This is a genomic window from Streptomyces sp. NPDC058469 (assembly GCF_042721125.1).
Lineage (GTDB): Bacteria > Actinomycetota > Actinomycetes > Streptomycetales > Streptomycetaceae > Streptomyces.
Genome location: NZ_JBHXME010000057.1, coordinates 1 through 55,791, shown reverse-complemented (window position 1 = coordinate 55,791; position 55,791 = coordinate 1). Strand labels below are relative to the sequence as shown.

Genomic DNA, 55,791 nt, shown 5'->3' with positions numbered 1-55,791 from the left:
CACGCCGACAGCGTGCGCATCCATGACATCCAGGGCACGACCCGGGTGTCCCCGTACGCCGGCCAGAAGGTCGCGGACGTACCGGGCATCGTCACGGGCGTACGCACCTACGGCTCGTCCAAGGGGTTCTGGTTCCAGGACGCGGCCCCGGACGACGACCCGGCCACCAGCGAGGGCGTCTTCGTCTTCACCAGCTCCACGCCGAAGGTCGCCGTCGGCGACTCGGTCACCGTCTCCGGCACGGTCTCCGAGTACGTCCCGGGCGGTGCCTCCACGGGCAACCAGTCGCTCACCGAGATCACCAAGCCGACGGTCACCGTCGTCTCCAGCGGCAACGCCGTACCGGCCGCCACGGTGATCAGCGACAGGTCCGTGCCGAGCCGGTACACCCCGGCGGGCGACACCGCCGCGAGCGGTTCGGTCAACGCGCTGACCCTGCAGCCGAAGAAGTACGCCCTGGACTACTACGAGTCCCTTGAGGGCATGAACGTCCAGGTCTCCGACGCGCGCGTGGTCACCGCGACCGACCCGTACGCGGAGCTGTGGGTCACGGTGAAGCCGCACGAGAACGCCAGCCGCAGCGGCGGCACGATCTACGGCTCCTACGACTCGCAGAACGGCGGGCGCCTGCAGATCCAGTCCCTCGGCGCGACGGCGGACTTCCCGGTCGTCAACGTCGGCGACAAGCTCACCGGCACGACGGCCGGTCCGCTGGACTTCAACGCGTACGGCGGCTACACCCTCGTCGCGAACGAGATCGGCACCGTGAAGAGTGCCGGTCTGAAGCGCGAGACCACGCAGAAGCAGTCGCGCGGCGAACTGGCGGTCGCGACGTACAACGTCGAGAACCTCGACCCGTCCGACGCCACGTTCGACGCGCATGCCGCCGCGATCGTGAACAACCTGCAGTCCCCCGACATCGTGTCCCTGGAGGAGATCCAGGACAACAACGGTGCGACGGACGACGGCACGGTCGACGCGAGCGTCACGGTGAACAAGCTGATCGACGCGATCGTCGCGGCCGGTGGCCCGAAGTACGACTGGCGCTCGATCAACCCGGTCAACGACCAGGACGGCGGCGAGCCCGGCGGCAACATCCGCCAGGTGTTCCTGTTCAACCCGCAGCGGGTCTCCTTCACCGACCGCGCGGGCGGCGACTCCACCACCGCCGTCGGTGTCACCAAGGTGCACGGCAAGGCCCAACTGACCGCCTCCCCGGGCCGGATCGACCCGGCCGACGCGGCCTGGAGCGCGAGCCGCAAGCCGCTCGCGGGCGAGTTCGTCTTCAAGGGCAAGACGGTCTTCGTGATCGCCAACCACCTGATCTCCAAGGGCGGCGACCAGCCGCTGACCGCGCAGTACCAGCCGGTCACCCGCAGCTCGGAGACCCAGCGCCACGCGCAGGCGACGGCGGTCAACGCCTTCGTCAAGGAGATCCTCGCCGCGCAGAAGGACGCGAACGTCATAGCGCTCGGCGACATGAACGACTTCGAGTTCTCCGACACCGCGAAGATCCTCGAAGGCAGGGGCGAGCTGTACTCGGCGATCAAGTCCCTGCCGAAGAACGAGCGTTACACGTACGACTACCAGGGCAACGAGCAGGTCCTGGACCAGATCCTGATCAGCCCGTCGATCCGCAAGGACTGCTTCGAGTACGACAGCGTCCACATCAACTCGGAGTTCAACGACCAGATCAGCGACCACGACCCGCAGGTGCTGCGCTTCCAGCCGTAGCACCTGCGAGGGATGGACGGGGTCCCGCCGACTTGCACCAGGTCAGGCGAAGGCCCCGTCCAGCCAGTTCCGCCAGGCGAGTTCGTTCGCCTTGGCGTCGGCGTCCGGGGCGAAGTCGTGGACGCTGATGCCGACCGGGGCGCCCCAGTGGTTGCGCCCGAAGAAGCGGATCAGTGCGCTGTCGGTACGCAGCCCGATGAAGTACGGGTCACGGAAATCGACTACGGCGTCCAGGAGTTGACCCTCGGGACCGCGCGCCTGGACCCGTGCCCCCTCGGCGGTGCCGTCCGCGAGGCCGAGGGCCCGGCCGACAACTCCGAAGGCGTCGGCGGCAGTTGAGGCATCGGGGCCGTCGAGGGTGGCGAAGGCGACGGGCCGGCCCGCGAAGTGCGTGACGTACTCCCGCAGCGTGTGCAGATAGAACGCGTTGTGCTTGCTCGCACCGTCGTACTGGTTGTCCCAGTCATCGGTGAAGATCCCGCTGTGCACGTACCGCACCCACGCCCGCCGGCCGTCGTCGCGGGGCTCGATGGTCTCGTCGATCTGGTTGAGGCTCTGGATCGGGAAACCGACGTCCTCGGTGCGGGCGGTGAGCCGGTGCGGCGGGTCGAAGTTCGTGAGCGTGGACCCGAAGGGCCCGACACGCTTCTCCCCGTCGAACTCCATCGGCCACAGCCACCCGCCCGTACCGGACGTGATGGCGTCCCACACCTCCCCCGGCGTGGCGTCGACCTCAAACTCGTAGACGATCTCGAATTCCTTGGACATGACTGGCTCCTGGCTCCTGAGTCCTACTGGTCCAATTCCGGGGTGGGCCGGTCCGGTTCGGGGACGGGCTGCGGCTGCGGCTGTTCCTTCACCGTGGGGTGGACGGCCACGATGATCCGGTGGTCGCGTCCCTCCTCCGCGTCACCCGCGTCGTACTTGCGGATGAGGGCGCTCACCCCAGCGGTCAGCTCCTGGATGAACGCGGCCCGGTCGGCGGCGGACGCGAAGCGCACCTCGCCGTCCAGCGCGAAGGTCGCCAGCCGCTTGTGGGCCTTGGTCGCGCCGGTGATCAGCGAACCGACGTCCCGCACCAGCCGGGCGCCGAGCGCCAGCAGCCAGCGCGCGGAGAGCTGGTCGCGGAACCGGTCCGGGTCCGGCTGCACGGCCGCGAGCGCGAGCGGCGAGATGACGTACGACGCGGCGGTCGCCCGCATCAGCCGCTCGGTGACATTGCCCTTGCGCCGCTCACCGGCCAGCTCGACCAGGCCGTGCCGCTCCAGCGCCTTGAGGTGGTAGTTCACCTTCTGCCGGGGCAGTCCGACCTTGCCGGCCAGCATGGTGGCGGACGCGGGCCCGGCTGCCAGCTCGGCGAGCAGCCGGGCCCTTATGGGGTCCAGCGAGACGGCTGCGGCCTCGGGGTCCTCGATCACGGTGACGTCCAGCATGCGTCCACCGTCTCACCGAACACTTTTTTTGTCCAGGCGGGTGAGATTGTCGGTAAGGACCTCTGCCGGCCGGTGGAGCTTCCGCCGGTCAGTCGGGCACGAGGCCGAGCGCGTGGTCGTAACGGCTGACCGTGCTGCTCTTCAGCCCCGGCCAGGTCTGGACGCGTTCCCAGAGTGCGGTGGCGGAGCCGATGCCGTCGCCGGGGGCCGCGAGGGCGTCCAGGTGGGACTGGACACTGTCCCACTCGGCGTAGTTGAGGACGCGGGTGCCGTCGGTGGAGAGGTGGAAGTGGGCGGCGATGCCGCCGGGGTGCGGTGCGGGTTCGTTCTCCAGGGCCTCGAACACGGCGTCCACCCAGGCGCGCTGGCGGTCGGGGTCGGGGCCCTCGAACTCGACGTCTACGATCACGACGCAACCGGGGATACGCCTGGGGTCGCGTCCGGGGATACGTCCGTCCCGGTCCGCCGGGCTGCCGCCGCCGCTGCGGTAGTGGCGGTAGCGGCCGAGGCCGATTCGCTCGATGCCCGGTACGGCGGTGTCGATCTCGTCGACGCGTTCCTGGCGGCGGGTCTTGGCGAAGGCCTCGTACGCCGGCTCGCTCGTCCACTGTGAGTAGTGCAGCAGGGTGGAGGCGTCGTGGCCGGCGTACACGTGGTAGCCGAGGAGGTCGTCGGCGGGCCAGGGGCGGCGTTCCCAGGCACCTGCGATCGCCTCGACGGACCGCCGTTGGCGCAGCGGTGTTCCTACGCGCCAGGTGCTGAAGAAGGGGGCGCCGACGCGGGGGTCGGCGAGGTCGGGGTGGGAGTCGGTACGACGGGTCATGCGGGCCTCCACTGATCGGTACGGGTGTGTGTACCGACCAGCCTTCAACCTCGACCAATGTTGAGGTCAAGGCCCGCCCTATTTCTGCGTCTCTCCCCCTTCCAGACGCGCCAACCGGCTCTGGAACCAGTCGAGGCGAGCCTGCAACAGGGCTGCCTCCGCGACGAGTTCGGGCACACCGAGCCCTTCGGGAAGTCGGGGATCGACGGTCGCCGCCGTGTCTGCCGTGTCTGCCGTGTCTGCCGTGTCTGCCGTGTCGCCTGGGTCGCCGCTCCCCGCCACCACCCGCAGCCCGTCCCCGGCCAGCCGGGCGAACTCCGCGAGCGAGACGGACGTACGACTGCGGACGCAGCCCGCGCACGCGGCGGCCAGGGCCCGCCAACCGGGCCTGCCCCAACCGGCGTCGGCGAGCGCGACGGCTCGCGCGCCGCAGGCGCAGGGGCCGACGGTGGCGGTGCGGACGCGTTGGCGGGCGTAGCGGAAGCCGAGTTCGAAGCGGATGTAGGAACCGAGCACGGTGATGTCGAGGAGGACCGCCGCGCGGTGCTCGGCGGTGCACAACAGGGCTTCGGCCGCTGCCCGTTCGTGCACGCAGTGGAAGCCGCAGTCGCAGAGTCGCGCGGGCGAACGGTGGCGTCGGCCGTAGACGCAGGACGCGTCGGCCACGACTCCGTACGGCAGCGCGCCGCCCAGCGACACACCGGTGAACCCGGCCCGGGTGCCGTCCTGGGACAGCACCGGGTGGGCGATCTTGAATCCGGTCGGCGGCTCCGTCGGGCGTTCCTCGGGGAGCCGCAGCCTCATCGGGCGGCCGGGACCTCTTCGGGCGCCTTCAGCGCCTTGCTCTCCCCGGACGACGCGAACTCCTTGATCTCCTTGATCTCCTTGGGGAGTTCGAGTTCTTCGTCGTGGGTCTGCGGCCGCTCTTCGGCGACTCCGGTGGCCAGTGCCTTGCCGAGCTTCATGACGCCTCCCGTGACCAGGGGTGGATCAACTTCCCACGTCTGTGACCTTCCTGGCCATGGTGACCCATGAGGGGGCCAATTGGACATAGGGCCTTGGGCCAGTCAGTACGGGCCGCCCCGGAAATACAGGCTGCCCTGACGGCGAGGGCGGTCGCCGTGTTGGTGCGCGGCGGCGGAGCGGTCGGCGGGGGTCGTGCGCTCAGCCAGGTCTCTCAGCGTCCTCAGGCCCGCAAGGATCTCGGCGCGGTGCTCGGAGGTCTTCATCCACGCCGGCATCCGCGCGAACATCGCCAGCGTCGGCGACAGTCCGCCCCGCTCGCGCAACCGCGCGCCCACGTAGGCCGCGAGGGCGTCGACGTGCTCCTCGTTGTAGGCCCACAGGATGTGCCCGGCGCAACGGGTCTGGAGCCAGAGCGGGCGCCGGAAGAAGGGGTCCTCGGTGCCACCCGGTTCGGCACCGACCAGGCCGTTGCCCCGCATGTCGGCTTCCCACTCGGCGACGGCCCCGCACCCGGCGCACGCCAACCGGCGCGGCTGGAACAGCAGTTCCATGGCGTACTTGGGTTCGGGCAGACCCGGTCGCGGGACCACTGGCGCGCGGCCGCCGCAACGGGGGCAGACCACCAGCACGCGATCGGTGAAACGGGCCAGCGGGACGCCGTCGTCGCGGTGACGTACGGGGGCTGCGGCGACTCCTTTCCCGGCGCTGGGGCGCACGGAGTCCCCAGCGCCCCCTTCCTCGCCGCTGGGAGGTACGGGGGCTGGGGCGACTCCTTCCCCGTCGCTGGGGCGCACGGAGTCTCCGGCGCGCCCCTTCCCGTCACGCCGCCGCGCGGAGTCCCTGGTGTCGCCGCTCCCTGTCACGCCGCCCCCAACGCCTTCGCCACCGCGTCCCTGACCTCTGCCTCCGAGGGCGCCGATCTGCCCTGCCGTGCTGCCAGTTCGGCGAGGGAGGTCATGGTCCCGTCGGGCAGGCCGCAGGCCGTGAATCTGGTGAACTCCTCAAGGTCGGGTGCGATGTTGAGGGCGAAGCCGTGGCTCGTCACGCCGCCCCGGATGCGCATGCCGATCGAGGCGAGCTTCGTGCCGTCCGGTGTCCAGACGCCGACCAAGGACTGGGCGCCGGGCGGGGTGTCCCGTCGTAGCGTCTCGAAACCGAGGGTGGCGCAGGCGTCGATCAGGGCGTTCTCGACCTGGCGCACGATGTCGCCGGGGCCGCGCTCGCGGAGGTTGAGGACCAGGTAACCGATCAGCTGGCCGGGGCCGTGGTACGTGGCCTGGCCGCCGCGGTCGACCGGGACCAGGGGGATCGGGGAGCCGGCGGGGAGTTCGGCGGGCGGGGTGCGGGTGCCGTAGGTGATGACGGGCGGGTGGGTGAGCAGGGTGAGGCGGTCGGGGATCTCGCCGGCGCGGCGCTGCCCGACCCAGCCGGTCATCCGCGCGACGGCCTCCTCGTACGGCACCTCACCGAGGTCGATCCGCTCGATGCCTCCCATGCCCCGACCCCCATTCCCACGTCGGCCACTGCCGCGCAGTCATCCCGTAGCATCACTTATCAATATACGGTAGAAGAATTAAGTAGTGCTTCACTATTACTCTGCCGAGACTACTCCCATGACGACCTCAGCCCGCTCCGCCCCTCCGCCTTTCGGCCGCGCCCTGTGCGCGATGATCACACCGTTCACCGAGGCCGGGGAACTCGACCTCGACGGTGCCCAACTCCTCGCCGAGCGGCTGGTGTCGGAGGGGTGTGACGGGCTCGTGCTGTCCGGGACGACCGGCGAGTCGCCGACCACGACGGACGCGGAGAAGGCGGCGCTCATCACAGCCGTCCGCGAAGCCGTCGGCGACCGGGTCCCCCTCGTCTCGGGCGTCGGCACCTTCGACACCCGGCACACCGTGGAACTCGCCCTCCAGGCCGAAAAGGTGGGCGCGGACGGGGCGTTGGTGGTCTCGCCGTACTACAGCAGGCCCCCGCAGGACGCCCTGGAGGCACACTTCCGCGAGGTCGCCGATGCCTCGGGACTGCCCCTCGTGCTCTACGACATCCCGGGCCGCACCGGCACCCGTATCGAACCGGAGACCATGATCCGGCTCGCCGAGCACCCCAGGATCGTGGCGGTCAAGGACTGTTCCTACGACTTCCTCGGCATCCAAAAGGTGCTGGACCGCACGGACTTGGCGTACTACGCGGGTTGCGACGAGCACGTTCTGGCGCTGTACGCGGTGGGCGGGGCGGGGTACGTGAGCACGGTCGCGAACGTGGTCCCGGCCCAACTCCGGGCGATCCTGGACGCGTTCGAGGCGGGCGACACCCCCGTGTCCGCCCGCCTCCAGCAACGCGCCACGCCGCTCATCGAGTTGATGATGGCAGCGGGGCTGCCCGGCACCGTCACCGCCAAGGCGCTCCTCAACGGACTCGGCCTGCCGGCGGGCCCGGTCCGCTCACCGTTGCGGTCCGCCGGCCGCGAGGCGACCGACGAACTGCTGGCGGCGTACGAGGAGTTCGTGGCCGCCTGACCGGCACGCGGTGGCTGGTCAGCGCTCGGCGAAGACGGGTGCCCAGTACGTCTTGTAGATGTCCTTGTACGTGCCGCTGAGGGGTACGACCTTGTCGCTGCCGATCGTGACCAGCACGAGCCGGGGCAGGTACGTCTCCTCCAGACTCGTGGTCCGCTCCCAGGCGATGAGCCGCTTGTCGTCGGCCCAGGCGAGCAGAGTGCCGCCGCGGACCCTGGTGATCTCCTTGCCGGTGCTGGGATCACTGATCGAGGAGTACGACTTCCCGGGGGATCCGCCGACCTCCTTCGTCAGGCCGAGCGCGGCGAGCCTGCCGTCCGGGGACAGCCGCGCGTCTACGTCGGACCGCAGGTACCGCTCGTTCGCGGGCGCGGCGATCTCGTTCCCGTCGAGGTCGTAGAACTGCTGGAGACCGTCCCGGCCCCCGATGATCTGCGAGTACACCTGCTCGCCGGTCCGGCTGAAGGCGAAGTCCTGGCGGCTGTTGATCTCGCGGCCCGATGACACGCCGCTCCACGAGCCCGCGCCGGAGGCCATGTCGAGGACGTAGAAGCCGCTGCGGGTCGAGTTGTGCGGCGCCGTCCAGTCCAGCGCCCCGGTCTCCGCGTTGACCGCCGAGCGCGTGCGCACATCGGGGTTCTCGTCGTACGTCGTCGCGACGAGCCGGCTGCCGTCGTGCGAGAACTCGACGCCGCCGACCCCACGCTCGACCGGGATCCACCGCTCGACCTTCCCCGTCGTGAGGTCGAGGAGACCGATCCGGTGGGCGGGCAGGCGCTGCTCCAGCACGGCAGCGGTGTGCATGCCGGGCGCGACGGCGACGTAGGACCACTTGGTGGTCTTCTTGTACTTCTCCGTGCGTGGGTCGAGCAGCCAGTAGGTGCGGGTGAAGACACCCCGGTCGGACGTCTGCGCCACGGTGTCGGCCGTGTAGTACGCGGCGAGCGCCGTCCGGCCGGCCGCGACCATGTCGCGCGGCGGCCACTGGTCCGGGTGCGTCACGACCCCGTCGATCACCTCGGCGGGGCGTACATCGGTCCGGCCCGGGTCCAGCAGCGGCACGGTCACCGCGACCGCGATCACGGCGGCCGCGGCCGCGGCGACGGTCGCGAGCCTGCGCGTACGACGGCGACGCACGGCCAGCACCCGGTCGGCGAACCCGGGCGCCGACGACATCTGTCGGGAGGCCTGCTCGCGCAGGGAGTCACGCACCAGTTCCTCGATGTTCACGGACGCACCTCCACGGGTGAGAAGTCACGGGACGGTACGTCGTCGGCGCCGTGCGGGCCGACGGCGGCCAACTCCGGTGCGAGGACGCGCAGTCGGGCCAGGGAACGGTGGGTGGTGGACCGTACGGTGCCTACGGAGCAGCCCAGGACGCGGGCCACGTCGGCCTCGGGCAGGTCCTCGAAGTAGCGCAGCACGAGCACGGTGCGCTGGCGGGCGGTGAGCCGGGACAGTGCCTCGCGCATCACGACGCGCAACTCGGCGGCGGAGGAGGCGTCCGGGGCCGCGCGGGTCTCCGGCGGTTCGGCGACGGTCAGTTCGCGCCTTCGCCACTTCAGCCGCCACCGGCTGACCTGCTGCCGGTAGAGGATCTGCCGTACGTACGCCTCGGGTTCGTCGATCCGCTGCCACCGTCCGGCCGCCTTGACCAGGGCGTTCTGCAGCAGATCCTCACCGGCGTACCGGTCGCCCCCGCTGAGCAGCACGGCGGTCCTCAGCAGCGCCGACGACCTGTTGTCCACGAAGTCCCGGAAACCTTCCAGCCCTTCGGCATCCATCGTCACCTTCACCCACTTCCCCGACGGCACCCGATGCCCCGCCCCCTGTGATCCTTGGGACGCGTGCGGACGCCGGCCGCTATGCCTGTCGGCACGAGAAAGTTCCGCCGACTCGCACAACCCCTCCCCTACGGTGGCCACATGAGCCGCCGCCCCCTGCTGTTCCTCGACGTCGACGGCCCCCTCAACCCATACGGCCGCGCAGCCGGAACGACGCCCCGAGGGCTACACGACGATCCGGACGGTGTGTTCGTGACCGCCCGTCATTCCGGCCCGGCGCTGCTGCGCCACGTGGATCCCCGACTCGGGCTGCGCGAGGGGGACTTCGCGGCGCCGGCGGAGTTCGCGGTGGCCGTACGGAAATGAGCGAGCGCCCTCCCGATGTCCTGGAGGGCGCTCAACCGCATGTGTGCCGGTGGTCAGTTGTGGCTGTGCAGGATCTCGTTCAGGCCGCCCCAGACCGCGTTGTTCGGGCGGGCCTCGACCGTGCCGGTGACCGAGTTGCGGCGGAAGAGGATGTTGGAGGCGCCGGAGAGTTCGCGGGCCTTGACGATCTGGCCGTCGGGCATCGTGACGCGGGTGCCGGCGGTGACGTAGAGCCCGGCCTCGACGACGCACTCGTCGCCGAGCGCGATGCCGACGCCCGCCTCGGCGCCGACCAGGCAGCGCTCGCCGATGGTGATGCGGACGTTGCCGCCACCCGACAGCGTGCCCATCGTGGACGCGCCGCCGCCGATGTCCGAGCCGTCGCCGACCACGACACCGGCGGAGATACGGCCCTCGACCATGGACGTGCCGAGCGTGCCGGCGTTGAAGTTGACGAAGCCCTCGTGCATGACCGTCGTGCCCTCGGCGAGGTGCGCGCCGAGCCGGACCCGGTCGGCGTCGGCGATACGGACGCCCTTCGGTGCCACGTAGTCCGTCATGCGCGGGAACTTGTCGATCGACGTCACCTGGAGGTGCAGGCCCTCGGCGCGCGCGTTCAGCCGCACCTTCTCGACGTCGTCCACGGCGACCGGGCCGAGCGAGGTCCAGGCGACGTTGGCGAGGAAGCCGAACATGCCGTCCAGGCTCTGGCCGTGCGGCTTGACCAGCCGGTGCGAGAGGAGGTGCAGGCGCAGGTACACGTCGTGCGCGTCGAGCGGCTTGTCGTCGAGGGAGGCGATGACCGTGCGGACCGCGATCACCTCGACGCCCCGGCGGACGTCAGGACCGATCGCCTTGGCCGCACCCTCGCCGAGCAGTTCCACGGCACGCTCGGCGGACAGGCTCTCCGTACCGGCGGGCCCGGGTTCGGCGGACAGTTCGGGCGCGGGGAACCAGGTGTCGAGAACGGTCCCGTCGGCGGCGACGGTGGCGAGCCCGGCGGCAACGGCGCCGGTGGTGCGAGGTGCGGTCGTGTCGGTCATGAGGGAAACCTAACCTGGCGGGGGCGGCGGGGACCAACTCGTCCGTGGGGTGTCTCAGGGAACGACACACCCGTACGCCCCACGGCAGCGTTACGGGCGGCCCGCACTCCCCTCGTGGTGCGGGCCGCCCGTGCCGGGGTGCCGGATCAGCCGCGTTCGCCGGCCTTGTCCACCACGGCCCGCGCGGCGACCGACTGGCCGCCCACGACCTTGCCGTCCACCACCATCCGCGTCCCCACGATCCGGTAGGTCTGCGGGTCGAGCAGCCACTGGTCCGCCATCGACTCCCCGGACTTGAGGGAGCCGGCCCTGGCATAGGACAGGGCGATCACCCATCGCCCCGAGGCGTCCTTCACCAGGTGGTCGGTGACCTTCCCGCCGGGCAGGGTCGCGAGGGCGCGGTAGAGCGAGGCCAGGCCCTTGGACGGCATCACGTCGGCGGTCAGAAGGACGCTGATCTCGGTGTAGTCGGACTCGGCCTGAGTGGTCCCCTTGCCGTCGGCGATGGCGTTCTTCTCGCGAAGGAACGTCAGGGTCTGTTCGGCGCCGGCGGGCAGAGCCTCCAGCACCCGGTACAGCTCACGCGGCGAACGGTCGTCGCCCTCCCCGCCGTTCTCCAGGTGCATCTTGGTGATGTTGAGCTTGGGTTTCTGCCCCTTGAGGACAAGGTCCTCGGAAGCCATCGCGCTGCCGTCGTACCGGATCCAGCCCGGTTCCTCGATCGCCGCCCTGCCCAGCATCTTCACGGTCCCCGGATCGGGTGCCTCCGCCATCTGCAGGGTGTAGATCCACTGATCGGCCCTCGGTACGGCGGAGTCCGGCTCCGTCTCGACCAAGTCGGCCGCCCGCTGCAGGAGTTGGGCCGCGCTCAGCCCCTTCAGGCTCACGTTCGGTGTGCTCGCCGGTTCCACCTTGCGGCCGGGTGTGGTCCCGCCCAGCAGCATGGTGACGGTCACGGCCACGGCGGTCACCGCCGCCACCACCGCGACGATCACGAACTCCCGCCGCCGCCACAGCACTTGGTGCCGCCCCTCGGCCCGTGCCGCCTCGGTCAGCCGCGTACGCCCCGACGCGAGCCGTTCGCGGTCGAGCGCCGGCGCTCCGGCGCGCAGCTCGCGCACCTGCGTCATCTCGTCCATCGCTACGCCACCTCCGCCGCGTCGTTCACGAATGCGGGATCGGCGCCCAGCGCCGAACGCACCTTGCGCCGCGCCCTGTTGAGCCGGGAACGGACGGTGCCGACCGGGATGTCCAGCGCCTCGGCGACCTCCTGGTAGGTGAGGTCGGCCCAGGCGACGAGCAGGAGCACGTTCCGGTCGCCCGCCGACAGCGCGGCGAGGGCACCGGCGAGCGGGCCCTGCGCGGCGATCCGGCTGTCGGTGTCCTCGACCCAGGAGTCACCCCAGGACGCGGCGACGGGGTCACGCCCGGTGCGGGCCAGCGCCTTGAGCGCCCGCACCTCGGTACGCCGCTGCTTGCCGATGAGGTTGCCCGCGATGCCGTACAGCCAAGGGCGTGCGTTGGCCCGGGTCAGGTCGTACCGCGACCGGATACGGAACGCCGTGAGGAACGTGTCCGCGGTGATGTCATCGGCCGCACCGTCGCCCAACCGCCGCGCCGCGTACCGGTGGATGTCCGACGCGTACCGGTCGTAGAGCAGGGCGAACGACTCCGGCTGCGCCAACGACCGCGCGACGGCCTCCGCGTCGTCCCCGCCCCGCGCCGCCACCGGCGGTGGTCCACTCACAAGGTCTCCCCCGATTCATCCGATTCATCGGTGCCGACGACTCATCAGTGCCGAATGCCGTCGTGTCGCCTGCTGTTACCCGGTGGGGGCCGGAGAGTTCACGGTGGGGGCCGGAGAGTTCACGGGGTGCGGGAAAGTGCTTCAGTCGTCCGCGGGCCGCGGAATCACCCGCCCCAACACCTCCCGCGCATACCCCTCGTCGTACGCCGCGTCCGTCAGCAGCACCTGCAGACAGATCCCGTCGATCAGCGCGACGAGCGCCCGCGCGGTCACCGGGTCCGTCCGCCGGGCCAGTTGCTCGGCGAGGTCGCGGGTCCACTCGTCGGCGACGGGGCGCAGGGCGGGGCGACGCAGGGCGGCCAGGTACAGCTCGTACTCCAGCTCGACGCCCGTGCGGTCGCCCGCGAGCCACTCCCCCATCCAGCCGGCGAGTTCCCCGGCCAGGTCGGTGCGCGGGTCCTCCAGACCGCCCCGCGAGGCGATCACCTTGGCGAATGCCTCGTTGGCCTGGCGCAGTGCGGCGACCATCAGTTCGTCGAGGGTCGCGAAGTGGTACGTCGTCGAGCCGAGCGGGACATCGGCCTCGGCGGCGACGGAACGGTGACTGAGGCCCGCGATGCCCTTGTCCCCGACCACCCGGATCGCCGCGTCGATGATCCGCTGCCGCCGCTCGGGGTCGTAGCGCCGGGCCATCAGTGCGTGCCTCCCCCGGCCATCAGTGCGCGCCGCCCAGGTTGAGGACCACGACCCCGACGATGATCAGCGCGATGCCGGCGGCCTTCGCGAGGGTCATCCCCTCGCCGAGGAACACCGTCCCGATCCCCACGATGGCGGCGGTGCCGAGGCCGGCCCAGATCGCGTAGGCCGTACCGACCGACATGGACTTCAGCGTCTGCGCGAGCAGCGCGAAGGAGAGCACGTATCCGAGGACCGTGAAGACCGACGGCCACAGCCGGCTGAAGCCGTGGCTGAACTTCATGGCGGTGGTGCCGCCCACCTCCGCGGCGATCGCCGTGAGGAGCATCAGGAATCCCATGTGTACGAGTGTACATAACAGCGCTGACACAGGGGACCCACAAGGCTGTTGCCCGAGAGGGCACCGAGAAGGCACCGAGAAGTGGACATGAAGTCCCATACGCCACGCGAGTGCCCCTACGTCGCACGCGCCCCCGGGAATCTCGTAGAAACCGCTCACTGAAACGGCTGCTCGGGGCTCTCTCGCTCCACTACTGTTTCACCGTTCACACATCTGGTTCACACACCTGGCTTTCACGGTCACGGCCGTCGCCATGGGAGCCGCTGGAGGAACAGCGCATGCCGGACAGCACGTCCCAGCCCCCTTCCCCGCACCACACCCCTTGGGAGAACGGCTGGACCCCCGACAGCACCCGGGCCCCCGGAACCCGTCGGCTCTATCTGGCCGGGGCGCTCGCCGTCACCACGATCGTCGTGTGCGTCACGGCAATTGTCCTAACGGACAAGCAACCTGACGACACGTCACGTACGAAGAAGGCGGACCCGACGGCACCGGCCGGCGCGGACGGCCCCGGCCTGCTCTCGTTCGCGTCCCCGTCGAAGCAGAGCACGCCCACGCCCGACGAGCACACATCGGACTCGGCCTCGGTGAAGGCGCCCAGCACCACGTCGGCCGCCGCCGCGGAACACGGCTCGAAGCCCTCCGCGAAGGCGCCGTCCCCGTCCAAGTCGACGTCGTCCCACGGGAGTTCGTCCGGCTCCTCGTCCTCTGCCGCCTGGAAGTCCGTCCGCTCGGTCAACTACCCGGACCGCTACTGGCAGGTGAGCGGCGACTTCGTCAAGCTCAACCCGGTCAGCTCCGCAGCGGCCCGCCGCGCCGCCACCTTCAAACTGGTCAAGGGCCTTGCGAACAGCTCCTGTTACTCCTTCACGACGGCCAACGGCACCTACCTCCGCCACCGCAACTTCATCCTCCGCGCGGAACGCAACGACGGCTCCCCCGTCTTCAAACAGGACGCCACTTTCTGCCCCCGCCCGTCGCCCTACTCCGGTGCGGTGATGCTGGAGTCGGTCAACTACCCGGGCCGCTTCCTCCGCCACCAGAACTTCCAGCTCAGGCTGGACCGGTACCAGGACAGCACCCTGTACCGGTCCGACTCGGCGTTCCGGTTGGTGGACGGGCTCAACTAGGCGGACGCGTCACGAAAGGCGATCAGCGAGGCCTTGGGCCGCAGTACGCAGAACTCGTTCCCCTCCGGGTCGGCGAGCACCACCCAGCCCACGGCCTTGCCCTGCCCGATGTCGACCCGCCGCGCGCCCAGCGCGAGGATCCGCTCGACCTCGGCCTCCTGATCGTCGGGGGCAAGGTCGAAGTGCAGCCGGTTCTTGGCCTTCTTCGGATCGCTCACCGGCATGAAGCAGATCCCCGTCTCCGCGAACTCCCCGGGCCCGATGACGACTTCGCGTTCCTTCTCCGAGAGAATCCGCCAGTCCAGCACCCCGCACCAGAAGCGGGCGAGCCCCGGCAGATCGTGCGTGTCGACGACGACGTGATGCAAAGAAACGGCCATACCTCAAAGGTATGGCCGTTTCCGGTAGTCAGAAAGCTCAGACGTTGAACCCCAACGCCCGAAGCTGATCGCGTCCGTCGTCCGTGATCTTGTCCGGGCCCCACGGCGGCATCCACACCCAGTTGATGCGGAGTTCGTTGACGAGGCCGTCCGTCGCGGACTTGGCCTGGTCCTCGATGACGTCCGTCAGCGGGCAGGCCGCCGAGGTCAGGGTCATGTCGATGGTGGCGATGTTGGCGTCGTCGATGTGCACGCCGTAGATCAGGCCGAGGTTGACGACGTCGATGCCCAGTTCGGGGTCGACGACGTCCAGGAGGGCCTCGCGGACCTCCTCCTCGGAGGCGGGCTTGATCTCCATGGTCTCGGTGTCACTCATGCCGTCTTCCTTTCCGCGTCGGAGTCGGCTCCGCCCAGGGCCTGGGCCGTCGCGTCCTTCCACGCCATCCAGCTGAGGAGGGCGCACTTCACCCGTGCCGGGTACTTGGAGACACCGGCGAACGCGACCGCGTCCTCCAGCACCTCCTCCATCGCGTCGTCGGGCTCGATCCTGCCCTTGGACTGCATCAGCTCCAGGAAGGTCTCCTGGATCTTCTGCGCCTCGGACAGCTCCTTGCCGACGAGGAGGTCGTTCAGTACGGAGGCCGATGCCTGGCTGATCGAGCAGCCCTGGCCCTCGTAGGAGATGTCCGTGATCTGCTCGCCGTCGTACTTCACGCGCAGCGTGATCTCGTCGCCGCACGTCGGGTTGACGTGGTGCACCTCGGCGTCGCCATCCCGCAAGCCCCGGCCGTGCGGGTGCTTGTAGTGGTCCAGGATGACTTCCTGGTACATCGAATCCAGCTTCACGGTCTCAGTTCACGTCCCTCAGCCGAAGAAGTTCCGTACGTGCTCCAAGCCGTCGACCAGTGCGTCGATCTCGGCCGGCGTGGAGTACAGATAGAACGACGCTCGCGTGGTCGCAGGAATTCCGTAGCGGAGGCAGACGGGGCGGGCGCAGTGGTGGCCGACCCGGACCGCGATGCCTTCCTCGTCCAGCACCTGGCCCACGTCGTGCGGGTGGATGTCACCCAGCGTGAACGAGATCGCCGCACCCCGGTCCTCGGCCGTGGTGGGGCCGATGATCCGCAGGTCGGGGACGTCCAGCAGGCGCTTCACGGCGTACTCCGTCAGCGCGTGCTCATGGGCGAGGATCTTGTCCATGCCGATGGCGGAGAGGTAGTCGATCGCCGCACCCAGGCCGACCGCCTGCGCGATCGGCGGGGTGCCCGCCTCGAACTTGTGCGGAGCGGGAGCGTACGTCGACGAGTGCATCGACACGGTCTCGATCATCTCGCCGCCGCCGAGGAACGGGGGCAGGTCCTCCAGCAGTTCCTGGCGGCCCCAGAGGACGCCGATGCCGGTCGGGCCGCACATCTTGTGGCCGGTGAAGGCCACGAAGTCGGCCTGGAGGGCCTGCACGTCCAGCGGCATGTGCGGCGCGGCCTGCGAGGCGTCGATCAGGACCAGGGCCCCGACCTCCTGTGCCCGGCGCACTATCTTCTCGACCGGGTTGACCGTGCCGAGGATGTTGGACACCAGCACGAAGGAGACGATCTTCGTCTTCTCGGTGATGACCTCCTCGATGTTGGACAGGTCGAGGCGGCCGTCGTCCGTGAGGCCGAACCACTTCAGCTTCGCGCCGGTGCGCTGCGAGAGCAGCTGCCACGGCACGATGTTGGAGTGGTGCTCCATCTCCGTGATGACGATCTCTGTCTCGTGGTCCACGCGGTAGGGCTCGTCGGCCCAACCCAGCATGTTCGCAACGAGGTTGAGCGACTCGGAGGCGTTCTTGGTGAAGATCACCTCGTCGCGGCTGGGCGCGTTGATGAACGTCGCGACCTTGTCGCGCGCGCCCTCGTACAGCGCCGTGGCCTCCTCGGCGAGCACATGCACACCGCGGTGGACGTTGGCGTTGTAGCGCTCGTAGTACTCGTTCAGGGCGTCGAGCACCTGGCGCGGCTTCTGCGAGGTCGCCGCGTTGTCCAGGTACACGAGCTTCTTACCGTCGTGAACCGTGCGGTCCAGGATGGGGAAGTCCTTGCGGATCGCCTCGTCGAGCAGCTGAGAAGTACCCGTGAGGAGGCCCGGCGTCTGCGTCACGCGGATACGCCACCCTTCGTGTAGACCTCGTAGCCCTCGTTCTCCAGCTTGTCGGCGAGCTCGGCGCCGCCGGACTCGACGATCCTGCCGCCGGAGAAGACGTGCACGAAGTCGGGCTTGATGTAGCGCAGGATGCGCGTGTAGTGCGTGATCAGCAGGGTGCCGACCTCGCCGGTCTCGCGGACGCGGTTGACGCCCTCGGAGACGACGCGCAGGGCGTCGACGTCCAGGCCGGAGTCGGTCTCGTCGAGGATCGCGATCTTCGGCTTGAGCAGCTCCAGCTGAAGGATCTCGTGGCGCTTCTTCTCGCCGCCGGAGAAGCCCTCGTTGACGTTGCGCTCGGCGAAGGCGGGGTCCATGGAGAGGCGCTCCATGGTCTCCTTGACCTCCTTCACCCAGGTACGCAGCTTCGGCGCCTCACCGCGGACGGCGGTGGCGGACGTACGAAGGAAGTTGGAGACGGACACACCGGGGACCTCGACCGGGTACTGCATCGCGAGGAACAGGCCGGCGCGGGCGCGCTCGTCGACGGACATCTCCAGGACGTCCTCGCCGTCGAGGGTGACGGTGCCGCCGGTGATCGTGTACTTGGGGTGGCCCGCGAGCGAGTAGGCGAGGGTCGACTTGCCGGAGCCGTTCGGGCCCATGATGGCGTGGGTCTCGCCCTGCTTCACGGTGAGGTCGACGCCCTTGAGGATCTCCTTCGTGGCGTTGTCGGCCTCGACGGTGACGTGCAGGTCGTGGATTTCAAGCGTTGCCATGGGTTCCTCAGGACTCCTGGTTGAGGGAGACGAGCACGTCGTCCCCTTCGATCTGTACGGGGTAAACGGGTACGGGGCGCGTGGCGGGAAGACCGGACGGCTTACCGGTGCGCAGGTCGAAGCTGGAGCCGTGCAGCCAGCACTCGATCTGGCAGTCCTCCACCTCGCCCTCGGAGAGCGAGACGTTCGCGTGCGAGCAGATGTCGTTGATCGCGAACACCTCCCCCTCGGTCTTCACGACCGAGACCGGCGTGCCGTCGAGTTCCACCCGCTTCGGGGTGTTCTCCTCCAGCTCGCCGAAGCCGCAAGCGCGAACGAAGGCCGACATCAGACCGACGCCTCCAGCTCCGCGTCGATCTTCTCGAGCAGCCGCTCCTGGATGTCGGCGACACCGATCTGCTGGACCAGCTCGGCGAAGAAGCCGCGGACCACCAGTCGGCGGGCGTCGTCGGCGGGGATGCCACGGGCCATCAGGTAGAAGAGCTGCTCGTCGTCGAAGCGGCCGGTCGCGGAGGCGTGTCCGGCGCCGACGATCTCGCCGGTCTCGATCTCCAGGTTCGGCACGGAGTCGACCCGGGCACCGTCGGTCAGCACGAGGTTGCGGTTCATCTCGTACGTGTCGGTGCCCTCGGCGGTGGCCTCGATGAGGACGTCGCCGATCCACACCGCGTGGGCGCCCTCGCCCTGCAGCGCGCCCTTGTAGATGGCGTTGGACTTGCAGTGCGGGGTGTTGTGGTCGACCAGGAGACGGTGCTCCTGGTGCTGGCCGGCGTCCGTGAAGTACAGGCCGAACAGCTCGGCCTCGCCACCGGGTCCGGCGTAGGCCACGCGCGGGTGCAGTCGTACGAGATCGCCGCCGAAGGTGACGACGAACGACTTGAACGTGGCGTCCCGGCCGATCAGGGCGTTGTGCTGGCCGACGTGCACGGCCTTGTCGTCCCAGTCCTGGACGGAGACGACGGTGAGCTTGGCGCCGTCACCGAGGACGTAGTCGACGTTGGCCGCGAGGACCGCGTCACCGGTGTGGTCGATGACGACGACGGCCTCGGCGAAGGCTCCCAGCTCGATGACCTGGTGGCCGTAGGCGACGCCGCCCTCGCCGTGCACGACGATGCGGATCGGCTCGGTGAGGACCGTCTCCTTGGGGACGGTCACGACCGAGGCCTTCTCGAAGGACGAGTAGGCCTGCGCGGCCACACGGTCCACCGGGGTGCCGGCCCTGCCGAGTCGCGCGTCGTCACGGTCGACGGTCTCCACGGTGACCCCCTCGGGGGTCCCGATGGCGACCTTCACGCCGTCGCCGGTGGCGACCGCGGTGCCGTCGTGCAGCCCGCGCAGGCGCTCCAGCGGGGTGAACCGCCACTCCTCCTCGCGGCCGTGGGGGACCGGGAAGTCCGCCACGTCGAAGGACGGGGGCGCGCTCATGCGCGTGGCGACGGTCGACTCGGCGGCCACCGCGATCGATCCGGCGGTGGTGGAGGACCCCACCGTGGAGTTCTGAGCCTCAGCCATGGCTGTCGTAGTGCTCGCTTTCTATGACGATCCTCGGCCCGCCCCGAAGGGCGCGCCGCCTGCTGCCTAAACGGAGGGCTGCGTCAGCCGACCGAGCCTTCCATCTGGAGCTCGATGAGCCGGTTGAGCTCAAGGGCGTACTCCATCGGCAGCTCCTTGGCGATCGGCTCGACGAAGCCGCGCACGATCATCGCCATCGCCTCGAACTCGGTCAGACCGCGGCTCATCAGGTAGAAGAGCTGGTCCTCGGAGACCTTGGAGACGGTCGCCTCGTGGCCCATGGACACGTCGTCCTCGCGGACGTCCACGTACGGGTACGTGTCCGAGCGGGAGATCGTGTCGACGAGCAGCGCGTCGCACAGCACGTTCGACTTGGAGCCGTGGGCGCCCTCGCCGATCTCGACGAGACCGCGGTAGGACGTACGACCGCCGCCGCGCGCCACCGACTTGGAGACGATGTTGGACGACGTGTTCGGCGCCATGTGGACCATCTTGGAGCCGGCGTCCTGGTGCTGGCCCTCGCCCGCGAAGGCGATGGAGAGGGTCTCGCCCTTGGCGTGCTCGCCCATCAGGTAGACGGCCGGGTACTTCATCGTCACCTTGGAGCCGATGTTGCCGTCGATCCACTCCATGGTCGCGCCCTCGTAGGCGACGGCGCGCTTGGTGACCAGGTTGTAGACGTTGTTCGACCAGTTCTGGATGGTCGTGTAACGGCAGCGGGCGTTCTTCTTGACGATGATCTCGACGACCGCGCTGTGCAGCGAGTCCGACTTGTAGATCGGGGCCGTACAGCCCTCGACGTAGTGCACGTAGGCACCCTCGTCGACGATGATCAGGGTCCGCTCGAACTGGCCCATGTTCTCCGTGTTGATCCGGAAGTAGGCCTGGAGCGGGATCTCGACCTGCACGCCCTTCGGTACGTAGATGAAGGAACCGCCGGACCACACCGCGGAGTTCAGCGACGCGAACTTGTTGTCGCCGACCGGGATGACGGTGCCGAAGTACTCCTTGAAGAGCTCCGGGTGCTGCTTCAGCGCGGTGTCGGTGTCGAGGAAGATGACGCCCTGCTCCTCCAGGTCCTCGCGGATCTGGTGGTAGACGACCTCGGACTCGTACTGCGCGGCGACACCGGCGACGAGGCGCTGCTTCTCCGCCTCGGGGATGCCGAGCTTGTCGTACGTGTTCTTGATGTCCTCGGGCAGGTCCTCCCAGGACTCCGCCTGCTTCTCCGTGGAACGCACGAAGTACTTGATGTTGTCGAAGTCGATGCCGGAGAGGTCGGAGCCCCAGTTCGGCATGGGCTTCTTCTCGAACAGGCGCAGGCCCTTGAGGCGGAGCTTGGTCATCCACTCCGGCTCGCTCTTCTTGCCGGAGATGTCCCGGACGACGTCCTCGTTGATGCCGCGCTTCGCGGAGGCACCGGCCACGTCGGAGTCGGCCCAGCCGTATTCGTAGGTGCCCAGACCCTCGAGCTCGGGGTGGGCGGTCTCCTCGATGGGGAGCGTCATGCGGGGTTCCTCCCGGCGGTACGTGCAGATGCGTTCGGTGGATCGGAAACGGTCTTGGAGATCTTCGGGATAAACGTGGTGCACACGCCGTCGCCGTGGGCGATGGTGGCCAGCCGCTGGACATGGGTGCCGAGCAGTTGGGAGAAGAGCTCGGTCTCCGCCTCGCACAGTTGCGGAAACTGCTCGGCGACATGGGCGACCGGACAGTGGTGCTGGCAGAGCTGCTCACCGACCGGTGCGCTACGCGCCGTAGCAGCGTACCCGTCCGCGCTCAGGGCCTTGGCCAGCGCTTCCGCGCGGTTCTCGGGCGCGGCGGCCTCGACGGCCTTGCGGTAGGCGATGGCCTGGGCGGCCATGCGGTCACGGGCGAAGGCCACGATGGCCTCGTCCCCGCCCTCGCGCGCCGCGATCCAGCGCAGCGCGTCCGCGGCGAGCTTGTCGTAGGACTGGTCGAAGGCGTCGCGACCGCAGTCGGTCAGGGCGAACACCTTCGCGGGCCGGCCACGCGTGCGCGCTCCGTAGACCCGCTGCTCACGTGCTTCCACGACATCGTCGGCGACGAGTGCGTCGAGATGACGGCGTACGGCGGCCTGGGTCAGCCCCAGCCGGCCGGCGAGGTCGGCCACGGTCGACGGGCCGTGGTCCAGGATGGAGCGCGCGACACGGTTGCGGGTGGACCGCTCACCGGTCGCGAGTTCCTCCTGCGGAGCCTCGCCAACGTTTTTCACAACGCCATTGTTGCGTAATTCCTCAGAGGCAGGCAACCCGCGTCCGGCGGATGGACGGTGCGCTGCATCACTTAGGCATACCTAATCCGACCTGCGAAAACGATCTTTGATCGATCAATGGGGTGGCACCTCGGGCCCCCTTCCGGGACACTCCACAACCATGCCCACACCCCCTCCCACCGGCCCACTTGTCACCCGGGACACAGTCGCCGCACAACTGCGCGACCTGGGCGCCCGGCCCGGTGAGACCCTCCTCGCGCACACCTCTCTCAGCTCCCTCGGATGGGTCTGCGGAGGCGCCGTGTCGGTGGTCCGAGGACTCCTCGACGCGCTCGGTCCGGACGGCACCCTGGTGGTCCCCACCCAGTCCGGCGACCTCTCGGACCCGGCCCACTGGGGAAACCCGCCGGTCCCGCGCGAGTGGTGGGACACCATCCGCACCTCCATGCCGTCCTACGACCCCCTCGTCACGCCCTCGCTCGGCGTCGGCGTCGTCCCGGAGACCGTCCGCACCTGGCCCGGCGCCGAGCGCTCCGCGCACCCGCAGACCTCCTTCGCGGCGCTCGGCCCGCGCGCGGGCGAGATCGTCGCCGGCCACGCGACCGACTGCCGGCTCGGCGAGCGCAGCCCGCTGGCCCGCCTGGAGGCCCTCCACGCGCGCGTGCTGCTGCTCGGCGCGGGCTACGACGCGTGCACGAGCTTCCATCTCGCCGAGTACCGCATCCCGTCCCCGCTGGTCCGGGTCGGCCGCCCTGGACCGGCCGGCTGGGAGACGGTGACCGAGGTGTCGATCTCCTCCGACCGCTTCGACGAGCTGGGCCACGACTTCGAACGGGACCGTCCCGTCGACCGCCCTGTCATCCGCGGAAAGGTGGGCGCGGCCGACGCACGGCTGTTCCCGGTGGCGGACGCCGTGGCGTACGCGGAGCGATGGCTGCCACTGCACCGCCCCCGTGAGGAGGAGATCCCGTGTGGGGGAGATCCTGCACCCGCCCGCCTGAGGCGCGAGCCGCGTACCTAGACTCGGGCCCATGCGAAGCGAGCCCGTGCTCCAGGTCCAGGCCCTGGTGAAGCGGTACGGCACGAAGACCGCGGTGAACGGCCTCGACCTGGTGGCCGCAACGGGTGTCACCGCCGTGCTCGGCCCCAACGGGGCGGGCAAGACGACCACGGTCGAGACCTGCGAGGGGTACCGGAAGCCGGATGCCGGCACGGTGCGCGTCCTGGGCCTCGACCCGGTCCGTGAGTCCGCCGCGCTGCGCCCCCGGATCGGCGTGATGCTCCAGTCCGGCGGCGTCTACTCGGGCGCCCGCGCCGACGAGATGCTCCGCCACATCGCCAAGCTGCACGCGCACCCGCTGGACGTGGACGCGCTCATCGAGCGCCTGGGTCTCGGCAGTTGCGGCCGCACGACGTACCGGCGCCTGTCCGGCGGCCAGCAGCAGCGCCTCGCGCTCGCGATGGCCGTCGTGGGCCGCCCGGAACTGGTCTTCCTGGACGAGCCGACGGCCGGCCTCGACCCCCAGGCCCGCCGCGCGACCTGGGACCTGATCAGGGACCTGCGCACGGACGGTGTCTCCGTGATCCTCACGACCCACCACATGGACGAGGCCGAGCAGCTCGCCGACGACGTCGCGATCATCGACACCGGCAAGGTCATCGCCCAGGGCTCCCCCGAGGAGCTGTGCCGCGGCGGCGCCGAGAACACCCTCCGCTTCACCGGCCGCCCAGGCCTCGACGTCGGCTCCCTGCTGAAGGCCCTCCCGGCCGACTCCACGGGCGCCGAACTGACCCCGGGCTCCTACCGCGTCGGCGGCAAGATCGACCCGCAACTGCTCGCCACGGTCACCTCCTGGTGTGCGCAGCACGGGGTGATGCCGGAGAAGATCTCGGTCGAACGGCACACCCTGGAGGACGTGTTCCTGGAACTCACCGGCAAGGAGCTGCGCGCGTGACGACGACCACCGTCCCCGGGACGTACACCCCGGCACCGGGAGCGGCCCCGCTCCCCCGCATGATCGCGGCGCAGGCGGCCCTGGAAACGAAGATGCTCCTACGAAACGGCGAGCAACTCCTCCTCACGGTGGTCATCCCGACCCTCCTCCTGGTCCTGTTCAGCTCGGTGGACATCGTCGACACCGGGAAGGGCAAGTCCGTCGACTTCCTCACCCCCGGCATCCTCGCCCTCGCCGTGATGTCGACGGCGTTCACGGGCCAGGCCATCGCGACGGGCTTCGAGCGCCGCTACGGCGTCCTGAAGCGCCTCGCGTCCTCCCCGCTCCCCCGCTGGGGCCTGATGACCGCGAAGACGGTGTCGGTCCTGGTCACGGAGATCCTCCAGATCATCCTGCTGACAGCGATCGCCTTCGCCCTGGGCTGGTCCCCGCACGGCAACCCCCTCGCGGTCTTCCTCCTCCTGATCCTCGGCACGGCGGCCTTCTCGGGCCTCGGCCTGCTGATGGCGGGCACCCTGAAGGCGGAGGCCACGCTGGCCGCCGCGAACCTGGTGTTCCTGCTGCTGCTGGTCGGCGGCGGGGTGATCGTCCCGATGGACAAGTACCCGCCGGGGGTCCAGGACGCGCTGGGGCTGCTGCCCATCTCCGCCCTTTCGGACGGACTGCGGGACGTGTTGCAGCACGGGGCCGGGATGCCGTGGGGCGACCTGGGGATTCTGGGCGTGTGGGCGGTCGTGGGGCTGGCGGCGGCGGGGGCGTTCTTCCGCTGGGAGTAGGCGGGAGCGGTCGCGTGCCGGGGACCCTCGTGAATACGTGCACAAGCACCCCCCTACGATGGTCCCCGTGCCAAACGTGACCCCCGCCGACGTCGTAGCCGCCGCGCGCAACCCCCTCGCCTTCATCGCCGCACGCTGGACCCCGGATCCCCGGACGGTCCGGCGGGCGGCTCTCGCCGCGCTCGTCATGTCGGTGGTCATCGTGGTCACCGGCGGTGCCGTGCGGCTGACGGGTTCCGGGCTGGGCTGCCCGACCTGGCCCAAGTGCACGGACGACTCGCTCACCACGACCAGTGCGATGGGCTTCCACGGTGCCATCGAGTTCGGCAACCGGATGCTGACGTATGTCCTGTGTGCCGCCGTCGGCTGGGCGATCATCGCCGCGCGCTCGGAGAAGCCGTACCGCCGCACCCTCACCCGGCTGGGCTGGGCGCAGTTCTGGATCGTGATGAGCAACGCGGTGCTCGGCGGGATCGTGGTCCTCGTCGGCCTCAACCCGTACACGGTCGCGGCCCACTTCCTGCTCACCACGGCGCTCATCGCGGTCGCCGCGCTGATGTGGCAGCGCACCCGGGAGGGCGACGGGGAGCCCAAGCCGCTGGTCGGCAAGGCCGTGCAGCAGCTGGTGTGGTTCCTGGTCACCGCCTCCGTGCTGCTGATCGCGGTCGGCACGGTGGTGACCGGCGCGGGCCCGCACGCGGGTGACTCCAAGGAGGTCGAACGGATCCCGATCGACTGGGAGACGGTCGCCAAGCTGCACGCGGTGCTCGCCTGGATCGTGGTCACGCTGACGTTCGCCCTGTGGTTCGTCCTCAAGGCGGTCGACGCCCCCAAGGGCCCACTGGACCGCACCCGCGACCTGTTCCTGATCCTGCTCTCCCAGGGCGTCATCGGTTACGTCCAGTACTTCACGAACCTTCCCGAGGCCCTGGTCGGCCTCCACATGCTCGGCGCCTGCCTGGTGTGGATCGGGGTGCTGCGGGTGCTGCTGTCGCTGCGCGAGCGGCCGGAGGTCGTGGCCGACCTGCCGGGCCCGTCGGTGGAACAGTCACTGCCCACGCGCGCGTGAGTCATCCGTAGCGGGTGACGAACTCGTCGATCGCCGGGCCCAGATAGGCCCGGGTCAGCTCGGCCCGGCGGTCGATCCAACCCGGCTCCGCGGAAGCGGACGGTACCGGATCGTCGTAACGCCGCCGTACGACGTCCTCCACGACCTCCACCGGAGCGCCGAGCGAGGGCAGCAGGTCGAGGGCCTCGCGCTTGGTGATCAGGCGACCGTCCCGGCGGGTGACCGTCGCGCGGGCGAAGGTGGTCAGGCCCACGTCGACCCAGCCGTTCTCCAGCCAGATCTGCGGCTTGTCGACGGCCGGCCGCCAGAACTCCCGCTGGTCCCGTACGACGAACTCGGCCAGTTCCTCGTCCGTCACGGCCGGCAGCAGGTCCTTCGGTGACCCGCCGTGCAACACCCGCCCGAATGCGTGCAGTTCACGCCGGGTGACGGGCGTGACGGGCCGGCGGATGACGTGGTCGTGCGCCCAGGTCAGGTGGCTCTGGTTCGGGGCGTCCTGGGTGCCCGGGGCGAGGTAGCTGCAGTGCAGCCGGACGGCGAGGGGGTCGGTGCGCAGCCCTCGGTGCAGGGCGACGAGCCGGCGGGCGGTGCTCGGCTTCAGGGGATGGTCGAGGATGGCTATCAGGTCCAGGTCGCTGCGGCCCTCCTGGTAGTCGCCCCCGGCGAGCGAACCGTGGGCCCACACGGCGATGGGCTCCAGAGGGGCCAGTTCGTTCAGGAAGCGGTCGAGCAACGCGTCGGTCGGCATGGGCCCAGTCTGTACAGCTCACTCCAGCCCGTACACCCTCTTTGCGTTGCCGACGGCGATCAGTCCCGCGACGCGTTGCGCGTCGGCCAGTGACCAGGCTCCTTCCCCGACCCAGTTGCCGAGCACCCGCGCGAGCGCCTCGCGGAACAACCGCGCGCCCACGACGTGCAGTTCGGGCAGTCCGTGGGCCCCGCTGGAGAAGAGGATCTTGCCGAAGGGGGCCAGTTCCAGAATTTCGGCGAGCACGGTCGCGGCGCGGGCTCCGGTGCGGACCAGGGCGGCGCCGGAGTCGGCGTAGACGTGCGGGAAGACGCCGGCGAGGTGGGCCGCGTGCCGGTGGTACGGGTAGCTGTGCAGCAGCACCAGGTCCGTGCCGAGCCCGGCCGTCGCGCGGACGAAGTCGGTGAGCAGGACGGGGTCGGTGCGGTCGATGCGCGCGCCCGGTTCGCCCAGTCCGGCGTGCAGTTGGAGGGGCAGCCCGGATGCCACGGCGTTCCACAGCAGGTGTCGTAGCAGCACGGGGTCGCTGAGTGTCCCGCCGACCCGGCGCCCGGCCAGCCAGCGGCCCGCCGCGCCCCGCACCTCACCGGGGCCGGGCGGTTCGGGCGCGAGCGCGAGACCGTGGCGTACGCCCGCCACCGACGTGAAGGCGACCGCGCTCGCGGCGGCGCCGTGGACCGACTCGGCGAGGTTGGCGAGGAAGGACTCGACGGTGCCGGAGGTGTCGGCGACCTGTTCGGCGAGGAGTTCGAGGCGGACGATCTCCCGCGCGTCCGCCTGGCCCGCGGTCGCCATCTCGGCGGGTCCGGTGAGGTCGCCGGGCAGGCCGGTGTCGATCAGATACGTCGTGATGCCACTGCCGCGCAGCAGCCTGCGGCCCGTTTCCAGTACGCCGAGTTCACGGCGCCGGGCGAGATAACGGGCGGGCGGACAGTGCGGCTCCAGACCGAGCAGGGGCGGGCACCATCGTCGTACGGCGAATCCCGTCTGGGTGTCGAAGAGGGTGGTGCCGGCCGCGGGCGGGCCCTCGGTGCGGGCGAGTTGGGCCTCGAAGGTGCCGAGGCCCAGCTCCGTTCTCAGTACGCCGTGGCAGTACTGGTCCACGAGGGACGGCGTTTCGATCATCCGGACTCCCCGTGGCGGGTGACTGCGTCGCTTGTACGGGGCCTAACGGGTGAACCGGGTGTCAGGTGTTGCTCGTACACACCCCGTGTGAGGGGCGCCATGGGGAGGGGGTACGGGTGGATCTTGCGACTGACAGTCCGTTGTGGCTGGTCGCGCAGTTCCCCGCGCCCCTTAAGGGGCGCGTCTCGCGGCCCCCGTTCAGCTGTTGCTGGGGCCACCGACCTGAATGCCCGCCATGCGCGTCCACTCGTACGGGCCGGTCTTCACCTTGGCCGCGAACTCGCCGTCGAAGTCCTCGTGGACGGTGATCCCGGACTTCTCCACGGCCTGCTGGGCGATCTCGTAGGACGTGGCCACCAGGTCGCCCCAGCCGCCGTCCTCGCCGACGAGGACGATGCGGGCGCCGCGCTCCCCGATGTACGCGACCTGGCCCTCGGCCCCGCCGTGTGCCTTGGAGAAGGTGCCGATCTGCTTGGCGAGCCGGGCCACCTGGCGCTCGGCCTTCGCGTCAACCTGCTGCGTGTCTGCCATGGCCAGGATGCTACCGACGGGTAGATCGAACGGCGACAGGCGGGGTGAGTGACTCCTACCTCAGGAAGGGGTCCACCGCGACCGCCACGAACAGGAGCGACACATAGGTGATCGACCAGTGGAACAGCCGCATCTCCTTGAGCTTGCCGCCGGTCACCTCGGCCTTGGCGCGGTTCTGCAGGCCGTGTGCCTCCCAGAGCCAGAAGCCGCCGCCCAGGAGCGCGGCCGTCGTGTAGAACCAGCCCGCGTAGCCGAGCAGGGGGAGGAGGAGGGAGACACCCACCATCGCCCAGCTGTAGAGGACGATCTGGCGGGCGACGACCTTGTTCGAGGCGACGACCGGGAGCATCGGAACGCCCACGCGCGCGTAGTCGTCGCGCACCTTCATGGACAGCGGCCAGTAGTGCGGCGGCGTCCAGAGGAACATCACTCCGAAGAGGATGATCGGCGCCCACGACATGGAGTCCGTGACGGCCGACCAGCCGATGAGCACCGGGAGGCAGCCGGCGATGCCGCCCCACACGATGTTCTGCGACGTACGGCGCTTGAGGATCATCGTGTAGACGACGACGTAGAAGAGGAGCGCTCCGAGGGCCAGCCAGGCCGACAGCCAGTTGACGGTCAGGCCGAAGAGGAGGGTCGAGACGACGCCGAGCGAGATGCCGAAGACGAGGCACTCGCGGGGGCTGACCATGCCGGTGACGAGGGGGCGCTGCGAGGTGCGGTCCATGAGCGCGTCGATGTCGCGGTCGATGTACATGTTGAGCGCGTTGGCGCCGCCCGCGGAGAGGTAGCCGCCGACGCAGGTGAGGAGGACCAGCTTCAGGTCCGGCACACCCTGCTGGGCCAGGAACATCACCGGAACGGTGGTGATCAGCAGCAGCTCGATGATCCGCGGCTTCGTCAGCGCCACGAACGCCATGACCCGGGCCTTGACCGGCCGCCGACTCGGGCTCTGGCTCGCCCCGACAATCCCCGCTGGACGGGATTCAACGGCCGTCACGCACACCCCTGACAGAGACATCCCAGCAAGCCTTCGGGTGTGAACTCCCCGTAAAGGCTCACGCGTACCACGCCACTGTAGACGTTGCCCAGACCCGGACATTCGCGGGGGTGGGGTCGTGTTGGGCGGCACCCCCGGAAGAGCTGATCACCTCTCTGTTGAGCACTCGAACGAGCACCTCCGTATTCAGTTGCCGAATGCGAAACGGACCAGTCGGGAGGCGGATCCGCGAGAGTCCCGGCAGTCTGGAATGACTCGAAAAAATGCGCGTTCTTACGGGGGTAGGCTCGACAACGGCCGGTGGGCGCCGCGTGCACCGGTATTCGACATGCGTGACATGTGGAGAGGAGCCCTGACCCAGGGTGAGCACCAAGCCGACCACAACAGACCTCGACTGGACCGAGTTGGACCAGCGCGCGGTGGACACCGCGCGCGTCCTGGCAGCCGATGCCGTACAGAAGGTCGGTAACGGCCATCCCGGTACGGCGATGAGCCTGGCCCCGGCCGCGTACACCCTCTTCCAGAAGGTGATGCGCCACGACCCCGCCGATGCCGACTGGGTGGGGCGCGACCGGTTCGTACTGTCCGCCGGTCACTCGTCCCTGACCCTCTACACGCAGCTCTACCTGGCCGGGTTCGGCCTGGAGCTGGCCGACCTCGAAGCGTTCCGTACGTGGGGCTCCAGGACTCCGGGTCACCCCGAGTACGGCCACACCACCGGTGTGGAGACGACGACCGGCCCGCTGGGCCAGGGTGTCGCCAACGCCGTGGGCATGGCGATGGCCGCCCGCTACGAGCGCGGTCTGTTCGACCCGGACGCTCCGCAGGGCGAGTCCCCGTTCGACCACTTCATCTTCGCCATCGCCGGTGACGGCTGCCTCCAAGAGGGCATCTCCGCGGAGGCGTCCTCGATGGCCGGTCACCAGGAGCTCGGCAACCTCATCCTCCTGTGGGACGACAACCACATCTCCATTGAGGGCGACACCGAGACCGCGGTCTCGGAGGACACGGTCAAGCGCTACGAGGCCTACGGCTGGCACGTCCAGCGCGTCGCCCCGAAGCCGGACGGCGACCTCGACCCGCACGCCATCTACAACGCCATCGAGGCCGCGAAGAAGGTGACGAACAAGCCGTCGTTCATCGCGATGCGCTCGATCATCGCCTGGCCCGCCCCGCACGCGCAGAACACCGAGGCCGCGCACGGCTCGGCGCTCGGCGCCGACGAGGTCGCGGCCACCAAGCGGGTCCTCGGCTTCGACCCGGAGAAGTCCTTCGACGTCTCCGACGAGGTCCTCAAGCACACCCGTCAGGCGCTGGAGCGGGGCCGCGAGGCGAAGGCCGCGTGGGACCCGTCGTATCAGCAGTGGCGCACGAACAACCCGGAGCGCGCCGCCGAGTACGACCGCATCGCCGCGGGCGAGCTGCCGGCCGGCTGGGAGGAGAAGCTCCCCGTGTTCGAGGCGGGCAAGGGTGTCGCCACCCGTGCCGCGTCCGGCAAGGTGCTGCAGGCGCTCGGCGCGATCATCCCCGAGCTGTGGGGCGGCTCCGCCGACCTCGCGGGCTCGAACAACACGACGATCGACAAGACGTCGTCGTTCCTCCCGGCGGACAACCCGCTGCCGGAGGCGAACCCGTACGGCCGCACGATCCACTTCGGTATCCGCGAGCACTCCATGGCCGCGGAGATGAACGGCATCACGCTGCACGGCAACACCCGTGTCTACGGCGGTACGTTCCTCGTCTTCTCCGACTACATGCGCAACGCCGTCCGCCTGTCCGCGCTGATGCACATCCCGGTGACGTACGTGTGGACGCACGACTCGATCGGTCTCGGCGAGGACGGCCCCACCCACCAGCCGGTCGAACACCTGGCCTCGCTGCGCGCGATCCCGGGCCTGAACGTGATCCGCCCGGCGGACGCCAACGAGACGGCCATCGCCTGGCGCGAGGTCCTGCGCCGCTACACCAAGGTCTACGGCGAGGGTGCCCCGCACGGTTTCGCGCTGACGCGCCAGGGCGTGCCGACGTACGAGGCCAACGAGGACACCGCCAAGGGCGGGTACGTGCTGTTCGAGGCGTCCACGGGTACGCCCGAGGTGATCCTCATCGGTACCGGTTCCGAGGTGCACCTGGCCGTCGAGGCCCGCGAGCAGCTCGAAGCCGACGGTGTGCCGACGCGCGTCGTGTCCATGCCGTGCGTGGAGTGGTTCGACGCCCAGGACCAGGGGTACCGGGACAGCGTGCTGCCGCCGTCCGTCAAGGCGCGGGTCGCGGTCGAGGCCGGGATCGGTCTGACCTGGTACCGGTTCGTCGGGGACGCCGGTCGCATCGTTTCACTGGAGCACTTCGGGGCTTCCGCCGACGGCAAGGTGCTCTTCCAGGAGTTCGGTTTCACTGCCGAGAACGTGGCCGCCAAGGCCCGGGAATCCATCGCCGCCGCCCAGAGCTGACGCTGACAAACGACACGTAGGAGATGCATTTTCCATGACAGACGCACTCAAGCGCCTCTCCGAGGAAGGCGTCGCGATCTGGCTGGACGACCTGTCGCGCAAGCGGATCACGTCCGGCAACCTCGCCGAACTGATCGACCAGCAGCACGTCGTGGGCGTCACCACCAACCCGTCGATCTTCCAGAAGGCGATCTCGGAGGGCGACGGTTACGAGCAGCAGCTCAGTGACCTCGCCGCCCGCAAGGTCACCGTCGAGGAAGCCGTCCGCATGATCACCACGGCGGACGTCCGCGACGCCGCCGACATCCTGCGTCCGGTCTACGACGCGACCGGCGGCCAGGACGGCCGGGTGTCGATCGAGGTCGACCCGCGGCTCGCCCACAACACCAAGTCGACCGTCGCCGAGGCCAAGCAACTGGCCTGGCTGGTGGACCGGCCCAACACCCTGATCAAGATCCCGGCCACCAGGGCGGGCCTCCCGGCGATCACCGAGACCATCGGCCTCGGTATCAGCGTCAACGTCACGCTGATCTTCTCGCTGGAGCGCTACCGCGAGGTCATGGACGCGTTCATCACCGGCCTGGAGAAGGCCAAGGAGCGCGGCCTGGACCTCTCGAAGATCCACTCCGTGGCGTCCTTCTTCGTGTCCCGCGTGGACACCGAGATCGACAAGCGGATCGACGCGCTGGGCACCGACGAGGCCAAGGCCGCCCGCGGCAAGGCCGGTCTCGCCAACGCGCGGCTCGCCTACGAGGCGTACGAGGAGGTCTTCTCCTCGGACCGCTGGGCCGCCCTGGACAAGGCTCAGGCCAACAAGCAGCGTCCGCTGTGGGCCTCGACCGGCGTCAAGGACAAGGCGTACAAGGACACGCTGTACGTGGACGACCTGGTGGCGCCGAACACGGTGAACACCATGCCGGAGGCCACCCTTGAGGCCGCCGACGACCACGGCCAGATCACCGGCAACACCATCTCCGGCACGTACGAGCAGTCCCGCGCCGAGATCGCCGCCGTGGAAGCGCTCGGCATCTCTTACGACGAGGTCGTGCAGCTGCTGGAGGACGAGGGCGTCGAGAAGTTCGAGGCGGCCTGGACCGACCTGCTCAAGTCGACCGAGGCGGAGCTCGCGCGCCTCGCCCCCTCGGAGGGCTGACACCTTGGCTCCTCAGTCCGGTTCCGGAGCGAACCCGCTTCGTGACCCCGCCGACCGACGGCTCCCGCGTATCGCGGGGCCGTCGGGCCTGGTCATCTTCGGCGTCACAGGCGATTTGTCACGCAAAAAGCTGATGCCCGCCGTGTACGACCTCGCCAACCGGGGTCTGCTGCCGCCGGGTTTCTCGCTCGTCGGCTTCGCCCGGCGCGAGTGGGCCCACGAGGACTTCGCGCAGGAGGTCCACGACGCGGTCAAGGAGCACGCCCGTACGCCGTTCCGTGAGGAGGTCTGGCAGCAGCTCGTCCAGGGGATGCGCTTCGTCCAGGGCACCTTCGACGACGACGACGCGTTCGAGCGGCTGCGCGACACGATCGACGAACTGGACAAGGCCCAGGGCACGGGCGGCAACTTCGCCTTCTATCTGTCGGTGCCGCCGCGCTCCTTCCCGGTCGTCATCCAGCAGCTGAAGAAGCACGGTCTCGCCGACCAGGAGAAGGGTTCCTGGCGCCGCGCGGTCATCGAGAAGCCCTTCGGCCACGACCTCAAGTCGGCCGAGGACCTCAACAAGGTCGTGCACGAGGTCTTCGCCGCGGACCAGGTCTTCCGCATCGACCACTACCTCGGCAAGGAGACCGTCCAGAACATCCTGGCGCTCCGCTTCGCCAACACGATGTTCGAGCCGATCTGGAACCGGTCCTTCGTGGACCACGTGCAGATCACCATGGCCGAGGACATCGGCATCGGCGGCCGGGCCGGCTACTACGACGGTATCGGCGCCGCCCGTGACGTCATCCAGAACCACCTGCTCCAGCTGATGGCGCTGACCGCGATGGAGGAGCCCGCCTCCTTCTCCGCCGACGCGCTGGCCGCGGAGAAGGAGAAGGTGCTCGGCGCGGTGAGGCTGCCGAAGGACCTGGGCAAGAACACGGTCCGCGGGCAGTACGCCGAGGGCTGGCAGGGCGGCGAGAAGGCCGTCGGCTACCTCCAGGAAGACGGCATCGACCCCAAGTCGAAGACCGACACCTACGCCGCCATCAAGGTCGAGGTCGACAACCGCCGCTGGGCGGGCGTCCCCTTCTACCTGCGCACCGGCAAGCGGCTGGGCCGCCGCGTCACCGAGATCGCGGTGGTCTTCCAGCGCGCCCCGCACTCCCCCTTCGACCAGACGGCGACGGAGGAGCTGGGCCAGAACGCGATCGTCTTCCGCGTCCAGCCCGACGAGGGCGTCACGGTCCGCTTCGGCTCCAAGGTGCCCGGCACCTCGATGGAGATCCGGGACGTCTCCATGGACTTCGCCTACGGCGAGTCGTTCACGGAGTCCAGCCCGGAGGCGTACGAGCGCCTGATCCTCGACGTCCTGCTCGGCGACTCGAACCTCTTCCCGCGCACCGAGGAGGTCGAGCTGTCCTGGAAGATCCTCGACCCGATCGAGCAGTACTGGGACAAGCACGGCAAGCCCGCGCAGTACCAGTCCGGGACGTGGGGTCCGGTCGAGGCGGACGAAATGCTCGCACGAGAGGGACGGAGCTGGCGCCGGCCATGAAGATAGACCTCACCGACACCACTGCCAGCAAGATCAACAAGGCGCTCGTCAAGGGCCGCCGCGCCATCGGCACCCCGGCCGTCGGCATGGTGCTCACCCTCGTCGTCGTCACGGACGAGGAGAACGCCTACGACGCCCTGAAGGCCGCGGGCGACGCGTCGCACGAGCACCCCTCGCGCACGCTCGTGGTCATCAAGCGCGTCTCCCGCTCGTCCCGCAACCGCACCCAGTCCCGCCTCGACGCCGAGGTACGGGTGGGCGCGGACGCGGGCAGCGGCGAGACGGTCGTCCTGCGGCTGTACGGCGAGGTCTCCGACCACGCCCAGTCCGTGGTGCTGCCGCTGCTGCTGCCGGACGCGCCGGTGGTGGTCTGGTGGTCGGTGGACGCGCCGCGCGACCCGGCGAACGACCCGCTGGGCGCCCTGAGCCAGCGCCGGGTCACCGACAGCTACGCGGCGGAGAAGCCCGTCGACGAGCTGCGGTCCCGCGCCGAGAGCTACGAGCCGGGCGACACCGACCTGGCCTGGGCCCGGATCACCCCGTGGCGTTCGATGCTGGCCGCCGCGCTCGACCAGGTCTCCACGGATATCGTCTCCGTCGAGGTGGCGGGCGAGGAGTCCAACCCGAGCGTCGAACTGCTCGCGATGTGGCTCGCCGACCGGCTCCACGTGCACGTCCGACGGGCGGTCTCCGCGGGTCCCGGTCTGACCCAGGTGCGCCTGGAGACCTCCGGCGGCCCCATCACGCTGCACCGGTCGGACGGGGCGATGGCCACCCTGGCCCTGCCCGGCCAGCCGGACCGCGCGGTGGCGCTCAAGCGCCGCGAGACCTCCGAACTCCTCGCGGAGGAGCTGCGCCGGCTCGACCCGGACGACACCTACGCGTCCGCGCTGCGGTTCGGCGTGGACCGGCTGGGCGGCATCCAGTCGGCGGCGGAGCGGGCCGAGGTGGCTGCCCAGCCGGTACCGGCCCTGCCGGTGCGCGCGGTGACGGACGCGACGCCCGCGTCGGCTCCGGCTTCTGGTTCGACGTCGGCTTCTGGTTCGGCTTCGGCTTCGGCTTCGGCGGACCAGGGCGACTCCGAACGGCCCACCCCGGCGAAGATGCCCCCGGTCAAGAAGGCTGATCCGCAGTGAGCACTCCCCAGCTCGTCGTCCACCGCGACAAGGAACTGATGGCCCAGGCCGCCGCGGCCCGGCTGATCACGAAGATCGTGGACGCGCAGGCCTCGCGCGGCTACGCCTCGATCGTGCTCACCGGCGGTCGCAACGGCAACGGTCTGCTGGCAGCTCTGGCGGGCCAGCCCGCCCGGGACGCCGTCGACTGGGGCCGGCTCGACCTGTGGTGGGGCGACGAGCGGTTCCTGCCCGAGGGCGACCCGGAGCGCAATGTCACCCAGGCCCGTGAGGCACTGCTCGACGCGGTGCCGCTGGACCCGAAGCGCGTGCACGCCATGCCCGCGTCCGACGGCCTCTACGGCAACGACGTGGAAGCGGCGGCGGCCGGCTACGCCGAGGAACTCGCCCGGTCCGCCGGTCCCGAGAACCACGGCTCCGTCCCGACCTTCGACGTCCTCATGCTGGGCGTCGGCCCGGACACCCATGTGGCGTCGCTCTTCCCGGAGTTGCCCGCCGTACGGGAGACCGAGCGCACGGTCGTCGGCGTCCACGGCGCGCCCAAGCCGCCGCCGACCCGGGTCACCCTGACCCTGCCGGCGATCCGGTCGGCCCGCGAGGTGTGGCTGCTCGCGGCCGGCGAGGACAAGGCGGAGGCAGCGGCGATCGCCCTGTCCGGCGCGGGCGAGATCCAGGCACCGGCGGCCGGCGCGCAGGGCCGCGCCCGCACCCTGTGGCTGCTGGACGCGGCGGCGGCCTCACAGCTGCCGCGCGCGCTGTATCCGCCGGCTTCCGCCTGACACCGGCGACATCGGCAACCTGCTGAAGCCCCCGTACGGCCTTCCGGTCGTACGGGGGCTTCAGTGTTCTGGTCACTTGGTGACTTGGGGGCTCAACGCCCGCGCAGCTCGCGGTACTTGGCGACCAGGGCCGTCGTCGACGCGTCCAGGCCCGGCACGTCCGCGCCCTCGCTCAGGGCGGGCTCGACGCGCTTGGCGAGGACCTTGCCCAGCTCGACGCCCCACTGGTCGAAGGAGTCGATGTTCCAGACCGCGCCCTGCACGAACACCTTGTGCTCGTAGAGCGCGATGAGCTGGCCGAGCACGGACGGGGTCAGCTCGCGGGCCAGGATCGTGGTCGTGGGGTGGTTGCCCTTGAACGTCTTGTGCGGCACCAGCTCCTCGGGCACGCCCTCGGCACGCACCTCGTCCGGCGTCTTGCCGAAGCCCAACGCCTGTGTCTGGGCGAAGAAGTTGGCCATCAGCAGGTCGTGCTGCGCCTTGAGCCCGTCGCTCAGCTCGGACACCGGTTCGGCGAAGCCGATGAAGTCCGCCGGGATCAACTTTGTGCCCTGGTGGATGAGTTGGTAGTACGCGTGCTGCCCGTTCGTGCCGGGCGTGCCCCACACCACCGGCCCGGTCTGCCAGTCGACCTCCTGGCCGTCCCGGCCCACGTACTTGCCGTTCGACTCCATGTCCAACTGCTGCAGATACGCGGTGAACTTGGAGAGGTAGTGGCTGTACGGCAGCACGGCGTGCGACTGGGCGTCGTGGAAGTTGCCGTACCAGACGCCCAACAGGCCAAGAAGCAATGGCACGTTGGACTCGGCGGGTGCGGTGCGGAAGTGCTCGTCGACGAGGTGGAACCCGTCGAGCATCTCGCGGAAGCGGTCCGGGCCGATGGCGATCATCAGCGACAGCCCGATCGCCGAGTCGTACGAGTAACGGCCGCCGACCCAGTCCCAGAACTCGAACATATTGGCCGTGTCGATGCCGAACTCGCTGACCTTGCCGGCGTTCGTGGACAGCGCCACGAAGTGCTTGGCCACGGCGTCCTGACCGGCCTTCAGCTCGGTGAGCAGCCAGTCCCGGGCCGAGGTCGCGTTGGTGATCGTCTCGATCGTGGTGAACGTCTTCGACGCGATGATGAACAGCGTCTCCGCCGGGTCGAGGTCACGGGTGGCCTCGTGCAGATCGGCGCCGTCCACGTTCGACACGAACCGGGCCGTCAGGCCGCGGTCGGTGAAACCGCGCAGCACCTCGTACGCCATCGCCGGACCCAGGTCGGAGCCGCCGATACCGATGTTGACGACGTTGCGGATACGACGGCCCGTGTGGCCGGTCCACTCGCCGGAGCGGACGCGGTCCGCGAAGCCGGCCATCTTGTCGAGAACGGCGTGGACTTGCGGGACGACGTTCTCGCCGTCGACCTCGATCACCGCGTCACGCGGGGCGCGCAGCGCGGTGTGCAGGACCGCGCGGTCCTCGGTGACGTTGATCTTCTCGCCGCGGAACATGGCGTCCCGGAGACCGAACACGTCCGTGGCGGTGGCCAGCGCGTGCAGCAGCCGCAGGGTCTCGTCGGTGACGAGGTGCTTCGAGTAGTCGAGGTGCAGGTCACCGACCTTGAGCGTGTAGCCGGTGCCGCGCCCGGGATCGGCGGCGAACAGCTCCCTCAGCTGCACCTCGCCGAGCTCCTCACGGTGCTTGGCCAAGGTGGTCCACTCGGGCGTCTGGTTGAGCCTGGTACGGCCGTCTGCGTTCATTGCGACTTCAGCCTTCTTTCCTACCGACCTGGGGGCCGGTTCCAACCTAATTGATCAGCCCGTGACATGAGCGGTCGTCGCGTCGTCCTGCGGGGCAACAACAGGTACGTCCGGCTTGACCGCAGGTATCAGTGCGATGACCGACAGGACGAAGAAGGCGGCGGTGAGCAGGGCGGGCGTGTTCAACCCCCAGGCCGTGGCGGCGGCGCCACCGAGGAGGGCGCCCAGCGGGGCCCCGGCGGCGGCCAGAGTGCCGAAGGCGGAACTGACCCGGCCCAGCATGTCGGCGGGGGTGCGCTGCTGCATCAGGGTCGTTGTGTTGACGTTCCACAGCATGCTCATGAAGCCGAAGACGGCGAGTGCCGCCACGACCGCTGTCAGGCTGTGCACGGAGCCCATGACGACGAGGGCGCCGGTCTGCACCAGGCCCGCGAGCAGCACGCTCCGCAGCGGGCCGAGCCGGGCGGTGATCCGCCGGTGTACCACTCCCCCGGCCAGGCCGCCGACGGTGAACGCGGTGGTCGCCGCCGCGTATCCGGCGGTGCCGGCGTCCAGCCAGCCGGTCACCAGGATCACCAGGGTGGCGATCAGGGCGCCCATGCCGACGTTGCACAGGGCCGTCGCGCAGCACAGTGCGCGCAGGGGCCGGTCGCTCCACAGGGTGCGCAGCCCGTCCGCGATCTCTCCGCGCAGCGTGCTGCCCACCGGTCCCGGCCCACGGTCGGGCGCCGCGGTGCGCAGCGAGGCGACCAGCGCGGCGGCAAGGAGGAAGGTCCCCGCGTCGGCCACGAAGGGAACCGTGGCCCCCGCCGCGATCAGCAGGGGCACCACGGGCGCTCCCATCAGGCCGCCCGCGATCTTCTGCCCGGTCATCAGCCGGGCGTTGGCGCTGCCGAGCGCCGCTCGGTCCACCAGGGTCGGCAGCAGGGCCGTAGAGGCGTTGTCGAAGAGGGTCTGGAGCGTGGTCAGTGCGAAGGCCAGCGCGATGAGCAGCGGGATCGAGGCCTGGCCGAGTGCGACGGCCACGGCGAAGGCGGCGACGAGCAGCCCACGGACCGCGTCGACCGTCCACATCGCGCGCCGCTGGTCCACCCGGTCCGCGACAGCGCCGCCGAGCGGTCCGAAGACGATCCAGGGCAGATAGCCGCAGGCGGTCACGGACGCGATGAGGAGGGGCCGGTCCGTCAGCGAGACGGCGAGCAGCGGCAGTGCCGCACCCCGCAGCGCGTCCCCGAACCGCGAGATCACGGCGGCACTCCACAGCCGCCCGAACCCCCCGCGCCACGCAGGCACATGAGCGCCCGTCACCTCGACCGTCGTCACGGCTCCCCCTCACGATTCGTCGATTCACAAACCGTAGAGGGCGCCACTGACAATCGGTCCGGAGGCGGGTCGGCCACCGGGCTGCGAAACAGCTCCGGCCAGGCACCTGTGGGCGCCCGGCCGGTTCAACTCCTAGATTTCTCCCCGGAGTTTGGCGAGCGCCTCGGCGAGGATCGCCTCTCCGTCCGCGTCGCTGCGCCGCTCCCGTACATACGCCAGGTGCGTCTTGTAGGGCTCGGTGCGCGGCGGGGCCGGCGGGTTGTCCCGGTCCTGTCCGGCCGGGAAGCCACAGCGGGGGCAGTCCCAGGTTTCGGGAACCTGCGCGTCGCTGGCGAAGCTGGGCTGCGTCTCGTGTCCGTTGGAGCACCAGAAGACGATGCGCAGCCGGGGCGCGGACTCGCCGCGCTCGGCCTCACCCATCGGCCCCGCCCCGACCCGGCTTCCTCGGATCGCGTTGCCACTTGCCACGGTCGTAACTCCCTGCGTGATGGTGCCGCGAAGCGAGTCGGCGTTTTCGCTCCGTTGCGAGCGCCTCAGTCTACGTAAGGCCCAACGCGCGTCCAGTGGTTGGAGTTACAGCCCCTACACCTAGACGCAAGCCCCATGATAGGCCGCGCTCAGCTGCGCGTACCGAACATGGGGCCTTACGTACGGAATGTGCGACGGAACGTGCGGTCAGCTCGTCTTCATCAGCAGGCCGAGTACGACGATGCAGGCGAACCAGAGCACACCGAGCACCACGGTGATGCGGTCCAGGTTGCGCTCGGCGACCGAAGAGCCACCGACGGACGAGGCCATGCCGCCACCGAACATGTCGGAGAGACCGCCGCCCTTCCCCTTGTGCATCAGCACCAGCAGCATCAGCAGCAGGCTGAAGACGATCAGGGCGATCGAGAACCCCAAAACCACGGCTGGACCAACTTCCTCGGATTCGGATGGACGACAGGGGCATAGCGGCTGGCGCTATGCCCCCGCAAGGGTACGACGGATCGCGGCTACCGCCTACTCGCAGCTTGTCGGTTCGCTGCTGAACTCACTGGTCGCGGAAGCGCACGATCTTCACGAACTCGTCCGCGTCCAGCGAGGCACCGCCGACCAGGGCACCGTCGACGTCGGGCTGGGCCATGATCTCGGCGACGTTGCCGGACTTCACGGAGCCGCCGTACTGGATGCGGACCTGGTCGGCCAGCTCCTGCGAGTACAGCTCGGCGAGCTTGCCGCGGATGGCCTCGCAGACCTCCTGGGCGTCGCCGGCGCCGCAGACCTTGCCGGTGCCGATGGCCCAGACGGGCTCGTACGCGATGACGATCGACTCGGCCTGCTCGGCCGGGACGTCCTTGAGGCCGCCCTCGACCTGGGCGAGGGTGTGGGCGACGTGGTTGCCCGCCTCGCGGATGTCGAGTTCCTCGCCGACGCAGAGGATCGGGGTCAGGCCGTGCTTGTAGGCGGCCTTGACCTTGGCGTTGACGATCTCGTCGGTCTCCGCGTGGTACTGGCGGCGCTCGGAGTGGCCGACCGCCACGTACGTGCACTTCAGCTTGGCCAGCATCGCACCGGAGATCTCGCCGGTGTAGGCGCCGGAGTCGTGCGCCGAGATGTCCTGGGCGCCGTACTTGATCTTGAGCTTGTCGCCGTCGACCAGGGTCTGCACGGAGCGCAGGTCGGTGAAGGGCGGCAGGACGGCGACCTCGACGGCCTCGTAGTCCTTGTCCGCGAGGGCGAAGGCGAGCTTCTGGACGTGGGCGATGGCCTCAAGGTGATTGAGGTTCATCTTCCAGTTGCCCGCCATGATCGGCGTGCGCCCAGAGGAAATAGATGGAGCCATTACGGTCAGTCCTCCAGTGCGGCGAGGCCGGGGAGCGTCTTGCCCTCTAGGTATTCGAGGGAGGCGCCGCCGCCGGTCGAGATGTGGCCGAATGCGGTCTCGTCGAAGCCCAGGATGCGGACGGCCGCGGCGGAGTCGCCACCGCCGACGACCGTGAAGGCCGGGGAGTCGAGAAGGGCCTGGGCGACCGCCTTGGTGCCCTCGGCGTAGTCGGGGTGCTCGAAGACGCCCATCGGACCGTTCCAGAAGATGGTGGCCGCGTCGGCGAGCTTCGAGGCGTACAGGGCACCGGTCTCGGGACCGATGTCGAGGCCCATCTGGTCGGCCGGGATGGCGTCCGCGGCGACGACGGTGGGGTTGGACGGGGCCTTCGTCTTCAGGTCCGGGAACCCGGCCGAGGTCACGACGTCGACCGGGACGACCAGCTCGACGCCGTTCTTCTCGGCGCGCTCGACGTACTCGGTGACGGCGGGCAGCTGGTCGTCCTGGACCAGGGAGGCGCCGATCTCGTAGCCCTTGGCCTTGAGGAAGGTGAAGGCCATGCCGCCGCCGATGAGGATGCGGTCGGCCTTGCCGAGCAGCTGGTCGATGACGGCGAGCTTGTCGGAGACCTTGGAGCCGCCGAGGGCGACCACGTAGGGCCGCTTGACGTCCTCGGTGAGCTTCTTCAGGACGCCGACCTCGGTGGCGATGAGGTAGCCGGCGTAGTGCGGCAAGCGGGCCGGGAGGTCGTACACGGAGGCGTGCTTGCGGTGCACGGCGCCGAAACCGTCGCCTACGTAGATGTCCGCCAGAGCGGCGAGCTGGTCGGCGAACTCGCCGCGCTCGACGTCGTCCTTGGAGGTCTCGCCCGCGTTGAAGCGCAGGTTCTCGATGACCGCGACCTGGCCGGGTTCGAGGCCGCGCACCGCGTCGTGGGCGGCGGGGCCGACGGTGTCCTGGGCGAACGCGACCGGTGCGCCGAGGAGTTCGGCCAGGCGCTCGGCCGGCTGGAGGAGGGAGAAGGCCGGGTCCGGGGCGCCCTTGGGGCGGCCCAGGTGCGAGGCCACGATCACCTTGGCGCCCGCCTCGACGAGGGCCTTGACGGTGGGCAGGACGGCGCGGATGCGGCCGTCGTCGGTGATGAGGCCGTCGGCCAGCGGGACGTTGAGGTCGGCGCGGACGAAGACCCGCTTGCCGTCCACGCCTTCGGCGAGAAGTTCGTCGATCGTCTTCATAAAGGGACTCCTAGGGAGGGCTCTTCAGATCCGAGAGGGCTGATCGATCACTACGTAGCACAGGGCTCGGACAGCGCGGCGTGCGCTGCCCGAGCCCTGACTCACATCGAGTTGCCTGCTCTGGGAGTTAGAGCTGGCCGCCGACGAAGACCGTGAGGTCGACGAGGCGGTTGGAGTAGCCCCACTCGTTGTCGTACCAGCCGAGGATCTTCACCGTGTTGCCCTCCTGGACCATGGTCAGGAGGGAGTCGAAGGTGCAGGAGGCCTGGTCGCCGACGATGTCCGAGGAGACGATCGGGTCCTCGGTGTAGGACAGGTAACCCTTGAGGTCACCGTCCTCGGAGGCCTTCTTGAACGCGGCGTTGACCTCGTCCTTGGTGACCTCGCGCTGCAGCGTCACGACCAGGTCGGTGGCCGAACCGGTCGGGACCGGGACGCGCATCGCGATGCCGTCCAGCTTGCCCTTGAGCTGCGGGAGGACCAGGGCGGTGGCCTTGGCGGCACCGGTCGTGGTCGGGATGATGTTCTCGGCGGCGGCACGCGCGCGGCGCAGGTCCGAGTGCGGGAAGTCCAGGATGCGCTGGTCGTTCGTGTACGCGTGGACCGTCGTCATCAGGCCCTTGACGATGCCGAAGTTCTCGTCGAGAACCTTGGCCATCGGCGCCACACAGTTGGTGGTGCAGGAGGCGTTCGAGATGACGTGGTGGCTGGCCGCGTCGTACTTGTCCTGGTTGACGCCCATCACGATGGTGATGTCCTCGTCCTTGGCCGGAGCCGAGATGAGGACCTTCTTGGCGCCGCCGGCGATGTGCTTCTCGGCGTCGGCCTTCTTCGTGAAGATGCCGGTGGACTCGATGACGATGTCGACGCCGAGGTCGCCCCACGGGATGTCGGCGGGGTTGCGCTCGGACAGCACCTTGATGGTGTGGCCGTCGACGGTGATCGTGTCCTCGGTGTGCGACACCTCGGCCTTGAGTCGGCCCAGGATGGTGTCGTACTTGAGCAGGTGAGCGGTGGTCGCGGTGTCACCCAGGTCGTTGACAGCCACGATCTCGATGTCAGCACCCTGCTCCAGCAGCGCGCGGAAGTAGTTACGACCGATGCGGCCAAAGCCGTTGATGCCTACGCGGATCGTCACGAACCGATCTCCTCGTTGGTACGCCGGCTCAGTGCCGGCGAGTTGTATGGGATGTCCCCGACCGCCTACGACCCTACCTCCCTGCGGCCCCCTCGGTGACATTGAGATGCCCCATACACGGCAGGGCGGTCCGTACCCGCCAGTAGGGGTACGGACCGCCCTCGATGTTCATGACATCGACATGCCGAGTCAGCTCCGCAGGGCTGCCAGTGCCTTCTTGAGCAGGGCCGCGCGGTCGGTGGCCGAGGTGACCTGTTCCAGGCCGAAGCCGAGGAGCACGGTGCGGTCGGTGGTGACCGCGCCGTACGTCTGGAAGAGGGCTCCGGTGCGGGTCCAGTCGTTCAGGACCGCCGGGCTGCCGGCGGGCGGGCCGGTCACGGTCCAGGCGCCGAGCGAGGTCTCGAAGCCCTCGGCCTGGGTCGCCGTACCGCCCACGACGAGCGAGGTGTCGTCGGCGAGGACGCCGTGGCCGCCGGTGTTCGGGTCGGTGACGTAGCTCAGCGAGACCTCGACGGACTTGCCGGCGTAGGCGCTCAGGTCGAAGCCGACCTGCTGCCAGCCGTTGGAGGCGCCGGTGAAGCTGTTCCACGAACCGGTGGTGCCGGTCGCGGTGCAGCCGCTGGTGGCGACGGTCAGGTAGTGCTTGAGCCACGGGTGCTCGGCGACCAGGAAGCCGGCCTCGCACTCCGAGGGCGGCGTGGTACTGGTGGCGCCGCCCACCTCCGGGAGCGTGGTCCAGTCGTCGGCCCCGGTGGTGTGGATCTCGACCACGGCGTGGTCGTAGCCGGGCTCGGTGTCCCACAGCAGTTCGCTGCGCAGCGTGGGCTTGCCGGCCGCGCTCACCCCGGTGAGGTCGATGGTGCGGGCGAGGCGCTTGTAGGCGTCGTCGGTGTGGACGGCGGCCGCCATGTAGGAGCCCGCGTAGGGCCCGTACGGGTTGACGGTCCCGGCGAACTGCCCCGCCCCCGCACTCGCGAACTGCGGGTACGTGGTGGGCGACAGCGAGTCCGAGGTGACGCTGTAGGTACCGGCCCGGTCCAGCGGGTTGCCGGGCGCGCCGCCGAGCGGCCCGGTGAAGCCGGCGAGCTTGCCGGAGCCGGTGAAACCGCTGGCCCCGGGGGTGGACGTACGCGAATAGGCGCCCAGGTAGTACTGGCTGAAGTCGTTCGAGGGGGTGCCGTCGCCGAGGTCGACGCTGCCGCCGGCCCGTTCGCCGGCCTCGATCAGCTTGCCGCCCTCGTTGAGGAAGGCGCGCAGCTGGAGCTGGGTGTCGTTGCCCGGTCCCGCCGTGCCCGAGTAGTGGACGACCGTCTTGAAGTGGTCGAGCACGCCGAGCGCGTCGGGCGCGCCCTGCGTGGCGACGTCCCAGACGACCGCCTTACGGCCGTTCGCCTTCAGCGCGTCGACGTAGGTCTGCGCCTGGGTGGCGGCAGCGCCCTCCTCGGCGACCACGAGAGTGTCGGCCGCGGGCCTCTTGGCCACCGTGTACGTGAAGTGCGCGCTGGAGGTGGGCTTTCCCGCCTTCGTCTCGCCGGTGAACCAGACCTCGACCTTGTCGCCCGGGTCGCCGTCCTTGACCTTGGCCCGGTACTCGTCGAAGTACAGGTTGTCGTCCCCGCCGTAGGTCTGGCCGCCCTTCCAGGACTTGAGCGCCATGTCCTCCGTACGGCCGCCGTTGACGCGGTACTTGAGCTCCTTGTCGCGCACGGACTTCCGTACGACGACGGAGACCTCCTGGTCGGCGCCGCGCGAGTACGACGTCGGGAAGGTGGCCGGGGTGAAGTCGGCGGCGCCGAGGCCGACCGACGACGTGGGCTGGTCGGGGTGGACGGCGGTCTCGGCGACGGAGAGCGCGAAGGGGATGTTCTTCTCGAACTCGTCCTGGATCAGCTTCTCGTCGTCGGGGAAGTTGAAGACGGACTGGCAGTCGGCCGCGTTCCAGGCGTCGTTCGGGTCGATGTTCGACGCGGTCTGGCAGGTCGACATCTCCGGGGTGAACATCGACATGCTGTTGACGTTCGACGCGTGGCCGTCCGCCTCGCCGTTGGTCGTGTACAGCTCCGAGGAGACCTGCGAGCGGTAGCCGGGGATCGCCGGGTTGTCCGGGGTGCCGGCGAGCGCCTTGTAGAGCACGTCGTCCGGGGTCGGGGTCGCGACCTGCCAGCCGACTCCGTAGAGGAGGAGTTCGGCGGCGGAGTGGTAGTTGATGCCGTAGCTGAAGCCGATCCGCTTCTCGAAGGCGTCGAGCGCCTGGGTCTCCGGCTCGGAGGCCGGAGCCGTGCCGCGGTAGGTCTCACTCGTGGGGTTCGGGGACGAACCCTCGTCGTCGTAGCCCCACTTGTAGGCGAAGTTGCGGTTGAGGTCGACGCCGTCGCCGGTGGAGATGGCGCCGTCGGCGTTGACGTCCCGCAGGTTCTTGCGCCACAGGCGCGTGTCGCTGTTCTGGAAGGTGTAGTCGTAGCCGTCCGGGTTGGCGGACAGCACGAACCACAATTCCGTGGAGTCGACGATCTTCTTGACGCGCTTGTCGGTCGAGTAGTTGTCCAGGTAGTAGTGCATCAGCCGGCGGGTCATTTCCGGCGTGATCCACTCGCGCGCGTGCTGGTTGGACACGTACAGCACGGAGGGCTTGGAGCCGTCCTTGGTCGTCTTCGCGCCCTTGGTCAGTTTGAGCGCGAGGATGTCCTGGCCGTCGATCGTCTTGCCGATGGACTCGACCTTGGTGAGGCCGGGGTTGGCCTGCCCGGTCTTGACGATCTCCTCTTCGAGGCCGCCGCTTCCGCTGTACGGGCGGAACACGCCCTGCGCCGCGTCCTCGACGCGCGTTTCGGCCTTGGCCGAAAGGGTGTGTTCGGTGAGGTCGACGCCCTGCTTCTCCAGCTTCTGAGCCTGCTGGTCGGTGAGGTAGACCTCTACGGCGGTCTTGCCGGACGCCGAGAACTGGTTGTCGCCGAGTTCGTGGGCGTCCTGTCCGGCCTTCAGGAGCAGGGGTATCTGCTTCTGCGTGACGTCGGCGTGGAAGACCTTGACCTCGGCGGGGTCGGGCTTCGCGGAACTCCCGGCCTGCGCCTGGGCGATCGGTGCGATGCTCGCCCCTGCGATCAGGAGCGCGCCGACAGCGAGGATCGATCTCGCTCTGTGTCTCATGAACCCCCCTAGCAATCGTTCGCCACAGCGGCGAACAGTTGCCAGGCTCATGACACTTCATGATCGAGTCAAGGGCGCCTCAAGGACAGCCAAACGGCGGCGTGGGGCCCTTTGGGAGGCTCAGGGGGCTCATGCCGGGGAGTCGACGACCGCGACACCCGTCCCTCCCGGCCTGGGCGGCGCCGCGCTCGGGCAGGCCCGGCAGATCGACTTGGGGGCAGGCCGTTGATTTTCCCCCGCCTGATCAGCCGGCAGGCCTGAACGGGCATCTGCGCCCACGTGTTGACAGCTCGTCAGCAGCCGGCCAAGCGGCTCAAGACAACGAAACGCCGGTGCCGACGCCCCCAACGGGCATCCGCACCGGCGTGTTGACGGATCATCAGCCGATCCGTGCCGTGTGATCGTCAGCCGACCATGTTGTCGGCCATCTCCTCGGTAATGCTGGACTCCGTGCCCGGGATGCCGAGGTCCTGGGCCCGCTTGTCGGCCATCGCCAGCAGTCGGCGGATACGGCCGGCCACCGCGTCCTTGGTCAACGGCGGGTCGGCGAGGGCGCCCAGTTCCTCCAGGGAGGCCTGCTTGTGGTCCATGCGGAGCCGTCCGGCCGCCGCGAGGTGCTCGGGGACCTCGTCGGCGAGGATCTCCAGCGCACGCCCCACACGGGCTCCGGCGGCGACGGCCGCGCGGGCCGAGCGGCGCAGGTTCGCGTCGTCGAAGTTGGCGAGCCGGTTCGCCGTGGCGCGCACCTCGCGGCGCATCCGGCGCTCCTCCCAGGCCAGCACCGACTCGTGCGCGCCGAGCCGGGTGAGCAGGGCGCCGATCGCGTCGCCGTCACGGACGACCACCCGGTCCACGCCGCGCACCTCGCGTGCCTTCGCGGCGATCGACAGCCGGCGGGCGGCGCCGACCAGCGCGAGCGCGGCCTCCGGGCCCGGGCAGGTCACCTCCAGGGAGGAGGACCGGCCGGGCTCGGTCAGTGAACCGTGCGCCAGGAACGCGCCTCTCCAGGCCGCCTCCGCGTCACAGGTGGCCCCCGAGACGACCTGCGGCGGCAGGCCCCGGATCGGGCGTCCACGGCCGTCCACGAGCCCCGTCTGCCGGGCCAGCTGATCGCCGCCCGCAACCACCCGGACGACGTAACGGGAGCCGCGGCGCAGGCCGCCGGGCGCCATCACGATCAGTTCGGAACTGTGGCCGAAGATCTCCAGGATGTCCCGCTTGAGCCGGCGCGCCGCCATCGCGGTGTCCAGCTCCGCCTCGATCACGATGCGCCCGCTCACCAGGTGGAGGCCTCCGGCGAACCGCAGAATGGCGGAGACCTCCGCCTTCCTGCAGCAGGTCCGGGTGACGGGGAGCCGGGAGATCTCATCCTTCACCGCTGCCGTCATCGCCATGGGCCGATCCTTCCATGCATCCGAAAAATACGGTCGTACGCGGCGGCCAACAGCTCCGGGTCGTGCCTTGGAGTTCCGTCGGTCCGGGCCACCGGCGCCAGCTCGACCGCGGCGTCCAGCCGCTTGGCGGCTTCGGTGAGCGACGCGCGATCGGGCACGGCGGCCTCGTCGGCCAGCACCACGTCCAGGGCGAGTTTAGGGGCGTGTCGTCCCAAAACCTCCAAATGACGCTGCGGGGAGAAGCCATCGGTTTCTCCGGGCTGCGGCGCGAGGTTCAGGGAGAGTACCCGGCGCGCCTTCGTCTCGGTGAGCGCGTCGAGCAGTTCCGGCACCAGCAGGTGCGGGATGACCGACGAGAACCAGGAGCCCGGGCCGAGCACCACCCAGTCCGCGTCGAGCACCGCGGCGACGGCCTCGGGCACGGCCGGCGGGTCGTGCGGCACGACGTGCACGGACATCACCTCACCGGGCGTGAGCGCCACGGTCGCCTGTCCCCGGACGGTGTCGACGTCGTCGGGCCGCGCCGGATCGTGCCCCTTGACCAGGGCCTGGAGCTCCAGCGGTACGGCGGACATGGGCAGCACGCGCCCGTGCGCGCCGAGCAGCTTGCCGACCAGGTCGAGGGCCTGGACGTGATCCCCGAGCTGCTCCCACAGGGCGACGATCAGCAGATTGCCGACCGCGTGTTCGTGCAGGTCGCCCTTGGACTGGAAGCGGTGCTGGATGACGCGGGCCCAGGTCTGGCCCCAGTCGTCGTCGCCGCACAGCGCGGCGAGGGCCTTGCGCAGGTCGCCGGGGGGCAGCACGCCCAGTTCGTCGCGCAGGCGTCCGCTGGAGCCGCCGTCGTCGGCCACGGTGACGACGGCGGTGAGGTCGCCGGTGATCCGGCGCAGCGCGGTGAGCGAGGCGGACAGGCCCATGCCGCCGCCGAGGGCGACCACCTTGGGCTGGGTGCCGCGCCGGCGCGGCTTGCCGCCGCGGGCCTCCACGGGCCTGGTCGTCCGTCCTTCGGGCACCACGCGGCGCAGCCTGCCCAGCCGTGGGCTACGTCCTGTCATTCCCGTCCCATGTCCCGGTGTACGACCACCGTCTCCACGCCTTCGGCCACGAGCCGCGCGGCGAGCTTCTCCGCCGTGGCGACGGAGCGGTGCTTGCCGCCGGTGCAGCCGATCGCGATCGTCACGTACCGCTTGCCCTCGCGCCGGTAGCCGGCCGCGATGAGCCTGAGCAACTCGGCGTACCGGTCGAGGAACTCCTTGGCGCCGGGCTGGTTGAAGACGTACGCCGAGACCTCCTCGTTGAGGCCGTTGAAGGGGCGCAGCTCCGGGATCCAGTGCGGGTTGGGCAGGAAGCGCATGTCGGCGACGAGGTCGGCGTCGACCGGGAGGCCGTACTTGAAGCCGAAGGACATGACGGTGGCCCGCAGCTCGGGCTCCTCCTCGCCCGCGAACTGGGCGTCCATCTTGGCGCGCAGTTCGTGGACGTTGAGGCTGGAGGTGTCGATGACGAGGTCGGCGTCGCCGCGCAGTTCGCGCAGCAGCTCGCGTTCGGCGTCGATGCCGTCGACGATGCGGCCGTCGCCTTGGAGGGGGTGGGGGCGGCGCACCGACTCGAAGCGGCGCACCAGGGCGTCGTCGGAGGACTCCAGGAAGACGATCCGCCGGGTGACGTGCTTCGACTCCAGGTCGGCGAGGGACTCCCGGAGGTTGTCGAAGAAGCGCCGTCCGCGTACGTCGACGACGACCGCGATGCGTGCCACGTTGCCCTGGGAGCGGGCGCCGAGCTCCACCATGGTGGGGATCAGGGCGGGCGGGAGGTTGTCGACGACGAACCAGCCGAGGTCCTCCAGACACTTGGCGGCGGTGGACCGCCCGGCCCCGGACATGCCGGAGATGATCACCAGCTCGGGGATGGCCACTTCGGCCACCCCGGCTGTCGTGCCGTCCGTACTCACCTGTGCTCCGTCGTCCTGGACCTCTTGCTGGGAAACCTGATCGTCGCCGGTTTCCTTGTGCGTCCGATCTCGGTCCGCTGTGGGCTGCTTCTCTTGTTCGGTCATGTCTCCTGCCCCCGTCGCTCGTCCGGGGCTCCCGCGGGTACGGGCTCCCCTGGGACACCCGCTGTCGTCTCGGGTGTCCCGTCTTCCATGTCTTCCATGATCTCTCCAGTCGCCGTGTTCACGGCGGGTGCGGCCGGGGCCGCCTGGGCGAGGGCCACCGCGATGGTCTCGGCGGTCTTGCGACCTATGCCCGGAACCTCGCAGATCTGGTCGATTGTCGCGGATCGCAGCTTCTTCACCGAACCGAAGTGTTTGATCAGCGCCTGTTTGCGTGTCTCGCCGAGGCCGGGCACGTCGTCCAGGGGGCTCGCCCGGAACCGCTTGGCACGCTTGGCGCGCTGATAGGTGATCGCGAAGCGGTGGGCCTCGTCGCGGACGCGCTGCAGGAGGTAGAGGCCCTCGCTGGTGCGGGGCAGCACCACCGGGTCGTCGTCGTCCGGCAGCCAGACCTCCTCCAGGCGCTTGGCGAGGCCGCACACGGCGATGTCGTCGATGCCCAGCTCGTCGAGGGCCCGCTTGGCGGCGGCGACCTGCGGCTGCCCACCGTCGACCACGACGAGCTGCGGCGGGTAGGCGAACCGCTTGGGGCGGCCCTCCTCGTCCTTCAGCTCGTCGCCGTCCGCCCACTCCCCCGTCTTCTCCTTCTCGGCGAGATAGCGCCGGAAGCGGCGGGTGATCACCTCGTGCATCGAGCGGACGTCGTCCTGGCCCTCGAAGCCCTTGATCTGGAAGCGGCGGTACTCGCTCTTGCGCTGCAGCCCGTCCTCGAAGACGACCATCGACGCCACGACGTCGTCGCCCTGGAGGTGCGAGATGTCGTAGCACTCGATCCGCAGGGGGGCGCTGTCCAGGTCGAGGGCCTCGGAGATCTCCTCCAGCGCGCGCGAGCGGGTGGTGAGGTCGGAGGCGCGCTTGGTCTTGTGGAGGATCAGCGACTGCTGGGCGTTGCGCGCGACGGTCTCCATGAGGGACTTCTTGTCGCCGCGCTGCGGGATACGCAGCGACACGTTCGCCCCGCGCCGGTCCGTCAGCCACTGCTGGACCGGCTCCACCGGGTCGGGCAGGGCCGGGACGAGGACCTCCTTGGGGACGGAGTCCCCGGTCTCCTCGCCGTAGAGCTGCTGGAGGGCGTGCTCGACGAGGGCCGCGGTGGTGACGTCCTCGACCTTGTCGGTGACCCAGCCGCGCTGGCCACGCACGCGTCCGCCGCGGACGTGGAAGATCTGGACGGCCGCCTCCAGCTCGTCCTCGGCGACGGCGATCAGGTCGGCGTCGGTCGCGTCGGCGAGGACGACCGCGCTCTTCTCCATGGCCTTCTTCAGGGCCTCGATGTCGTCGCGGAGGCGGGCCGCCCGCTCGTACTCCATCTCCTCGGCCGCGTCCGTCATCTGCTTCTCCAGACGGCGGATGTACGTGCCGGTGCGGCCGGCCATGAAGTCGCTGAACTCCTCGGCCAGTTCGCGGTGCTCCTCCTCGGAGACGCGGCCGACGCAGGGGGCGGAGCACTTGCCGATGTAGCCGAGCAGGCAGGGGCGGCCGGTGCGGGCCGCGTTCTTGAAGACGCCGGCCGAGCAGGTGCGGACGGGGAACACGCGCAGCAGGAGGTCCACGGTGTCGCGGATCGCCCACGCGTGTCCGTACGGCCCGAAGTAGCGGACGCCCTTCTTCTTGTGACCGCGCATCACCTGCACGCGCGGGTACTCCTCGTTCATCGTCACCGCGAGGTACGGGTAGCTCTTGTCGTCGCGGTACTTGACGTTGAACCGGGGGTCGTACTCCTTGATCCAGGAGTACTCCAGCTGGAGGGCCTCGACCTCCGTGGACACCACCGTCCACTCCACCGACGCGGCCGTGGTGACCATCGTGCGCGTGCGCGGGTGGAGTCCGGCCAGGTCCTGGAAGTAGTTCGCCAGGCGCTGGCGCAGGCTCTTCGCCTTTCCGACGTAGATCACCCGGCGGTGCTCGTCGCGGAACTTGTAGACCCCGGGCGAGTCCGGGATCTCTCCCGGCCTGGGGCGGTAGCTGGAGGGATCGGCCATGTTTCACACCCTACTGGCGCGGAGTGACAGCGCGGCGGGGCTGTGGACAACGGCGGACACGCCCGGCGGAACTCTTGTCGGGTGTCCGGCCGGTACTCCTAGCGGGACTCCAGAAACGTGAGAACCGCCAGGACACGGCGGTGGTCGTCGGCGGCTTCCGGAAGGTGGAGTTTACCCAGGATGCTGCGGACGTGCTTCTCGACGGTGCCCTCGGTGACCCACAGCCGGCGGCCGATGCCGGCGTTGGAGCGGCCCTCCGCCATCAGCCCCAGGACCTCGCGCTCGCGGGTGCTGAGGAAGGACAGCGGGTCGTCGCGGCGCTGCGCCGAGAACAGCTCGTGCACCAGGGAGGGGTCGACGACCGAGCCGCCCTTGTGGATACGGTCGAGGGCCTCGACGAACTCGTCGACGACCGTGATCCGGCTCTTGAGGAGATACCCGACCTTGTGCCCGCCGGCCAGCAGCTCCAGGGCCTCCTCGACCTCGACGAACGCTGACAGTACGAGGATGCCGGTGTCGGGGTGGCGCTCACGGATCGTCCGGGCCGCCTTCAGTCCCTCGGTGGAGTGGTCGGGCGGCATCCTGATGTCGACGATCGCGAGGTCGGGCCGCTCGGCGTCGACCAGTTCCAGGAGCCGTACCGCGTCGCCGGCCTGGCCCGCCACCTCGTAGCCCAGGCGTTCGCACAGGCTCGCGAGGCCCTCCCTGAGCAGGACGTCGTCGTCGGCGAGGACGACCCGTCCCCGCGCCGTCTGCTGCGATGCGTCCATCGTCCCGGCTCCCCTTGCCCGACCAGTGCGGTGCGCCACGCACAGCCTGCCGGACCGGGTCGGGTACGGCTAGCGGGTAAGGGAATTGGAGGGTGGCCGTGACGACACAGGGTCGTGTCCGGGCGATTCTCGTAGCAGTGCAGACGCGGACGGACCGGTCGCCTCGGGCGAGGGGTGACTCGGCGGGTCGGAAAGGCTGCGGGAGATGCGGCGGACACGGGCGGACAGACGACGGCGGTCGGTCCGTGTCCGCCCGTACGAGGACGACACCCGGTCCCTGAAGGACCTCCTTGACCCGCGGGACCCCGACATCGTCCGCGCCAAGCGCCTGCGGCCGGCCTCGGCCCGGCACGGCCGAATCCACCACCCCTGGAGCCGGACGGCTGCCTCTCCGTCCGAGAAGACCGCCCGATGCGTACGCGACGTCACCGAGTCCACGGCTCCCCCGACCTGGACCCCATCGCGTACGCCTCGGGCGGTCACCCGTCCGTCCGGGGAAGCGGCAGTCGTACGGTGAGGGTCGTGCCCTCCCCCGGTGGGCTGCCGACGCGCAGCTTGCCGCCGATCGCCTCGACGCGGTCGACGAGTCCGATGAGCCCGGAGCCGTGCCCGAGGTCGGCGCCGCCCACTCCGTCGTCGGCGATCGTCACCTCCAGGACGTCGTCCTCGACCCGCGCCGACACCGCCACGAAGCTCGCGCGCGCGTGCTTGACGGCGTTGGTGAGGCACTCGGAGGTCACGTAGTAGACGGCGACCTCGATCCGCTCCGGGAGACGGCCGGCGGGTAGGCGCAGATCGAGTTCCACGGGGATGGCTGAGCGGCGGGCCAGCGCGCGCAGGGCCGGGCCCAGGCCGCCCTTGGAGAGGATCGCGGGGTGGATGCCGCGCGCGATCTGCAACAGATCGGCGAAGGCGTCGTCCAGGCCCTTGGCGATGTGGTCCAGCTGCTCGGCGAGTTCCTCCGGCTGCTCGTCCAGCATCGACTGGGCCATTCTGAGGTCGAGTTGGAGCGAGACGAGGCGCTGTTGGACACCGTCGTGCAGATCGCGTTCGATACGGCGTCTGGAGGCGTCCCCGGCGGCCACCACGCGCGTGCGTGACGCCGTGAGCTGGTCTCGGCTGTCGGCGTTGGCGAGGGCGGTGGCGACGAGTTCGGTGAAGTCGGCGAGCCGGCACTCGGTGCCCGGGGGCAGCGGTTCGGTTCCGGCGGCGGCCGCGACGACGGCACCCCACAGCCGGTCGTCCACGACGATGGGGGCGCCCACCGAGCGGCCCACGCGCGCGGGGCGGGCGGTGCGCGCCACCTCCGCCGCGGCGGCCGTCTCGGCCTCGGCCACGGGCCCGCGCGCGGAACCCAGGACGGTGGCGGCTCCGTCGGCGCCGAAGCGCAGGACGGCGGCGGAGCCGCTGCTCAGGACCTTGCCCACCTGGTCGGCGACTTCGGAGAACACCTCGTGCGGTGGCACCCCGCGCGCGACGAGGGTGGCGACCCGGCGCAGCGCGGTCTGTTCGCGGGCGGCGCGGCGGCTCTCGGTGACGTCGCGCGCGGCGGCGTAGATCAGGCCCTCTCCGGTGACCGGGCGGGCGCTCCACTGGAACCAGCGTTCGGTGCCGTCGTCCCGGACGAAGCGGTTCTCGAACTCGGCCAGTTCGACGCCGCTCGCCAGCCGGTCGAGGACGGCACGCGTGCGTGCCCGGTCCTCCGGGTGCACGAACTCCAGCCAGGGTCTGCCGAGCAGTGACTGTGCGGAGTGGCCGAGGGTCCGCTCGAAGGCGGGGTTCACGCGCTTGAAGTAGCCGTCGAGTCCGGCGATGCACAACAGGTCGAGGGAGAGGTGGAAGATGCTCGCCAGCTCCTGCTCGGCCTTGTCGCGCCGCCCGTGTGCCGCGGCGAAGGACGCCATGGTGCCGTTCATGCCGCCGAGCAGTTGCGCCCAGGTCCCCTCGAACGCGGCGACATCCGCGCGGTGGCCGAGCCGGTTGTCGTCGATCGCGGTGTTCATCGTGTTGATCTCACCGGCGAGCCGTTCGGTGGTCACCCGCAGTTCGCGGAACGTGTCGGCGACGGCGCCGAGTTCGTCCCGGCCCGCGTACCGGATGTCGTACGACAGATCGCCCTCGGACAGTGCCCGGGCGCCTGCGGAGACCTCGCTGAGCGGCCGGGTGATCGACAGCCTCAGGGTCAGCGCGAGGACGGTGACGGCGGCCAGGACGGCCAGCGACACGCCGAGGTCGCGGGCCTCACGCGTGCGTGCGGTGTCGAGGTCGCGCGCGGCGTCGCGGCCCAGTTCGGCGGCGGCCTGGTGCTGGATGACGCGCAGGGCCTCGATGCGCTGCGTCGACGCGAGCAGCCAACTGGCGTACGTGGGCCAGGCGTTCCGTTGGGCGTGCGGGTCGGCGAGGGTCTCGCGGGTCTTGCGGACGACGAGGCCCGGGTGCTGGAGGAGGACTACGTAGAGCCGGCCCTTGAGGCCGGCGGGCGCGGTCTGGCCGAAGTCGTCCAGGAGCGCCTTCTCCAGGGCCGACCAGCGGTCCGTGGCGGTGGCGTGCGGGGCGTCGGGGGTGTCGAAGAGCACGGCCAGTTCGGTGCGTTCGCGTTCGGCGGCCTCGATGGCGTTCAAGAGCGCGATGTGGGCGTCGGCCGCCTGCCCGGAGGCGCGGGTCGGGCGGCCGGACTCCAGGGTGGCGGCCAGCTCCAGGAGGTCGTCCTCGATCGTGTCGTACTGGTCGGCGAGTTGGGGCGCGGTGAGGGAGCCGGTCCCCAACTGGAGCCGCAGGGCGTGCAGTTGGCGGTTCCGCGCGTCGAGTCGGCCCGGCACGTCGGGCGACCCGGTCCAGCCGGCCGCGCCCAGGAGGGCGGCGTTCAGGGCGTGGTCGGTGGCGTGCTGCGCGCCGGAGCGTTCCTTCAAGGTCGCCGGTCCTGGACGCAGCCGGGCCTTCACGGCGGCGATGCGCTCCCTGGCGATGGCGTCGGTCAGCGCGGTGGTCCGGAACGACAGCGCGGTCGCCGTACGGAAGTCCCGCATCGTCTGCGCCTCGCGCCACTGTGTGACGGAGCCGAACACGGTGAACGCCAGCATGCCGGTCACCGGGAGCAGTACCAGGAGCATCAGCTTGCGCCCGACGCGCAGCCGGGCGAGGAAGGGGATACGGAGGGCGGCGCCGGGCCGCGGGCGCCGGCGCAGGCAGTGCACGATGACGGGCCCGCCGAAGCGCTTGGCCCGCGCCAGCGCGGACTCCAGGGCGTCGATGTCGTG

At 69.9% G+C, this 55,791-nt stretch carries 54 protein-coding genes (1 of these 54 only partly in view); 13 read left to right on the top strand and 41 right to left on the bottom strand.

The annotated features are described in order from the left end of the window. A protein-coding gene (locus ACFWP5_RS24215) for an endonuclease/exonuclease/phosphatase family protein (RefSeq protein WP_384160147.1) crosses the window boundary here: on the top strand, nt 1-1,734 show its 3' portion. Its footprint begins 90 nt before the window's first position; 1,734 of the gene's 1,824 nt are visible here — the last part of the coding sequence; the start codon falls outside the window, past its left edge; the stop codon is at nt 1,732-1,734. A gap of 42 nt (nt 1,735-1,776) precedes the next feature. Here ACFWP5_RS24215 and ACFWP5_RS24210 read toward each other — a convergent pair whose 3' ends face one another. The 7 genes from ACFWP5_RS24210 to lipB form a co-directional block, all read right to left on the bottom strand. Beyond that, nucleotides 1,777-2,502 (bottom strand): SRPBCC domain-containing protein, encoded by a 726-nt coding sequence (locus ACFWP5_RS24210; RefSeq protein ID WP_384160144.1) that lies wholly within the window; start codon nt 2,500-2,502, stop codon nt 1,777-1,779. Nucleotides 2,503-2,525: 23 nt separating this feature from the next. Beyond that, the gene (locus tag ACFWP5_RS24205) at nt 2,526-3,167 is read right to left on the bottom strand and encodes an ArsR/SmtB family transcription factor (RefSeq protein WP_384160141.1); all 642 of its coding nucleotides are present in this window, start codon (nt 3,165-3,167) and stop codon (nt 2,526-2,528) included. 88 nt (nt 3,168-3,255) lie between these two features. Beyond that, on the bottom strand, nt 3,256-3,990 hold the full coding sequence (locus tag ACFWP5_RS24200) for an antibiotic biosynthesis monooxygenase (protein WP_384160138.1): 735 nt from the start codon (nt 3,988-3,990) through the stop codon (nt 3,256-3,258). A 78-nt stretch (nt 3,991-4,068) separates the two neighbouring features. Next, nucleotides 4,069-4,794 carry a hypothetical protein gene (locus ACFWP5_RS24195; protein ID WP_384160136.1) on the bottom strand — a complete coding sequence of 242 codons (726 nt, stop codon included), beginning with the start codon at nt 4,792-4,794 and terminating at the stop codon, nt 4,069-4,071. Beyond that, a complete protein-coding gene (locus ACFWP5_RS24190; protein ID WP_384160133.1) occupies nt 4,791-4,955 on the bottom strand; it encodes a hypothetical protein in 165 nt (54 codons plus the stop codon). Before ACFWP5_RS24190 ends, ACFWP5_RS24195 begins: the two co-directional genes overlap by 4 nt. 102 nt (nt 4,956-5,057) lie before the next feature. After that, nucleotides 5,058-5,672: a hypothetical protein gene (locus tag ACFWP5_RS24185; protein WP_384160130.1), complete on the bottom strand. Its 615-nt coding sequence runs from the start codon at nt 5,670-5,672 to the stop codon at nt 5,058-5,060. A gap of 143 nt (nt 5,673-5,815) precedes the next feature. Next, nucleotides 5,816-6,451 (bottom strand): lipoyl(octanoyl) transferase LipB, encoded by a 636-nt coding sequence (gene lipB, locus ACFWP5_RS24180; protein WP_384160127.1) that lies wholly within the window; start codon nt 6,449-6,451, stop codon nt 5,816-5,818. A gap of 118 nt (nt 6,452-6,569) precedes the next feature. Between lipB and dapA the strand changes: the two genes are divergently transcribed. Next, nucleotides 6,570-7,475 (top strand): 4-hydroxy-tetrahydrodipicolinate synthase, encoded by a 906-nt coding sequence (gene dapA, locus ACFWP5_RS24175; protein WP_384160125.1) that lies wholly within the window; start codon nt 6,570-6,572, stop codon nt 7,473-7,475. A gap of 18 nt (nt 7,476-7,493) precedes the next feature. Here dapA and ACFWP5_RS24170 read toward each other — a convergent pair whose 3' ends face one another. Both ACFWP5_RS24170 and ACFWP5_RS24165 read right to left on the bottom strand, forming a co-directional pair. Then, nucleotides 7,494-8,705 (bottom strand): WD40 repeat domain-containing protein, encoded by a 1,212-nt coding sequence (locus ACFWP5_RS24170; protein WP_384160122.1) that lies wholly within the window; start codon nt 8,703-8,705, stop codon nt 7,494-7,496. Beyond that, nucleotides 8,702-9,259: a SigE family RNA polymerase sigma factor gene (locus tag ACFWP5_RS24165; RefSeq protein ID WP_384160118.1), complete on the bottom strand. Its 558-nt coding sequence runs from the start codon at nt 9,257-9,259 to the stop codon at nt 8,702-8,704. The genes ACFWP5_RS24170 and ACFWP5_RS24165 overlap by 4 nt, the downstream gene beginning before the upstream one ends. 141 nt (nt 9,260-9,400) lie before the next feature. Here ACFWP5_RS24165 and ACFWP5_RS24160 point away from each other — a divergent pair, with 141 nt between their 5' ends. Further along, a complete protein-coding gene (locus ACFWP5_RS24160) occupies nt 9,401-9,625 on the top strand; it encodes a hypothetical protein (protein ID WP_384160164.1) in 225 nt (74 codons plus the stop codon). Nucleotides 9,626-9,678: 53 nt separating this feature from the next. Here the strand turns inward: ACFWP5_RS24160 and dapD are convergent, their stop codons facing one another. The 5 genes from dapD to ACFWP5_RS24135 form a co-directional block, all read right to left on the bottom strand. Then, entirely contained in the window at nt 9,679-10,668 is a 990-nt protein-coding gene (dapD, locus tag ACFWP5_RS24155; RefSeq protein WP_033283144.1) for a 2,3,4,5-tetrahydropyridine-2,6-dicarboxylate N-succinyltransferase, read from the bottom strand. A 146-nt stretch (nt 10,669-10,814) separates the two neighbouring features. After that, on the bottom strand, nt 10,815-11,807 hold the full coding sequence (locus ACFWP5_RS24150; RefSeq protein WP_384160114.1) for a CU044_5270 family protein: 993 nt from the start codon (nt 11,805-11,807) through the stop codon (nt 10,815-10,817). Between the two features lie 2 nt (nt 11,808-11,809). Continuing rightward, entirely contained in the window at nt 11,810-12,415 is a 606-nt protein-coding gene (locus ACFWP5_RS24145) for an RNA polymerase sigma factor (protein WP_384160111.1), read from the bottom strand. Nucleotides 12,416-12,556: 141 nt separating this feature from the next. Next, complete coding sequence (locus tag ACFWP5_RS24140; RefSeq protein ID WP_384160108.1) at nt 12,557-13,108, bottom strand: TetR/AcrR family transcriptional regulator; 552 nt, start codon at nt 13,106-13,108, stop codon at nt 12,557-12,559. 22 nt (nt 13,109-13,130) lie between these two features. Then, nucleotides 13,131-13,451: a DMT family transporter gene (locus tag ACFWP5_RS24135; protein ID WP_384160105.1), complete on the bottom strand. Its 321-nt coding sequence runs from the start codon at nt 13,449-13,451 to the stop codon at nt 13,131-13,133. 278 nt (nt 13,452-13,729) lie between these two features. Between ACFWP5_RS24135 and ACFWP5_RS24130 the strand changes: the two genes are divergently transcribed. Then, nucleotides 13,730-14,581, top strand: a complete 852-nt coding sequence (locus tag ACFWP5_RS24130; protein WP_384160102.1) for an AbfB domain-containing protein — start codon at nt 13,730-13,732, stop codon at nt 14,579-14,581. Here ACFWP5_RS24130 and ACFWP5_RS24125 read toward each other — a convergent pair. The 9 genes from ACFWP5_RS24125 to ACFWP5_RS24085 form a co-directional block, all read right to left on the bottom strand. Further along, nucleotides 14,578-14,961: a VOC family protein gene (locus ACFWP5_RS24125; protein ID WP_384160099.1), complete on the bottom strand. Its 384-nt coding sequence runs from the start codon at nt 14,959-14,961 to the stop codon at nt 14,578-14,580. The genes ACFWP5_RS24130 and ACFWP5_RS24125 overlap by 4 nt on opposite strands. Before the next feature lie 37 nt (nt 14,962-14,998). Continuing rightward, complete coding sequence (locus ACFWP5_RS24120) at nt 14,999-15,337, bottom strand: metal-sulfur cluster assembly factor (RefSeq protein WP_019060535.1); 339 nt, start codon at nt 15,335-15,337, stop codon at nt 14,999-15,001. After that, a complete protein-coding gene (sufU, locus tag ACFWP5_RS24115) occupies nt 15,334-15,807 on the bottom strand; it encodes a Fe-S cluster assembly sulfur transfer protein SufU (RefSeq protein WP_384160095.1) in 474 nt (157 codons plus the stop codon). Before sufU ends, ACFWP5_RS24120 begins: the two co-directional genes overlap by 4 nt. Nucleotides 15,808-15,825: 18 nt before the next feature. Continuing rightward, entirely contained in the window at nt 15,826-17,100 is a 1,275-nt protein-coding gene (locus ACFWP5_RS24110) for a cysteine desulfurase (protein WP_384160092.1), read from the bottom strand. Next, nucleotides 17,097-17,861, bottom strand: a complete 765-nt coding sequence (gene sufC / locus ACFWP5_RS24105; RefSeq protein ID WP_384160089.1) for a Fe-S cluster assembly ATPase SufC — start codon at nt 17,859-17,861, stop codon at nt 17,097-17,099. The genes ACFWP5_RS24110 and sufC overlap by 4 nt, the downstream gene beginning before the upstream one ends. 7 nt (nt 17,862-17,868) lie before the next feature. After that, a complete protein-coding gene (locus ACFWP5_RS24100; protein ID WP_384160086.1) occupies nt 17,869-18,189 on the bottom strand; it encodes a non-heme iron oxygenase ferredoxin subunit in 321 nt (106 codons plus the stop codon). Continuing rightward, nucleotides 18,189-19,373 (bottom strand): Fe-S cluster assembly protein SufD, encoded by a 1,185-nt coding sequence (gene sufD, locus ACFWP5_RS24095; protein ID WP_384160083.1) that lies wholly within the window; start codon nt 19,371-19,373, stop codon nt 18,189-18,191. The genes ACFWP5_RS24100 and sufD overlap by 1 nt, the downstream gene beginning before the upstream one ends. 83 nt (nt 19,374-19,456) lie before the next feature. Next, on the bottom strand, nt 19,457-20,881 hold the full coding sequence (gene sufB, locus ACFWP5_RS24090) for a Fe-S cluster assembly protein SufB (RefSeq protein WP_384160080.1): 1,425 nt from the start codon (nt 20,879-20,881) through the stop codon (nt 19,457-19,459). After that, nucleotides 20,878-21,609, bottom strand: coding sequence for a helix-turn-helix transcriptional regulator (locus tag ACFWP5_RS24085; protein WP_384160077.1), 732 nt, complete (start codon nt 21,607-21,609; stop codon nt 20,878-20,880). Before ACFWP5_RS24085 ends, sufB begins: the two co-directional genes overlap by 4 nt. 160 nt (nt 21,610-21,769) lie before the next feature. Between ACFWP5_RS24085 and ACFWP5_RS24080 the strand changes: the two genes are divergently transcribed. Genes ACFWP5_RS24080 through ACFWP5_RS24065 form a run of 4 tightly spaced genes read left to right on the top strand, consistent with a single transcriptional unit; the run spans nt 21,770 to nt 25,409 of the window. Then, nucleotides 21,770-22,630: an aminoglycoside N(3)-acetyltransferase gene (locus ACFWP5_RS24080; protein WP_384160074.1), complete on the top strand. Its 861-nt coding sequence runs from the start codon at nt 21,770-21,772 to the stop codon at nt 22,628-22,630. A gap of 10 nt (nt 22,631-22,640) precedes the next feature. Continuing rightward, nucleotides 22,641-23,564: an ABC transporter ATP-binding protein gene (locus ACFWP5_RS24075; RefSeq protein WP_384160071.1), complete on the top strand. Its 924-nt coding sequence runs from the start codon at nt 22,641-22,643 to the stop codon at nt 23,562-23,564. A 59-nt stretch (nt 23,565-23,623) separates the two neighbouring features. After that, on the top strand, nt 23,624-24,340 hold the full coding sequence (locus tag ACFWP5_RS24070; protein ID WP_384160161.1) for an ABC transporter permease: 717 nt from the start codon (nt 23,624-23,626) through the stop codon (nt 24,338-24,340). Nucleotides 24,341-24,398: 58 nt separating this feature from the next. Beyond that, nucleotides 24,399-25,409, top strand: coding sequence for a heme A synthase (locus ACFWP5_RS24065; protein WP_384160068.1), 1,011 nt, complete (start codon nt 24,399-24,401; stop codon nt 25,407-25,409). 1 nt (nt 25,410) lies between these two features. On the opposite strand, the gene ACFWP5_RS24060 is transcribed toward ACFWP5_RS24065, so the two are convergent. From ACFWP5_RS24060 to ACFWP5_RS24045, 4 genes are all read right to left on the bottom strand, one after another. Then, on the bottom strand, nt 25,411-26,157 hold the full coding sequence (locus ACFWP5_RS24060; protein ID WP_384160065.1) for a nucleotidyltransferase domain-containing protein: 747 nt from the start codon (nt 26,155-26,157) through the stop codon (nt 25,411-25,413). An 18-nt stretch (nt 26,158-26,175) separates the two neighbouring features. Further along, nucleotides 26,176-27,282, bottom strand: coding sequence for an amidohydrolase family protein (locus ACFWP5_RS24055; protein WP_384160062.1), 1,107 nt, complete (start codon nt 27,280-27,282; stop codon nt 26,176-26,178). 198 nt (nt 27,283-27,480) lie between these two features. After that, complete coding sequence (locus ACFWP5_RS24050) at nt 27,481-27,813, bottom strand: hypothetical protein (RefSeq protein WP_384160060.1); 333 nt, start codon at nt 27,811-27,813, stop codon at nt 27,481-27,483. A 55-nt stretch (nt 27,814-27,868) separates the two neighbouring features. Beyond that, a complete protein-coding gene (locus ACFWP5_RS24045) occupies nt 27,869-28,822 on the bottom strand; it encodes a heme o synthase (RefSeq protein WP_384160159.1) in 954 nt (317 codons plus the stop codon). A 356-nt stretch (nt 28,823-29,178) separates the two neighbouring features. Here ACFWP5_RS24045 and tkt point away from each other — a divergent pair, with 356 nt between their 5' ends. Genes tkt through pgl form a run of 5 tightly spaced genes read left to right on the top strand, consistent with a single transcriptional unit; the run spans nt 29,179 to nt 35,877 of the window. Beyond that, complete coding sequence (gene tkt, locus ACFWP5_RS24040; protein ID WP_384160057.1) at nt 29,179-31,266, top strand: transketolase; 2,088 nt, start codon at nt 29,179-29,181, stop codon at nt 31,264-31,266. A 34-nt stretch (nt 31,267-31,300) separates the two neighbouring features. Continuing rightward, nucleotides 31,301-32,419 (top strand): transaldolase, encoded by a 1,119-nt coding sequence (gene tal, locus ACFWP5_RS24035; RefSeq protein ID WP_384160054.1) that lies wholly within the window; start codon nt 31,301-31,303, stop codon nt 32,417-32,419. 4 nt (nt 32,420-32,423) lie between these two features. Further along, nucleotides 32,424-33,962 carry a glucose-6-phosphate dehydrogenase gene (gene zwf, locus ACFWP5_RS24030; RefSeq protein WP_384160051.1) on the top strand — a complete coding sequence of 513 codons (1,539 nt, stop codon included), beginning with the start codon at nt 32,424-32,426 and terminating at the stop codon, nt 33,960-33,962. Further along, nucleotides 33,959-35,098: a glucose-6-phosphate dehydrogenase assembly protein OpcA gene (opcA, locus tag ACFWP5_RS24025; RefSeq protein WP_384160048.1), complete on the top strand. Its 1,140-nt coding sequence runs from the start codon at nt 33,959-33,961 to the stop codon at nt 35,096-35,098. Before zwf ends, opcA begins: the two co-directional genes overlap by 4 nt. Next, nucleotides 35,095-35,877 carry a 6-phosphogluconolactonase gene (gene pgl / locus ACFWP5_RS24020; protein ID WP_365307546.1) on the top strand — a complete coding sequence of 261 codons (783 nt, stop codon included), beginning with the start codon at nt 35,095-35,097 and terminating at the stop codon, nt 35,875-35,877. The genes opcA and pgl overlap by 4 nt, the downstream gene beginning before the upstream one ends. A gap of 92 nt (nt 35,878-35,969) precedes the next feature. On the opposite strand, the gene pgi is transcribed toward pgl, so the two are convergent. From pgi to ACFWP5_RS23950, 14 genes are all read right to left on the bottom strand, one after another. Beyond that, the gene (gene pgi, locus ACFWP5_RS24015; RefSeq protein WP_384160044.1) at nt 35,970-37,622 is read right to left on the bottom strand and encodes a glucose-6-phosphate isomerase; all 1,653 of its coding nucleotides are present in this window, start codon (nt 37,620-37,622) and stop codon (nt 35,970-35,972) included. Between the two features lie 54 nt (nt 37,623-37,676). Further along, nucleotides 37,677-38,945, bottom strand: a complete 1,269-nt coding sequence (locus ACFWP5_RS24010; protein WP_384160041.1) for an MFS transporter — start codon at nt 38,943-38,945, stop codon at nt 37,677-37,679. Between the two features lie 132 nt (nt 38,946-39,077). Continuing rightward, a complete protein-coding gene (locus ACFWP5_RS24005; RefSeq protein WP_078623027.1) occupies nt 39,078-39,413 on the bottom strand; it encodes an RNA polymerase-binding protein RbpA in 336 nt (111 codons plus the stop codon). Nucleotides 39,414-39,620: 207 nt separating this feature from the next. Further along, a complete protein-coding gene (gene secG / locus ACFWP5_RS24000) occupies nt 39,621-39,854 on the bottom strand; it encodes a preprotein translocase subunit SecG (RefSeq protein WP_078652560.1) in 234 nt (77 codons plus the stop codon). 124 nt (nt 39,855-39,978) lie between these two features. Next, nucleotides 39,979-40,734: a triose-phosphate isomerase gene (gene tpiA / locus ACFWP5_RS23995; RefSeq protein WP_384160156.1), complete on the bottom strand. Its 756-nt coding sequence runs from the start codon at nt 40,732-40,734 to the stop codon at nt 39,979-39,981. A gap of 41 nt (nt 40,735-40,775) precedes the next feature. Further along, nucleotides 40,776-41,987, bottom strand: a complete 1,212-nt coding sequence (locus tag ACFWP5_RS23990) for a phosphoglycerate kinase (protein ID WP_384160038.1) — start codon at nt 41,985-41,987, stop codon at nt 40,776-40,778. Nucleotides 41,988-42,114: 127 nt separating this feature from the next. Beyond that, nucleotides 42,115-43,125: a type I glyceraldehyde-3-phosphate dehydrogenase gene (gene gap, locus ACFWP5_RS23985; RefSeq protein ID WP_384160035.1), complete on the bottom strand. Its 1,011-nt coding sequence runs from the start codon at nt 43,123-43,125 to the stop codon at nt 42,115-42,117. A 189-nt stretch (nt 43,126-43,314) separates the two neighbouring features. Continuing rightward, nucleotides 43,315-46,272 carry a M14 family zinc carboxypeptidase gene (locus ACFWP5_RS23980; RefSeq protein ID WP_384160032.1) on the bottom strand — a complete coding sequence of 986 codons (2,958 nt, stop codon included), beginning with the start codon at nt 46,270-46,272 and terminating at the stop codon, nt 43,315-43,317. 404 nt (nt 46,273-46,676) lie between these two features. Then, nucleotides 46,677-47,666 (bottom strand): DNA-binding protein WhiA, encoded by a 990-nt coding sequence (whiA, locus tag ACFWP5_RS23975; protein WP_019060506.1) that lies wholly within the window; start codon nt 47,664-47,666, stop codon nt 46,677-46,679. Next, a complete protein-coding gene (gene yvcK, locus ACFWP5_RS23970; protein WP_026150944.1) occupies nt 47,657-48,724 on the bottom strand; it encodes a uridine diphosphate-N-acetylglucosamine-binding protein YvcK in 1,068 nt (355 codons plus the stop codon). The genes whiA and yvcK overlap by 10 nt, the downstream gene beginning before the upstream one ends. Beyond that, a complete protein-coding gene (gene rapZ / locus ACFWP5_RS23965) occupies nt 48,721-49,725 on the bottom strand; it encodes an RNase adapter RapZ (protein ID WP_384160029.1) in 1,005 nt (334 codons plus the stop codon). Before rapZ ends, yvcK begins: the two co-directional genes overlap by 4 nt. Then, nucleotides 49,722-51,764: an excinuclease ABC subunit UvrC gene (gene uvrC, locus ACFWP5_RS23960; RefSeq protein ID WP_384160026.1), complete on the bottom strand. Its 2,043-nt coding sequence runs from the start codon at nt 51,762-51,764 to the stop codon at nt 49,722-49,724. The genes rapZ and uvrC overlap by 4 nt, the downstream gene beginning before the upstream one ends. A 98-nt stretch (nt 51,765-51,862) precedes the next feature. Further along, complete coding sequence (locus ACFWP5_RS23955; RefSeq protein ID WP_384160024.1) at nt 51,863-52,534, bottom strand: response regulator; 672 nt, start codon at nt 52,532-52,534, stop codon at nt 51,863-51,865. Nucleotides 52,535-53,013: 479 nt separating this feature from the next. Beyond that, nucleotides 53,014-55,644, bottom strand: a complete 2,631-nt coding sequence (locus ACFWP5_RS23950; RefSeq protein ID WP_384160153.1) for a PAS domain S-box protein — start codon at nt 55,642-55,644, stop codon at nt 53,014-53,016. Nucleotides 55,645-55,791 lie beyond the last annotated feature (147 nt).

Coding starts and splice junctions, on each gene's coding strand:
- ACFWP5_RS24210 (WP_384160144.1), bottom strand. CDS start 2,502: ATGTCCAAGGAATTCGAGATCGTCTACGAGTTTGAGGTCGACGCCACG.
- ACFWP5_RS24205 (WP_384160141.1), bottom strand. CDS start 3,167: ATGCTGGACGTCACCGTGATCGAGGACCCCGAGGCCGCAGCCGTCTCG.
- ACFWP5_RS24200 (WP_384160138.1), bottom strand. CDS start 3,990: ATGACCCGTCGTACCGACTCCCACCCCGACCTCGCCGACCCCCGCGTC.
- ACFWP5_RS24195 (WP_384160136.1), bottom strand. CDS start 4,794: ATGAGGCTGCGGCTCCCCGAGGAACGCCCGACGGAGCCGCCGACCGGA.
- ACFWP5_RS24190 (WP_384160133.1), bottom strand. CDS start 4,955: ATGAAGCTCGGCAAGGCACTGGCCACCGGAGTCGCCGAAGAGCGGCCG.
- lipB (WP_384160127.1), bottom strand. CDS start 6,451: ATGGGAGGCATCGAGCGGATCGACCTCGGTGAGGTGCCGTACGAGGAG.
- dapA (WP_384160125.1), top strand. CDS start 6,570: ATGACGACCTCAGCCCGCTCCGCCCCTCCGCCTTTCGGCCGCGCCCTG.
- ACFWP5_RS24165 (WP_384160118.1), bottom strand. CDS start 9,259: ATGGATGCCGAAGGGCTGGAAGGTTTCCGGGACTTCGTGGACAACAGG.
- ACFWP5_RS24160 (WP_384160164.1), top strand. CDS start 9,401: ATGAGCCGCCGCCCCCTGCTGTTCCTCGACGTCGACGGCCCCCTCAAC.
- dapD (WP_033283144.1), bottom strand. CDS start 10,668: ATGACCGACACGACCGCACCTCGCACCACCGGCGCCGTTGCCGCCGGG.
- ACFWP5_RS24150 (WP_384160114.1), bottom strand. CDS start 11,807: ATGGACGAGATGACGCAGGTGCGCGAGCTGCGCGCCGGAGCGCCGGCG.
- ACFWP5_RS24140 (WP_384160108.1), bottom strand. CDS start 13,108: ATGGCCCGGCGCTACGACCCCGAGCGGCGGCAGCGGATCATCGACGCG.
- ACFWP5_RS24135 (WP_384160105.1), bottom strand. CDS start 13,451: ATGGGATTCCTGATGCTCCTCACGGCGATCGCCGCGGAGGTGGGCGGC.
- ACFWP5_RS24130 (WP_384160102.1), top strand. CDS start 13,730: ATGCCGGACAGCACGTCCCAGCCCCCTTCCCCGCACCACACCCCTTGG.
- ACFWP5_RS24125 (WP_384160099.1), bottom strand. CDS start 14,961: ATGGCCGTTTCTTTGCATCACGTCGTCGTCGACACGCACGATCTGCCG.
- ACFWP5_RS24120 (WP_019060535.1), bottom strand. CDS start 15,337: ATGAGTGACACCGAGACCATGGAGATCAAGCCCGCCTCCGAGGAGGAG.
- sufC (WP_384160089.1), bottom strand. CDS start 17,861: ATGGCAACGCTTGAAATCCACGACCTGCACGTCACCGTCGAGGCCGAC.
- ACFWP5_RS24100 (WP_384160086.1), bottom strand. CDS start 18,189: ATGTCGGCCTTCGTTCGCGCTTGCGGCTTCGGCGAGCTGGAGGAGAAC.
- sufD (WP_384160083.1), bottom strand. CDS start 19,373: ATGGCTGAGGCTCAGAACTCCACGGTGGGGTCCTCCACCACCGCCGGA.
- sufB (WP_384160080.1), bottom strand. CDS start 20,881: ATGACGCTCCCCATCGAGGAGACCGCCCACCCCGAGCTCGAGGGTCTG.
- ACFWP5_RS24080 (WP_384160074.1), top strand. CDS start 21,770: ATGCCCACACCCCCTCCCACCGGCCCACTTGTCACCCGGGACACAGTC.
- ACFWP5_RS24075 (WP_384160071.1), top strand. CDS start 22,641: ATGCGAAGCGAGCCCGTGCTCCAGGTCCAGGCCCTGGTGAAGCGGTAC.
- ACFWP5_RS24070 (WP_384160161.1), top strand. CDS start 23,624: ATGATCGCGGCGCAGGCGGCCCTGGAAACGAAGATGCTCCTACGAAAC.
- ACFWP5_RS24065 (WP_384160068.1), top strand. CDS start 24,399: ATGGTCCCCGTGCCAAACGTGACCCCCGCCGACGTCGTAGCCGCCGCG.
- ACFWP5_RS24060 (WP_384160065.1), bottom strand. CDS start 26,157: ATGCCGACCGACGCGTTGCTCGACCGCTTCCTGAACGAACTGGCCCCT.
- ACFWP5_RS24055 (WP_384160062.1), bottom strand. CDS start 27,282: ATGATCGAAACGCCGTCCCTCGTGGACCAGTACTGCCACGGCGTACTG.
- ACFWP5_RS24050 (WP_384160060.1), bottom strand. CDS start 27,813: ATGGCAGACACGCAGCAGGTTGACGCGAAGGCCGAGCGCCAGGTGGCC.
- tal (WP_384160054.1), top strand. CDS start 31,301: ATGACAGACGCACTCAAGCGCCTCTCCGAGGAAGGCGTCGCGATCTGG.
- opcA (WP_384160048.1), top strand. CDS start 33,959: ATGAAGATAGACCTCACCGACACCACTGCCAGCAAGATCAACAAGGCG.
- pgi (WP_384160044.1), bottom strand. CDS start 37,622: ATGAACGCAGACGGCCGTACCAGGCTCAACCAGACGCCCGAGTGGACC.
- tpiA (WP_384160156.1), bottom strand. CDS start 40,734: ATGGCGGGCAACTGGAAGATGAACCTCAATCACCTTGAGGCCATCGCC.
- ACFWP5_RS23990 (WP_384160038.1), bottom strand. CDS start 41,987: ATGAAGACGATCGACGAACTTCTCGCCGAAGGCGTGGACGGCAAGCGG.
- ACFWP5_RS23980 (WP_384160032.1), bottom strand. CDS start 46,272: ATGAGACACAGAGCGAGATCGATCCTCGCTGTCGGCGCGCTCCTGATC.
- whiA (WP_019060506.1), bottom strand. CDS start 47,666: ATGGCGATGACGGCAGCGGTGAAGGATGAGATCTCCCGGCTCCCCGTC.
- yvcK (WP_026150944.1), bottom strand. CDS start 48,724: ATGACAGGACGTAGCCCACGGCTGGGCAGGCTGCGCCGCGTGGTGCCC.
- rapZ (WP_384160029.1), bottom strand. CDS start 49,725: ATGACCGAACAAGAGAAGCAGCCCACAGCGGACCGAGATCGGACGCAC.
- uvrC (WP_384160026.1), bottom strand. CDS start 51,764: ATGGCCGATCCCTCCAGCTACCGCCCCAGGCCGGGAGAGATCCCGGAC.
- ACFWP5_RS23955 (WP_384160024.1), bottom strand. CDS start 52,534: ATGGACGCATCGCAGCAGACGGCGCGGGGACGGGTCGTCCTCGCCGAC.
- ACFWP5_RS23950 (WP_384160153.1), bottom strand. CDS start 55,644: ATGCTCCTGGTACTGCTCCCGGTGACCGGCATGCTGGCGTTCACCGTG.